40 protein-coding genes and 3 pseudogenes (1 of these 43 only partly in view) are annotated in these 43,927 nt (G+C 39.9%); 17 read left to right on the forward strand and 26 right to left on the reverse strand.

From position 1 onward, the window contains the following. From POD11_RS02890 to POD11_RS02905, 4 genes are all read right to left on the reverse strand, one after another. Positions 1-1,276 carry the 5' portion of a gamma-glutamyltransferase family protein gene (locus POD11_RS02890; RefSeq protein WP_262456245.1) on the reverse strand. It extends 707 nt beyond the left edge of the window, so 1,276 of the gene's 1,983 nt are visible here — the first part of the coding sequence; it begins with the start codon at positions 1,274-1,276; the stop codon falls past the left edge of the window. Between the two features lie 306 nt (positions 1,277-1,582). Further along, on the reverse strand, positions 1,583-3,109 hold the full coding sequence (locus POD11_RS02895) for a DHA2 family efflux MFS transporter permease subunit (protein WP_016141978.1): 1,527 nt from the start codon (positions 3,107-3,109) through the stop codon (positions 1,583-1,585). 6 nt (positions 3,110-3,115) lie between these two features. Next, entirely contained in the window at positions 3,116-4,267 is a 1,152-nt protein-coding gene (locus POD11_RS02900) for an EmrA/EmrK family multidrug efflux transporter periplasmic adaptor subunit (RefSeq protein WP_016141979.1), read from the reverse strand. A gap of 269 nt (positions 4,268-4,536) precedes the next feature. Continuing rightward, positions 4,537-5,034, reverse strand: coding sequence for a thioesterase family protein (locus POD11_RS02905; protein WP_262456288.1), 498 nt, complete (start codon positions 5,032-5,034; stop codon positions 4,537-4,539). Positions 5,035-5,176: 142 nt separating this feature from the next. On the opposite strand from POD11_RS02905, the gene hemB reads away from it, so the two are divergent. Continuing rightward, complete coding sequence (gene hemB, locus POD11_RS02910) at positions 5,177-6,190, forward strand: porphobilinogen synthase (RefSeq protein WP_000222569.1); 1,014 nt, start codon at positions 5,177-5,179, stop codon at positions 6,188-6,190. A gap of 25 nt (positions 6,191-6,215) precedes the next feature. After that, positions 6,216-7,331 (forward strand): NAD(P)/FAD-dependent oxidoreductase, encoded by a 1,116-nt coding sequence (locus POD11_RS02915; RefSeq protein WP_262456249.1) that lies wholly within the window; start codon positions 6,216-6,218, stop codon positions 7,329-7,331. Here POD11_RS02915 and POD11_RS02920 read toward each other — a convergent pair. Together POD11_RS02920 and POD11_RS02925 are read right to left on the reverse strand one after the other, a co-directional pair. After that, positions 7,323-8,228: a TIGR01777 family oxidoreductase gene (locus POD11_RS02920; RefSeq protein WP_262456250.1), complete on the reverse strand. Its 906-nt coding sequence runs from the start codon at positions 8,226-8,228 to the stop codon at positions 7,323-7,325. The genes POD11_RS02915 and POD11_RS02920 overlap by 9 nt on opposite strands. 83 nt (positions 8,229-8,311) lie before the next feature. Continuing rightward, positions 8,312-8,764 (reverse strand): ABZJ_00895 family protein, encoded by a 453-nt coding sequence (locus POD11_RS02925; RefSeq protein ID WP_224993013.1) that lies wholly within the window; start codon positions 8,762-8,764, stop codon positions 8,312-8,314. A 378-nt stretch (positions 8,765-9,142) separates the two neighbouring features. Between POD11_RS02925 and POD11_RS02930 the strand changes: the two genes are divergently transcribed. Further along, entirely contained in the window at positions 9,143-9,520 is a 378-nt protein-coding gene (locus POD11_RS02930; RefSeq protein ID WP_001059437.1) for a VOC family protein, read from the forward strand. A gap of 75 nt (positions 9,521-9,595) precedes the next feature. Here the strand turns inward: POD11_RS02930 and POD11_RS02935 are convergent, their stop codons facing one another. Then, positions 9,596-10,069 carry an OsmC family protein gene (locus tag POD11_RS02935; RefSeq protein ID WP_262456251.1) on the reverse strand — a complete coding sequence of 158 codons (474 nt, stop codon included), beginning with the start codon at positions 10,067-10,069 and terminating at the stop codon, positions 9,596-9,598. Positions 10,070-10,233: 164 nt separating this feature from the next. Between POD11_RS02935 and POD11_RS02940 the strand changes: the two genes are divergently transcribed. Both POD11_RS02940 and POD11_RS02945 read left to right on the forward strand, forming a co-directional pair. Continuing rightward, the gene (locus POD11_RS02940) at positions 10,234-11,502 is read left to right on the forward strand and encodes an exonuclease SbcCD subunit D (RefSeq protein ID WP_262456253.1); all 1,269 of its coding nucleotides are present in this window, start codon (positions 10,234-10,236) and stop codon (positions 11,500-11,502) included. 9 nt (positions 11,503-11,511) lie between these two features. After that, the gene (locus POD11_RS02945) at positions 11,512-15,108 is read left to right on the forward strand and encodes an AAA family ATPase (protein ID WP_262456254.1); all 3,597 of its coding nucleotides are present in this window, start codon (positions 11,512-11,514) and stop codon (positions 15,106-15,108) included. Between the two features lie 200 nt (positions 15,109-15,308). Here the strand turns inward: POD11_RS02945 and POD11_RS02950 are convergent, their stop codons facing one another. Further along, positions 15,309-16,001: a YggS family pyridoxal phosphate-dependent enzyme gene (locus POD11_RS02950; protein WP_262456255.1), complete on the reverse strand. Its 693-nt coding sequence runs from the start codon at positions 15,999-16,001 to the stop codon at positions 15,309-15,311. Positions 16,002-16,127: 126 nt separating this feature from the next. Here POD11_RS02950 and POD11_RS02955 point away from each other — a divergent pair, with 126 nt between their 5' ends. Both POD11_RS02955 and POD11_RS02960 read left to right on the forward strand, forming a co-directional pair. Continuing rightward, complete coding sequence (locus POD11_RS02955; RefSeq protein ID WP_025470368.1) at positions 16,128-17,165, forward strand: type IV pilus twitching motility protein PilT; 1,038 nt, start codon at positions 16,128-16,130, stop codon at positions 17,163-17,165. 19 nt (positions 17,166-17,184) lie between these two features. Then, positions 17,185-18,303, forward strand: coding sequence for a PilT/PilU family type 4a pilus ATPase (locus POD11_RS02960; protein ID WP_262456256.1), 1,119 nt, complete (start codon positions 17,185-17,187; stop codon positions 18,301-18,303). Between the two features lie 69 nt (positions 18,304-18,372). Here the strand turns inward: POD11_RS02960 and fur are convergent, their stop codons facing one another. After that, positions 18,373-18,810, reverse strand: a complete 438-nt coding sequence (gene fur / locus POD11_RS02965; RefSeq protein WP_016141990.1) for a ferric iron uptake transcriptional regulator — start codon at positions 18,808-18,810, stop codon at positions 18,373-18,375. 111 nt (positions 18,811-18,921) lie between these two features. On the opposite strand from fur, the gene POD11_RS02970 reads away from it, so the two are divergent. Further along, positions 18,922-19,320 carry an outer membrane protein assembly factor BamE gene (locus POD11_RS02970; RefSeq protein WP_002121740.1) on the forward strand — a complete coding sequence of 133 codons (399 nt, stop codon included), beginning with the start codon at positions 18,922-18,924 and terminating at the stop codon, positions 19,318-19,320. A gap of 64 nt (positions 19,321-19,384) precedes the next feature. Here the strand turns inward: POD11_RS02970 and POD11_RS02975 are convergent, their stop codons facing one another. From POD11_RS02975 to POD11_RS03020, 10 genes are all read right to left on the reverse strand, one after another. Continuing rightward, the gene (locus tag POD11_RS02975; protein ID WP_174726826.1) at positions 19,385-19,699 is read right to left on the reverse strand and encodes an RnfH family protein; all 315 of its coding nucleotides are present in this window, start codon (positions 19,697-19,699) and stop codon (positions 19,385-19,387) included. Then, positions 19,699-20,766 carry a hypothetical protein gene (locus POD11_RS02980; RefSeq protein ID WP_262456259.1) on the reverse strand — a complete coding sequence of 356 codons (1,068 nt, stop codon included), beginning with the start codon at positions 20,764-20,766 and terminating at the stop codon, positions 19,699-19,701. The genes POD11_RS02975 and POD11_RS02980 overlap by 1 nt, the downstream gene beginning before the upstream one ends. Positions 20,767-20,919: 153 nt before the next feature. Further along, complete coding sequence (locus POD11_RS02985; protein WP_002121698.1) at positions 20,920-21,375, reverse strand: bacteriohemerythrin; 456 nt, start codon at positions 21,373-21,375, stop codon at positions 20,920-20,922. 251 nt (positions 21,376-21,626) lie between these two features. Then, complete coding sequence (locus POD11_RS02990; RefSeq protein ID WP_262456260.1) at positions 21,627-22,475, reverse strand: class II glutamine amidotransferase; 849 nt, start codon at positions 22,473-22,475, stop codon at positions 21,627-21,629. Positions 22,476-22,582: 107 nt separating this feature from the next. Beyond that, positions 22,583-23,365, reverse strand: a complete 783-nt coding sequence (locus POD11_RS02995) for a GNAT family N-acetyltransferase (RefSeq protein WP_016144532.1) — start codon at positions 23,363-23,365, stop codon at positions 22,583-22,585. A 122-nt stretch (positions 23,366-23,487) separates the two neighbouring features. Beyond that, positions 23,488-24,393, reverse strand: coding sequence for an acetylglutamate kinase (gene argB / locus POD11_RS03000; RefSeq protein WP_262456262.1), 906 nt, complete (start codon positions 24,391-24,393; stop codon positions 23,488-23,490). Positions 24,394-24,408: 15 nt separating this feature from the next. Then, positions 24,409-25,827: a phosphomannomutase/phosphoglucomutase gene (locus POD11_RS03005; protein WP_224993000.1), complete on the reverse strand. Its 1,419-nt coding sequence runs from the start codon at positions 25,825-25,827 to the stop codon at positions 24,409-24,411. Positions 25,828-26,025: 198 nt separating this feature from the next. Beyond that, positions 26,026-26,478 (reverse strand): dUTP diphosphatase, encoded by a 453-nt coding sequence (gene dut, locus POD11_RS03010; RefSeq protein ID WP_262456264.1) that lies wholly within the window; start codon positions 26,476-26,478, stop codon positions 26,026-26,028. A gap of 23 nt (positions 26,479-26,501) precedes the next feature. Next, a complete protein-coding gene (locus tag POD11_RS03015) occupies positions 26,502-28,541 on the reverse strand; it encodes a UvrD-helicase domain-containing protein (protein ID WP_005070868.1) in 2,040 nt (679 codons plus the stop codon). Positions 28,542-28,734: 193 nt separating this feature from the next. Further along, positions 28,735-29,388, reverse strand: a complete 654-nt coding sequence (locus POD11_RS03020) for an OmpA family protein (protein WP_239967538.1) — start codon at positions 29,386-29,388, stop codon at positions 28,735-28,737. A 246-nt stretch (positions 29,389-29,634) separates the two neighbouring features. Here POD11_RS03020 and POD11_RS03025 point away from each other — a divergent pair, with 246 nt between their 5' ends. The 6 genes from POD11_RS03025 (at position 29,635) to POD11_RS03050 (ending at position 33,998) form a co-directional block, all read left to right on the forward strand. Then, positions 29,635-30,561: an acyltransferase gene (locus POD11_RS03025; RefSeq protein WP_262456265.1), complete on the forward strand. Its 927-nt coding sequence runs from the start codon at positions 29,635-29,637 to the stop codon at positions 30,559-30,561. Between the two features lie 16 nt (positions 30,562-30,577). Beyond that, positions 30,578-31,624 (forward strand): hypothetical protein, encoded by a 1,047-nt coding sequence (locus tag POD11_RS03030; protein WP_016141999.1) that lies wholly within the window; start codon positions 30,578-30,580, stop codon positions 31,622-31,624. A gap of 120 nt (positions 31,625-31,744) precedes the next feature. Then, positions 31,745-32,473 (forward strand): septum site-determining protein MinC, encoded by a 729-nt coding sequence (minC, locus tag POD11_RS03035; RefSeq protein WP_005075304.1) that lies wholly within the window; start codon positions 31,745-31,747, stop codon positions 32,471-32,473. 66 nt (positions 32,474-32,539) lie between these two features. Then, a complete protein-coding gene (gene minD, locus POD11_RS03040) occupies positions 32,540-33,352 on the forward strand; it encodes a septum site-determining protein MinD (RefSeq protein WP_002121719.1) in 813 nt (270 codons plus the stop codon). Between the two features lie 2 nt (positions 33,353-33,354). After that, positions 33,355-33,627, forward strand: a complete 273-nt coding sequence (gene minE, locus POD11_RS03045; protein ID WP_000896934.1) for a cell division topological specificity factor MinE — start codon at positions 33,355-33,357, stop codon at positions 33,625-33,627. Between the two features lie 83 nt (positions 33,628-33,710). Continuing rightward, on the forward strand, positions 33,711-33,998 hold the full coding sequence (locus tag POD11_RS03050; protein ID WP_002121755.1) for a PA4642 family protein: 288 nt from the start codon (positions 33,711-33,713) through the stop codon (positions 33,996-33,998). Between the two features lie 41 nt (positions 33,999-34,039). On the opposite strand, the gene rhtC is transcribed toward POD11_RS03050, so the two are convergent. Both rhtC and POD11_RS03060 read right to left on the reverse strand, forming a co-directional pair. After that, positions 34,040-34,660 (reverse strand): threonine export protein RhtC, encoded by a 621-nt coding sequence (gene rhtC, locus POD11_RS03055; protein WP_262456266.1) that lies wholly within the window; start codon positions 34,658-34,660, stop codon positions 34,040-34,042. 151 nt (positions 34,661-34,811) lie between these two features. Continuing rightward, positions 34,812-37,856, reverse strand: coding sequence for a DNA translocase FtsK (locus POD11_RS03060; protein ID WP_262456267.1), 3,045 nt, complete (start codon positions 37,854-37,856; stop codon positions 34,812-34,814). Between the two features lie 269 nt (positions 37,857-38,125). On the opposite strand from POD11_RS03060, the gene trxB reads away from it, so the two are divergent. Further along, positions 38,126-39,076, forward strand: coding sequence for a thioredoxin-disulfide reductase (gene trxB, locus POD11_RS03065; RefSeq protein WP_239967534.1), 951 nt, complete (start codon positions 38,126-38,128; stop codon positions 39,074-39,076). A gap of 56 nt (positions 39,077-39,132) precedes the next feature. Here trxB and POD11_RS03070 read toward each other — a convergent pair whose 3' ends face one another. Next, positions 39,133-39,432, reverse strand: coding sequence for a putative quinol monooxygenase (locus POD11_RS03070; protein WP_262456268.1), 300 nt, complete (start codon positions 39,430-39,432; stop codon positions 39,133-39,135). A gap of 109 nt (positions 39,433-39,541) precedes the next feature. Between POD11_RS03070 and aat the strand changes: the two genes are divergently transcribed. Next, positions 39,542-40,273, forward strand: a complete 732-nt coding sequence (gene aat, locus POD11_RS03075) for a leucyl/phenylalanyl-tRNA--protein transferase (protein ID WP_262456289.1) — start codon at positions 39,542-39,544, stop codon at positions 40,271-40,273. Between the two features lie 18 nt (positions 40,274-40,291). Further along, entirely contained in the window at positions 40,292-41,107 is an 816-nt protein-coding gene (locus POD11_RS03080) for an arginyltransferase (RefSeq protein WP_004703325.1), read from the forward strand. Here the strand turns inward: POD11_RS03080 and rimI are convergent. The 4 genes and pseudogenes from rimI to POD11_RS03100 all read right to left on the reverse strand — a co-directional run. Then, positions 41,093-41,554, reverse strand: a complete 462-nt coding sequence (gene rimI / locus POD11_RS03085; protein WP_262456269.1) for a ribosomal protein S18-alanine N-acetyltransferase — start codon at positions 41,552-41,554, stop codon at positions 41,093-41,095. The genes POD11_RS03080 and rimI overlap by 15 nt on opposite strands. 107 nt (positions 41,555-41,661) lie before the next feature. Continuing rightward, positions 41,662-42,536, reverse strand: a pseudogene (locus tag POD11_RS03090) (metal-dependent hydrolase). 233 nt (positions 42,537-42,769) lie between these two features. Beyond that, positions 42,770-43,649 (reverse strand): annotated as a pseudogene (locus POD11_RS03095) (metal-dependent hydrolase). Positions 43,650-43,854: 205 nt separating this feature from the next. Next, positions 43,855-43,927: pseudogene (locus tag POD11_RS03100) on the reverse strand (hypothetical protein); the annotation flags it as partial.

Raw genomic sequence — 43,927 nt, forward strand, 5'->3', positions numbered from 1 at the left:
TAAAACTTGGAATACCCTGTGCTGGTAAAGCAACAAAGTCAGTGTCTGCGACATATTTGTCACGGTCGGCGTAAGCTAAACGCTCTGCTTCAGACACTAAATGCACGCCCATTACATCCGGCACACCGCCTTCATTTTCAGGGTTTTTAGGTGGATAGAGCGACATATCAAAGTTTTCTAAAATACCCAGTGTTTGCGCAACCGCGATCCCTCCCGAAGATGGAGGTGGCATGGTACATACATAGAAACTATCACGGTAAGTGGTACAAATCGGAGTACGCTTTTTCACTTCATAGTTTGATAAATCCTGTAAGGTCATCAAACTTGGCGTAATTGGAGTTCTTGCTGGGTCATCCCCGACTGTTTGCCCTGCTTTTGCCACAATCGCTTGAGCAATCGGCCCAGTGTGTAATGCATTTGCTCCTTGTACAGCAAGTGCTTCAAGCGTTTTTGCATATTCTTTATTGGTCATGATTTCACCGACTTTACGTGGTGAACCATCTATATAGAAATAGGTTTTCATTGCATTTGCATCGAGCGCCAAGCTATTTGCATTACTTGCAATCGCATCTGCCAAACGTCCCGGAATGCGGAAACCGTTGTCAGCTAAACCAATGGCTTCATCAAACAACTGGTTCCACTTAAGTTTGCCATGCTCTTTTTGTGCTTGTTCAAGTAAACGCATCACACCCGGCACACCAATCGAGCGACCACTACGGCGCGCACTTGGTACAGGTGCTGGTGAATTTGGGTCATCCATATTCTGGCGAATTAAATAATATGGATTAGCTGCGGCTGGTGCGGTTTCACGACCATCATAAGCCGTGACCTGTTTGGTTTTGGCATCGTAATACATCATAAAACCACTACCAGCAATGGTACTCGACTGTGGCTCGACCAAACCAAGCACTGCTTGTACCGCAACCGCCGCATCGACTGCACTACCGCCCGCTCTTAAAACATCACAACCTGCTTTTACCGCAAGTGGCGTGTTTGCCACCACCATATATTTATCTGAATATTTAACCGTGTTACCGAGTCTATAACCCGATGCACCTTCAGGCGCGGCTGGGTCACCATTTTGGTTTGAGCCCACCACCACGCTTGAACCGTCTTGTGCCAGTTTGCTGCAACTGGTCGGGTCATTATCTACAATTAAATTGGGCGGAGTTGTATTTGAGTCATCCTTGGGTTGATCTGAAGAATCATCTCCACATCCTTGTAATAAACCGACTGCTAATAAACTGCTGAACAAAAATGAATATTTTATATTCACGTGATAACTCCAATATATACGCTTGCCTATCCATGCAATTGCTATGCAAGCTTCTCTAGTTTTCAGGTATTAAGTTTTTTTAATCTTTGATAAAAATAAGATTTTATAATAGTAAATGCTTGAGGGCGTTTTATCCTGTGCCCTGTATTATGCCTCCTTGCTTGATATCACACGCTTTTATAACTGATCTGCCCGATTCTGGCATGCTTTATTCAACTAAATACAGGCAAAATCTACCATTTACGAACCTAGCCTATTTTTTAATAGCGCTAAAAAAAGCACCTTCGAAAAGATGCTTTTTTGTGTTTAGTGGGATGGCATACCGCCTGTATTTCCTTTGGGTTTTGGACATAGCCAAATCACTAGTCCCGCAAAGACAAATACCATCGCAAACAGCAAAAACACATGGTTTGCCGACATGGTAATGGCTTCTTTATCGACGAGGTTTGAAATAATTCCGAGCGTCGAGTCAGCCGAAAAACCATTTTGCATCAGGTTATTTTGAACTTCGGTTGTGTTTAGATTTGACACCATTTCGCTACGTGCAACTTTGGCATGATCGTCCCACACGGTCACTGCAATTGAAGCACCAATCGCCCCTGCCATGGTTCTTAAAAAGTTCATGAGGCCCGCAGCAGATGCAATTTCTTGCTGGAGTACCGAACCAAGTGCAATGTTGGACAGTGGAATAAAGAAGAACGGCACAGCAAAACCTTGTAGGATTTGCGGCCAAGCCAGTGCCATAAAGTCAGCATCTGTGGTCCAAAATGCCCGCATTAAGGTCACACCACCGAGCAAGATCAAACCGAAACTCGCCAGCGCCCGTGGGTCATGTTTGGTCGAAAGCTTTGCCACAATCGGTGACATGGTCAAACTACCAAAGCCCATGGTTGCGGTTAAATATCCGGCCCATGTTGCGGTATAGGAAAGGTTCATTTGCAGCCACTGCGGAATCAGTACAATACTGCCAAAAAACGCGCCAAAGCCGAGTGACAAAGCCAGTACCGATATTGCAAAGCCCCTATGCCGGAATACTTTCACGTCTACCACGGGGTGTTTGTCGGTGAGTTCCCATATGAGGAACACCACAAAACCAATGGCGGCAGTTAAACCTAAAACGATAATGCTCGTGCTATTAAACCAGTCGCGTTCGTGCCCTAAGTCGAGCATGAGCTGTAGCGCACCAATCCAGAGAATTAACAGACCTAAACCGACTGTATCGATTCTTAAAGAAATTGTTTCTGTTTCAGCTACTCTTAATAAGCGCATTGCTGCTAAAACACAAATAATCCCAACAGGTAAGTTAATAAAGAAAATCCAGTGCCAAGACAGGTTGTCACTAATCAGACCACCCAAAATTGGCCCTAAAATTGGCCCGACGACGGTCGTCATTGCCCATAGGCCCATCGCCTGTGCATGCTTTTCTTGAGGGAAAATACGCATCAGCAAGGTTTGGCTGAGCGGCATAAGTGGGCCACCGCATAGACCTTGTCCAATACGGAAAAACACCAACATACCTAAGGAGTTTGCTAGACCGCACAAAAAAGAAAAAATGGTAAAACCAATCAGGCCAAAAATAAAAACCCGAACCGTTCCAAAGCGACCTGCCAGCCAACCCGTTAAAGGTACACAAATCGCTTCTGCAACAGCATACGACGTAACAACCCATGTCCCTTGTGTACTTGAAACAGCAAGGTTACCGGTAATATGCGGTACAGATACGTTGGCAATGGTCGTATCAAGCACGACCATAAAGTTCGACAAGGCAATAACAAACGCTGCCAGTAATAAACGGCCACCGCTTAGTTCGGCAAAAGGTGTTTGCGTTTTCATAAGCGTTTACTTCGCAGATAAGTCGACTTTTGCTTCCATCGACAAGCCAACACGTAGTGGGTGTTCAGCAAGTTCTTTCGGGTCAAGTGCAATACGAACCGGTAAGCGTTGAACCACTTTAATCCAGTTACCTGTTGCGTTTTGAGCCGGAATTAAGGCAAAGGCAGAGCCTGTACCACCAGAGAAGCCCATCACTTTGCCGTGATATTCAACGTCATCACCATATAAATCTGAAGTTAGTGTGACAGCCTGACCCGGACGGACTTTTTTCAACTGACTTTCTTTGAAGTTCGCATCTACATATAAATCGTTAAGCGGCACAATCATCATCATGCTCGTGCCCGGCGCAACACGTTGACCGACTTGAATATTACGGCGCGTAACCACACCATCGACTGGTGCACGAATCACGGTACGCTCTAAATCAAGCTGAGCTTGTTCAACATGCGCTTGTGCAACTTGTACATCTGGAGTCGAAGTTTCGCTTACACCCTGAATTAACGCTTCGTTTGCAGCTAAGGTACTTTCAGCAGCTTTACGACTTGAAGACGCTTGTGCTAAACCAGCTTTGGCAAGCTCTAAGCCTGCTTTGGCTGTTTCAACAGCACTTTGTGCTTTAGTAAGTTCTTCTTTAGATACTGCACCAGAGGCAGCAAGTTGCGCACGGCGGTTGAGTTCTAAAGCAGCTTTGTCGTAGTCGGCTTGTGCTTGAGCGACTTGTGCTTTGGCACTGTTAATTTCATCAGCACGAACCACAACTTGAGAGTTTAAAGAGCTACTGTTTGCCGCAGTTTGTTTGTATTGGCGTTTTGCTTTGGCAAGCTCTGCCTCAGCTTGAGCCAATGCAATTTTGGCATCACGGTCATCAATACGAACCAGCACGTCACCACGATGTACCGTTTGAGTATCTTTTACAGCAACCTGAGCGACCTGTCCGCTCACCATTGAGGTAATTTGCGCGGTTTCTGCACCGACATAAGCATTATCCGTACTCACCGAGTGATTTAAAAATAATGCCCAGATTGCATATAAAATAGCGGCAATCAATAAAATCAGCGCAAAAAAACCAAGAAATTTCTTGCGCTTGTTTTGGTTGTTGTCATCCGAGGCAGATGTTGTTGGCACTGTTTCTTGTACATTGCTTTGTGCATCAGTCATGGTATGTTCCTAAAGATGAGTTGGCTTTGCCATCAATCTCGCACTACACCTTGTTATAGAGTTTTTATTTTTCTATGAACAAGACATACCGCATTGTCAAAGGAGCTAATTTTAACGCTAAAACCTCATAATATGAGAATAAAAATTTATAACTAATGCGTTCGTTCTAATTAAATTAATGTTTATCTCAAGGTTTTTGTGAAATTTTTATCTTTTTTAATATGAAAAAAAGCGCCTTGAGCGCTTTTTAAATGCTTAAAATGCCTAGATTAATAGGCATATGAGGCAATACCCGCAGCAATCGGCTTATATTCATCATTGACCATGGTCATGCGCATGGTGCAGCCTTTACGGCCTAAACGTAATACTTCAGCACGGGCAATAAAATATTTACCGCGTCCTGGCGCTAAATAATCTACACGCATGTCGACAGTTGCCAAACGCGTTACTTGTTTAATCGTCTCAGGCAGGGTTTCGGGGGTTGAACGGCGATAGAGATGTTCCATAGCCACAATTCCACCAATGCTATCGAGCAAAGTTGCAGCCACACCACCATGTAAAACCTGAAAAGCCAAATTGCCAATGAGGTCAGGTTGCATTTCAACATAGCCTTCAATGTGCCCGTCCACCACACGCATAATCATTCCGCTATGCTTAAAAAATGGACAGCTATTAAACGCCTTACACAATTGGTTGAGAACCACATTTAGGTCGGTTTTTGCGCCTAATTGTATGTTCCCCGTCCAATTTTTCTTTTCATCACTCATACGTTGCCTAAATTTAAAAGCATGATAAACACCCATAATTTTGTACAAATCCAGCATTATGGGGCTACAATACAGCAGTCGGTTGACAGTAATGGAATATCCGCCAACCTATCCTAGTGTAATACCGAACATCGAGATTGTTATGACTTATACGTTCAATCGTCCTGCATTTCCAGCTACTCGCATGCGCCGTATCCGTAAAAATGACCAGTTGCGTGCGATGGTCAGCGAAACACAGCTCACTACCAATCACTTGATTTATCCAGTATTTGTATTACCGGGACAAAATCAGACCCAAGATATTCCAAGTATGCCAAACATTCAGCGTTTGTCGGCAGATTTATTACTGAAAAAAGCTGAAAGACTTCTGGAATTGGGCGTATCAAAACTGGCTCTTTTTCCAGTTACCCCGCAAGAAGACAAAAGCCTCACCGCAGAAGCTGCATGGCGTGAAGATGGTTTAGTTCAAACCACCTGCCGTTTGCTTAAAAAAGAATTACCAGAAATGGTGTTAATTACTGATGGTGCACTCGACCCATACACCACGCATGGTCAAGATGGCATTATTGATGAAACTGGCTATGTGCTGAATGACGAGACTGTAGAATGCTTGATTAAACAAGCCTTAAGTCACGCTGAAGCAGGTGCCGAAGTAATTGCACCAAGTGACATGATGGATGGCCGCATTGGCGCAATTCGTCAAGCTTTAGAAGCCAATGGTCATATCTATACCAACATCATGGCCTACTCTGCAAAATATGCATCTAGCTTCTATGGTCCGTTCCGTGATGCTGTTGGCTCTGCATCCAACCTAAAAGGTGGTAATAAATATAACTACCAGATGGACTTTGCCAACCGTGCCGAGGCGTTACATGAAATCGCACTTGATATTCAAGAAGGCGCCGACATGGTGATTGTAAAACCGGGCATGCCATATCTGGATGTGGTACGTGAAGTGAAAGATACCTTTGGTATTCCAACATTCATTTATCAAGTGAGTGGCGAATACGCAATGTTAGCTGGCGCAATTCAAAATGGCTGGTTATCAGACTCAGTGATTTTAGAATCACTCATGTGCTGCCGCCGCGCAGGTGCAGACGGGATCTGGACTTACTTTGCAGAAACTGCTGCCGAAAAACTCAAGGAAATGAACTAAGTTCGCAGAGAAAGGATAACACTGCATGCATATTGCAATCATTGGCGCGGGCATAAGTGGATTAATGTCTGCGCTGGAGTTGGTTGAACAAGGCTGTACCATCAGCATTTTTGATCAACAACAAGCGGGACAAGCAGCCTCTTGGGCTGGCGGAGGTATTCTCTCTCCGATGTACCCGTGGCGCTATGTGCATGCAGTGAACCAACTTGCTCAATTTGGTAAAGCCTCTTATCAAGCATGGAACCAAAAACTCTACCCTGTTACAGGGATTGATTTTGAAATTCATGACACAGGCATGCTGATTTTTGATGAAGAAGATTTTGACGTTGGTTTGTCCTATGCCGAGCAACATCAAGAACCGATGCAGCGCTGTGAATATTTACAGCGAGATGCGCTAGAGCAAGTCAACCCGCATATTTCCGATCAGTTTCAAGAAGCCATTTATTTCCCTGAACTGTCTAATATTCGCAATCCACGCGTATTACAATCCCTCATTAGCTATTTAAAACAACATCCAAATGTTGAATTTTTTGAACACGCTGCTGTTAAAAAACTGATTCAACAAGGCGATGTGATACAGGCACTACAAACCGAGGATGGTCGCAAACATACAGCAGATCATTTTGTAATAACTTCGGGTGCTTGGAGCCATTACTGGAACTCACAATTACAACTCGAAATTCCAGTCGAACCTGTGCAAGGTCAAATGTTGTTGTTTAAAACCCCAGCTCACTGGCTACCGACCATGTGTATGAATCGAGTCATGTATTTGATTCCACGTATGGACGGTCATATCGTGTGTGGTTCTAGCATGGCACATCGTGGTTTTGACACCTCTACCGACGAAACCACTCAGCACAATATTTTAGAAGCATGTTTAGAAATGGTGCCTGAACTGGCCAATTTCCCGATTGTACATCGCTGGGCAGGCCTTCGACCAAGTTCACCAAATGGTGTTCCCTACATTGGCAAAATGCCTGAAATGGATAACCTCTGGGCAAACTTTGGTCATTTTAGAAATGGGTTATGTATGGGTGCAGGCTCTGCACAATTGCTGCGTCAGCTTATGCTGGGTCAACCGACATTAGTGGATGCCAAAGCATATTCCCCAGAGCGTTTGCAAAATAAAATCTTAGCCTGACGCGAGTATATTTTCTAAAGCCATTTTTAATTGCGGATAAGCAAACTCAAATCCTTCTGCTTGTAAGGCAGCGGGTTTAACGTATTGACCATTTAAGATCAATTGCGACTGCTCCCCCAACAAACAGCGAAAAACCGTGCTAGGCGCTGACAACAGTGGTTTCTTATTGAGTACCGCAGCAGCTTGCTCAACAAATACCTTTTGAGTCACATTTTCTGGCGCCACGACATTATGAATTTTGGCAGATTGAGGATGCTTAAATATAAACTCGATTGCACTTAATACATCTTCAATATGTACCCAAACTACAGGTTGACGCCCATGACCAATCTGACCGACTAAATTGAGTCGAATTGGAAGCAACATTTTAGGCAAGATGCCGCCGCCTTGCCCAAACACTACGCCTAAGCGAATAATTTTAGTATTTTGCTGAGGATCTGCTAAAGCTGCATGTTCCCACTCTTGGCAAAGCTCGGACATAAAAATAGGCTGTGGCGAGCTTTGCTCAGTGCACACCTCTGTCCACTTTTCTTGATCATCAATCCCGTAATAACCAATGGCCGAGCCAGAGACAATCACTTCTGGAAAAATTTCAGATTGCTTGAGCCATACATACAATTTTCGGGTCGTGTTTACTCGACTTTCAATGAGTTGTTTTTTACGTGACTCGGTCCAACGTTTTTCGCCAATATTTGCACCGGCCAAATTCACCACATAGTCAATTTGACGTGTCGAAATATCTTCAAACTGTTGCACCCATTGCAAGGCAGGATGGTCAGATTCCTTTCCAGCCTGCCGTGTCACAGCAATCACGTTATAATTTTTTTGTAATAGGAACCTAATTAAATGCGTGCCAATAAAACCGCTGGCGCCCGTAATTAATACATTCTTATTCATATTTCCTCCCAGGCTGAGGATTCAAGTTTTATTTAATTGTATAAGACTCATTTATATTTAAACGTATGAGTTTTCATAGTGATCTATTGCACGTTAAACATTTTGTCAGCCATGCGCTGTGCCTGTTTGCCGTAAAACCAGTAGGTAATTAAATAAAGCGGAATAGCTAACATTAAAAGCATGATCACCATAATGCTTAAAAACTGAGGCTGTTTGAGGTAAAGCATAAAGTTTTGCAAAATCTCAGGGTCTTTTCTGGCAAATAAAAATAGGCCAAATAAAACACCACACAAGTTATAGCCCCAAAAAATCAGACTAAAACCTAAAGTAAATTTCTTTTTTTCTTGTACAGTCGGAGCACGGCGTTCTTTCTTTAAAAATTTAAATAAGACAAAAATCATTGCGCCTAAATATGGAACGGCTGTTAAAATACCACCTACACTCGCTGGTAATAGTGCTGCAACCACACCTACAATTAAGGTAAGCACGATGCATAAAGCAAAAAACCAGAGAAAGTAAGAACGTAATTTGGTCATATTTTTGCCTAATTTATGGGTTCAAAAAATAATTATAAATTTTTTTCGATTTTTTTTCATTTTTCTGTCAACCAATCCTGATCTCTTGACGTTATATAGGGTAATAAGGTCGCAGCAACCGAATACTTCCTTTGCACGGCATCCGCAAAATTGTTTCGGTGACCTTTCATTACGACTCTTTCTTTCCTTCGGATTAGGTTTTGTTAGCAGCCGAAACCCTTGATGAAGCTTTTGACCGACGATTCTCTCATCACTCGAATCGTCGGTTTTTATTTTTTAGCACTTTTATTTATTTTACGCTCACCATACACAATAGTTCTTTCGTGGCTATAAAGGCTATGCGTATACTTTTTGCACCATAAAAATGATTTAAATAATATGAACAATATTGCCTATTTTGAAATCCAGTCTTCAAACCCTGCCCGCGATGCGCAGTTTTATCAAGCTGTGTTCGGTTGGCAATTTAAACTCGATGAAAGCCTACCAATTGAATATTATCGTATCGAAACGCCTTCAATCATGGGGGGACTATTAAAACGCCCCGCTCAAACGCCGCCAATGGAATATGGCACCAATGCATTTACCTGTTCGGTTCAAGTCGAAAACTTCGATGAAGTGGCTGCCAAAATTTTAGCGCAAGGTGGTATTGTGGCGATGGATAAATTCGCCATTCCCGGTCGTGCTTGGCATGGTTATTTTGTCGATTTAGACCATAACGTTTTTGGTATTTTCCAAGTCGATGAAAATGCAGCTTAAAGATCTTATTTAACGGCTCTATTTATTTTTTAATGTATAGCCACTGCATTTTTATCGGTGGCTATTTCATATTGATTATTCGGCAAAGCTAAAAGTGGCTTCACATGTAATTGGGAAATTCACCGAATTGGCAATCATGCATTCGTGATGTGCTTCTTCATGCAGTTTTGCTGCAAGCTCTTGGTCAGCACCTTTTTCTAAAACAACTTCTGGTCTTAAAATAATTTGAGTAAAGTGACCACGTTTGACTGGATCTGTATCTTCCATAAAGCCCAGTGCGTGATCGACATAACTCACAACGTAAATATGATTGACTGCACACAGGTGTAAATACCAAAGCTTATGACAAGCTGAAGCAGATGCGACCAATAAATCTTCTGGGTTCCATCTGGTCACATCACCTAAATAGGCAGGGTCTGATGAACCTTGAATTGTGGCTTTTTGAGGATGCTGAATACTAAAATCTCGTTTATATGAACGATAAGATGAAGTGCCTGTACCTGTATTGCCTTCCCACTGTATTTTTACTTCGTATTTATGAATAGTCATTTTGTTCTCAGAGTTTATGATTTGACCTGATAGTAACAAAGCAGTGTTTAAAGTGAAAAAAATAATTTAAGTTCTACTGCAGGCTTAAATAACAAGCACTTTAAAATGTCTTGATAAAATCTCTCGCCAATTTATGCTAACGTATCTGTGTTTATTTTGGCTTGATGTCTGTTTCTATGTCCGTACATTTTCTACATACTTCTGACTGGCATTTGGGGCAGTTTTTTTATAATCACTCACGACACTATGAACACCAACAATTTTTAAGCTGGTTGCTGACTCAAATCCAAGAAAAACAACCACATGCCCTGCTCATTGCCGGCGATATTTTTGATGTTATTAATCCGGGTTCTCAGGCACAAAAACAACTCTACCAATTTTTAGCAGATGCACATCGCATCGCACCGCACATGCAAACGCTCATGATTGCGGGTAACCATGACTCAGGCTACCGTATTGAACAGGTTGAACCGCTTCTAGAAAAATACAATGCAAAAACAGTGGGCGTAGTTCGCTGGAATGAAGATAAAACTCTAGATCTCGATCGACTACTTTTACCTATTTATAATCAAAATCAGGATATTGTGGCGTGGTGCCTTGCCCTACCTTTTTTACGCTCAGCCGAAATTACGGGCTTTAATGAACATACCACCAATAGCAAAAATGCGATTGCCTATTTGCACCAGCAACTCATTGCCGAAGCCAAACGTCGTAAAACGCCAGACCAAGCATTGATTTTGATGTCACATGCGCATATGCAAGGTGGAGAAACATCTGACTCTGAACGCCCAATCATTATTGGTAACGAAGAGGCACTTTCAACGACTTTATTTGAAGATGCTGTCGACTATGTCGCTTTAGGGCACTTACATAAACCACAAAAAGTAGGCCAACCGCATATCCGTTATAGTGGCTCGCCCATTCCGCTTTCTTTTAGTGAAATTAACTATAAGCACCAAGTAGTTGAGGTCAAAATTGACCCAACTCAAAACACAGACAGTCGTTTGCAGTTTGAAGCTATAGAAATTCCGCGTTGCATACAATTGCACCGCATTCGTGGTGAGTTAAATGAAGTGCTACAACAACTTAAAGCCTTGCCTCATGGCGTGATTGAAAATATTGACCACCGTGAATATGTCGATATTGAATATTATAGCTTAACGCCGCCACAGCCGAATTTACGTCAGCAGTTTGAAGCGGCTCTACCTCCTGACCGCTATCGTTTAGTACGTATTTCACGTCAATATGTGAATAAAGACTCGACCGACTCAACTACTCCTCAGCAAATCGCACTTGAACCACCCACACCAGAAAAACTCTTTCAAAATATCTGGGAAAAACAAGGTTACAACGCCGATGACGCGGTCTTAAAAGATTTTCTAAGTCTAGTACAAGAAGCACAAAAACATCTTGAAAATGATGCAACCCCTTAAGGATATGTCATGAAAATTTTATCCATCCGAATAAAAAATCTGGCATCTCTTTCTGATGAACACTTTATTGATTTTGAAAGCGCGCCTCTGGCTCATGCTGGTCTCATTGCAATTGTAGGGAAAACAGGCGCAGGTAAGTCGACCATTTTAGATGCCATGTGTCTGGCTTTATTTAATCGGGTTCCTCGCCTTAAAGACAGCGATGGTAAATTAAAAGATGTCGATGGTTCAGAGTTACTGACCAATTCACCACTCACTGTCTTACGCCGTGGTACAGGGCATGGTTTTGCTGAGCTTTGTTTTATTGCACAAGACCAGAAACGCTATCTGGCACGTTGGGAAATTAAACGGGCACGTGAAAACCCAAATGGCAAATTACAAAGTGTGCAGCGCCATTTAAAATGCCTGACTGACGGTGTCATACTTGCCGACAAAGCCAAAGCAGTTGATGAAAAAGTTAAACAAATTACCCAGCTTTCTTTTGAACAATTTACTCGTGCCGTGTTACTTGCCCAGTCAGAAGTAACTGCATTTTTAAAAGCACGAGACAGCGAACGCGGTGAGTTACTTGAGTACCTGACCAACTCCAGCATTTTCGCCAAAATCGGTGAATTGGCCTTTCGTAAAACAGCCGATATTGCAAAGCAGCGTAAACAGCTTGAAGAGTTCTTAGGCCATATTGAAATTTTGTCTGATGAAGAAATTGCTGCATTTACCGAACAATATCAGCAGGTCGAACAAAACCATCAAAAGTTAGAACAACATAAAAATGTTTTAGACAAACAGCAACAATGGTTTGAGCGTAAAGTAAAACTTGAGCAAGAAGTTCAAGCTAAACAGCAACAGTTTCAAACTCAGCAAAATCACCATCAACAATTGGCTGGTGAACGTGAGCAATTAAAACGACTCGAAGTTTTCTCTGAAATACGCCAGCAGGTTTTTCAGCAATCTCAAAATTTACAAACGCTACAACAACTTGAGCCACAAATTCAGCAAGCTCAAACCAAGTTTAATGAGTTGGTGCAAGTTTTTGAAACAGGACAAAAACAATATCAACTTGCCGAACAAGAGCTCAAACAGACGCTCGATTTTGAGCAACAGCATCAACATGCTTTAAATCAAGTTCGACAGTCCATTCAAGAACGTGCCTTTATTGCCGATGAATATAAAAAGTGCAAAGAAAAGAAAAATGTATTTGAGCAAAAACTCGGTCCATTGCAACAACAGCAAAACATTGTGCAGCAGCATATTGCACAGCTTCAACAAGACCAAGTTCATCTACAACAGCAGCTTACCCATACTCAACAATACGCTGTATTAGACAAAGGCCTCTCAGCACATCTACATCAGCTCGGGCAGTTTATTCAAAACTATGAAGCGATTGAACAACAGCTTGGCAATCCTACCCTTGCCCGCCAAAAGGTAGCGGAAGCTAAAAGTGAACTTGAACAACTGACAGCTTCACTCGGCACAGTTGAACAAATTGAGTTAAAGCTTGAACAGCAACGTAAAGACAAAGAACAAAAGCTTGCTCAAATCACTCAGCTAGATCTGACTCAACAGAAAGTTAAAATTTATCATGAGTTATATGCTGAGCTTCAGCAATTGACTGAAAAACAAACTCAAGTCTCAGCGCAAGAGCAGGAGCTTAAAACTCTTTGCCAGTCGACTGAGCAAGATTACCAAACAGCAAAAACTGAGCGTGAAAAGTTACAGCACATCCTGCAACAGCAGCGTTTATTACATACTGAAAATATTGAGCAGTTACGAGCCAATCTTAAAGAAGGCTATGCGTGTTTAGTATGCGGAAGTACACATCATCCCTATCGTGTTGATAACAGTGCAGTCTCTAAAGCTTTATTCGATTTGCAGCAACAACAAGAGCAGCAAGCTGTTGCACTAGAGCAAACTAAATTTAATACATGGCAAACCCAGCAACATGCACTTACCCAGTGCCGTGCTGAGCTTGAGCAAGTTCAGAAATATCTAACTCAACTTCAAACAAAACAATCAAGCTTGCAGCAAGAGCTTGAGCAAACGTTTAAGCACAATCAATTACATATTGAGCTTAATCAAGCTCCTGAGCAGATCTTGCAAACGCTGAACGAACTCAGGCAAGCCGCGCAAACTGCTATAAGTTCATTTGACTCAGAAAACTTGCGTTTAGTCCAAGCGATTAAACAACACAGTCAACTCGTTCAGTCTATTCAGCGTAATGAAAGCTTGCTTAATACTGCACAGCAATGGCAACAACAGGTTCAACATATTGTTGAGTGCTTATCTGAAACAGAACAGCAAGCGTGGCAGCAGTCGAGTAGCCAAACGGCTAAGCAGACTTGGACTATTCTTGATGCACGCGCCAAGCAACTTGAGCAACAAGAACAGCTTGCACAGCGTTTTGAACAGCAGCAACAAGAACTTAAAATGTTGACTGCTAACCTTGAGCAAATGGCGAAGCAAATTGATGAGATTGACCAAAATCTCCAAGAAATTACGCTTAAAGGCCAACAAAATAATGAAAAAGCAGTGTCGCTCATTCAGCAAATGACTGGCCGTGCCGATATTAAACCGCACGAATGGCTAATTGAGCATGAAGCTAAACGTCAGCAACAACAGATGGCGTATCACGAGGCTAAACAACGCTTTGAACAAACCAGACAGCACTTTGAACAGCAAAAACAATCGCTCGATCAGCTCAAGCATCAACATCAACACACTGCGGCGCACCAGCAGCAGATTGATGAACAAATTCAAAACTGGTTAAAAGCCCATACTGATTTTGAGTCACATGATCTTATGGCGCTCATACAGATCAATTCAGCCCAAGAGCAAGACATTCGTAACCGTCTTAATCATGCCGAGCGTTTATTAAGTGAAGCCTCTTCTGCACTTAAAACCATGCAAGAGCAATTGAGTGAGCACTTACAAACTCAGCCAGATATTGAACATGAAAAGCTCGTTAGCCTTATTCAAAACAATATTGCAGAGCTTAAAGCACAACTTGAAGTACGTGATCGGCTTAAACTTAAGCTCGAAGTACATCAACAAAACCTTGCGAAGCAGCAACAATATGCAGAGCAAATTCAGAATATTCAGCAAGAAGAACATCGCTGGAGCAAAATTTCAGGTCTGATTGGTGATGCCAAAGGAAAAGAGTTCCGCGACTACGCCCAGCAATATCACCTAGATATTTTAGTAGAACATGCAAACCAGCAACTGGCGATGCTGTCTCAGCGCTATACACTAAAACGTCTTGATCAGTCTTTAAGCCTTGCCATTATTGACCACGATATGGATGGAGAAACTCGCTCTGTTGCCTCTTTATCTGGCGGTGAGTCATTCTTAACTGCCCTTGCCTTATCTTTAGCCATTGCCAATATGGCTTCGGGTTCAATGAAAATTGAATCGCTATTTATTGATGAAGGCTTTGGTACTTTAGATGCCTCATCTTTGCATATGGTCATGAATGCTTTAGATCAACTGCAAAATCAGGGACGTCAGGTCATTCTCATCTCACACATTCAAGAAATGCATGAGCGTATTCCTGTACAAATTCAGGTAAAACCACTCGGTGCGGGTGCAAGTACGATTGAAGTTGTGGGTTAAAACTAAAAAGCCCCGACATCCTGTCGAGGCTTTTTTAGATTCTGCGTTGGTATAACTCCTGTCGTACCTGTATGCATCCATTCATCACTGTTTATTGTTATTCTTAGAAACATCCTGTTTCCTGATGAGTTCATAGTACGAAAAAAGCGTTGTCTGCCATAGCCGCAAAAGGCCGCAATTTCTGTAAGATAAAGCTTACATCACCCTTTTTGCGAATAGTCTCTAGCACCAAACAATGCCGTTCCTACACGAACCATCGTTGATCCTGCAGCAATTGCAGCTTCTAAATCACTCGACATCCCCATACTTAAAGTATCCCAATCTTCTGGGTAGGCATGCTTTTCTTTCACCGCATCAAACAAGGCCTTAGCATCTGCAAAAGCGGCAGTATTGTCAGGGGCTGGAATGACCATTAAACCGCGTAATTTGATTTTTGGTAATTGACTGATTTGGGCAACCAGCTCGGCAACTTCATCTGGTGCACAACCATCTTTACTGTCTTGCCCATCAATATTCACTTGCAAACAAATATTCAGAGCAGATTGATCATCGCCACGTTGGTTAGATAGCCGCTCAGCAATAATTAAACGATCTACACCATGTACCCAATCAAATTTCTCGGCCAAATGTTTAGTCTTGTTGCGTTGAACATGACCAATAAAATGCCATTCAATTTCCAAATCCTGTAGAGCTTCGATTTTATCTAAAGCTTCTTGCAAATAGTTTTCGCCAAATGCTCTTTGCCCTGCTGCATACATTTCACGCAAACTTTCACTTGGATGTGTTTTCGATACGGCTAAAAGTTGCACGGTTTCAGGCGCACGTTGAGCATTCTCACAAGCAGTTTGGATTTGCTGTAATACGTGCTGCCGCGCATCTTGCAGGTAATTCATTGACAAGGTTCTCATTTTCAAAAAACTTTTTTGCTTTTCACCTAAAGCGAGGTGTTGGTAAGCCTCGGTGAAAGCCGTATATTATTCTACAAAATAATGACATATTTTGATTTACTTGGGGAAATTATGGATATTACAGAGCTACTCGCCTTCTCTGTGAAAAATGGCGCGTCCGATTTACACTTGTCTGCTGGCATGCCACCAATGATTCGCGTTGATGGTGAGGTTCGGCGCATTAACTTACCAGCTCTAGATCATAAAGATGTTCACCGTCTGGTCTATGACATCATGAATGATAAACAGCGTCGTGACTACGAAGAAAAACTTGAAACCGACTTTTCTTTTGAAGTGCCTAATGTTGCGCGTTTCCGTGTTAACGCATTTAATCAAAACCGTGGTGCTGGTGCAGTGTTTCGTACCATTCCTTCCAAAGTACTTACCATGGAAGATTTAGGCTTAGGTCAAATCTTTAAAGATATTTGTGACTATCCACGCGGCATTGTACTGGTTACAGGCCCAACAGGTTCAGGTAAATCCACCACACTTGCAGCGATGATGGACTACATTAACGAAAACCGTTATGACCACATTTTAACGGTTGAAGACCCTATCGAGTTTGTACACCAATCTAAGAAATGTCTCATCAACCAACGTGAAGTGCATCGTGATACACACGGCTTTAATGAAGCGCTACGTTCAGCACTGCGTGAAGACCCAGATATTATTTTGGTCGGTGAGATGCGTGACCTTGAGACTATTCGTTTAGCACTTACTGCTGCCGAAACAGGTCACTTGGTGTTTGGTACGCTTCATACCACTTCTGCTGCGAAAACCATTGACCGTGTGATTGACGTATTCCCAGCCGAAGAAAAAGACATGGTTCGTGCCATGTTATCAGAGTCTTTACAGGCTGTTATTTCACAAACCCTGCTTAAAAAGAATGGCGGCGGTCGTGTCGCAGCCCATGAAATCATGATTGGTATTCCTGCCATTCGTAACTTAATTCGTGAAAATAAAGTCGCGCAAATGTACTCAGCCATTCAGACGGGTGCGAATCATGGCATGACCACCCTCGACCAAAGCTTAAAAGGTTTAGTGGCTCGCGGTGTAATCAGCCCGCAAACGGCTCGTACTGCTGCTAAACAGCCTGAATCATTCCTATAAAAATAACTAGAGAATAAATATGGATTTTAATGACCTGCTCAACTTGATGGTTGAAAAAAAATCATCCGACCTCTTTATTACAGATGGCGTTGCACCATCGATGAAGATTAACGGGCAAATTGTTCCCATTTCAAAAAACAGTCTTTCAGGCGAAATAATTGGTCAACTGTTACATTCCATCATGAGTGAAAAACAGCGCAGAGAATTTGCAGACACTCGTGAATGTAACTTTGCCATTATGAACCGTGATAAAACTGCCCGCTTTCGTGTGAGTGCTTTTCAGCAACGTGACATGCCGGGTATGGTACTCCGTCGAATTGAAACTAAAATTCCTTCAATTGATGACTTACAATTACCGCCTGTACTTAAAGATTTATCGATGACCAAACGCGGTATCATTATTTTTGTAGGTGCAACAGGTACAGGTAAATCGACCTCGCTGGCTTCAATGATTAGCTATCGTAACCATAACTCTAAAGGTCACATCATTACCATTGAAGACCCCATCGAGTTTATTCATGAACATGCTGGCTGCATCATTACCCAACGTGAAGTTGGAATCGATACTGATTCATTTGAAGTAGCTTTAAAGAATACTTTGCGACAAGCACCTGATGTAATCTTGATTGGTGAGATTCGTACGCGTGAAGTGATGGACTATGCAATTGGCTTCGCCGAAACGGGCCACTTGGTCTTAGCCACAATGCACGCCAACAACGCCAACCAAGCACTTGATCGTATTATTCACTTCTTTGAAAGTGACCGCCACAGCCAGCTCTACATGGACTTATCTCTTAACTTAAAGGCCATGATTGCACAGCAACTTATTCCAACGCCAGATGGTAATTCACGCCGTGCCGCAATTGAGATTCTAATTAATTCACCATTAATTTCAGACTATATTCGTAAAGGCGAAATTCATGAAATTAAAGATTTAATGAAACGCTCACGTGAACTTGGTATGCAAACCTTTGACCAAGCGCTCTTTGATCTTTATAAATCAGGCCAAATTACCTACAAAGATGCATTAAAACATGCTGACTCACCAAACGATTTACGTTTAACAATTAAGCTTGCCGAAGAAGGTCCTGATCAAATTGCAGGCACAAGTCAGCATTTAACCTTCGACAAACAGTAATTTCTTCATAAAAAAAGGAAGGTTAAACGTAACCTTCCTTTTTTATTTGTTTTCTTTGTGTGAAAACGATTATTTCTTACGCAGTACTTCCTGACATTCAGGTTCGTTACAGTAACCGTAGAGGTTTAATGAGTGACCCGTTAAAGTAAACCCATGTTGCTCTGCTACAGCATGCTGTTCCTTCTCGATAATATCATTAGTAAATTCAATAACTTTGTTGCAATTATGGCAAACCAAATGATCGTGATGATCTTCTTGCATAATTTCGAAAACAGAATGATTATTTTCGAAATGATGGCGCTGAATGATACCTGCAGCTTCAAATTGTGTTAACACACGGTAAACTGTCGCAAGACCGACATCTTCCCCTTGTTCTAACAAAGTCTTGTAAATATCTTCAGCGCTAAGATGATGTTGTTTTGAATTTTCTAATAATTCCAAAATCTTAATTCGTGGAAGGGTAACTTTAAGTCCAGCTTTGCGCAAATCTTGATTGGAAATAGGCATGAAAAAAGGTCTCTCAACAAATCTCAAGTTGGAATAGGCAATAGAATTTAGATGAAGTATGATCTATCCTTTGATCAAATGCATCATAATTTATTGGGATAGTGTAGCAAAATGCAAAAACTCGTGCTGACGTTATTAGTCACTTCACTCCTTGCCGGTTGTTCAATCTTTGGTGTATATAAGGTTGATATTCCTCAAGGGACTCCATTGACCAAAGCTCAGGCCTCTCAAGTACAAGTCGGCATGAATTTCCAGCAAGTGCGTTTTTTGCTTGGTAGTCCAACTGTGACTGATCCCCTCAATCCTCTACGTTGGGACTACATTTACAACTATATCCCGGGAACTTATGCGAAAAAAGCAAAAATCCCAGCAGCACATGGTCAGCATTTAAAAATTTACTTTGATGGAACTGGCACAGTAACTAAAATTGAAGGTTTAGAAACTATTCCAGAATCGCAACCAGGTTTACCTGCTTCTAAAGAAGCGATTTTAACTGCACCACCACTATAATCGTTTTTTCTAATAAAAATAAACCCCTCAAGTGAAATACTTTGAGGGGTTTTGTTTATGGGGCTTATTGCTTAAAGCGATTACTTTTAATATATCGCCCCACAGGGTTTTTCTCGGCGCGTTTACGGCGTATATCTTTAGGATTAATGGTTAAAGGTCGATAAACCTCAACTCGATCACCCGCTTGCAAAATCGCATGTGCCTCAACTTTTGCACCAAAGATGCCAAGTTGTAGTGGCTCAGACAAACTTACTTGCGTTTGCAACCCACTCGCCTCAACTGCTTGTAATGCAGTCATACCAGCCTCAAATGGAATAGCAACTAAAAACTGTTGCTCTGGGGCTGCAAAAGCAACCCACACTTGCTGAGCTTTTTCCATCAGATCATTTGTCCAATTACCGCAACCATGGCAATGATAATTGAAAGCGGTAATACAATACGTACCGCAATACGCCATAAGTTATAAAACAACTCATTGCTAAAATTCATCGATTTACGCAAATGGCTAATTTTCATAATCCAGCCAGCAAAAATGGTATAGATCAGGCAAATGAGTAATCCCCAAAGCATCAAAATCAGTGTAAAGATACTATGAAGCTCAGGTACAGCCCAAACCGCAATCGCTACAACAATAATCACCCACTGTAAAACTGGCATAAGCTGACGCTGAGCAAGCTGTTCTCTGGCCAATTGCACAAATAACGCTGTGGTCATGACTGCGGTAAAGATCCAAGTAAAAACAGGGAGCTGCGCTTGTAAAGAAAAGAAACCAAAGGCAATCACAGCAATGAGCTGAGCTAACCAGATTGGAAGAACAGTTTTGGTTGCGCCTTCTTGCGTTTGCACAGCACCTACACTATTTTGCCAGTAAAGCCCTAAACCTAGCCCACTCGCAACAAGCGCAAGTACAGTCGCATTACCCCACTCTTTAAACTCAACATTTGTCCAGTGCCAAGGCTGTAAAGTCGTTCCCATTGTGTTAGCTAAAACAAGAGAAGCAATTACCCCAATCGTCATGAGCAAAACTAAAATCTGACGTGGAATAAAAGATAAAATTAAGCCCACAACAGCAAGACCTGCGAAAACAAGCTGCCCAGAAACACTATTATTAAGTTGTGTAGCTAGTAAATTACCAGCGGTACTTAATACATTACCCGCTAAAAATGGAATAAAAATAACTGCAAGCCAGCCAACCAAACGCCATTTTGGGGAACTATCTGCTTCACGAGTTAAACTTGATAACGCATTTAAGGCTGTAGTCTTCGACCGTTTTGCTAAAGCAATTTCCAAATAACAAACTGGGAGTGCCAATAGCAACATTGTGCCTAACCACAATAACCAGAAATCGAGTTGACGATCAATCTGGATGCCCATCGTGGGTGCCAATGTCGCCATAATGATGAAAGATAAGCAAAACGCCATCAGGGGCGATAACCATCGTGACATAGGTATGTCCTGCATTATGCATTCCTTGAAAAAGACTATAGATATTTTGCCCGTGTCATGCTTGAAAATCAAAGTTTGCTCAATAAAAAAAGCAAACTACCGAATCGATAGTTTGCCGCGCTAACTGAAATTATGAATTATTTTTATTTCAGGTTATGAGAAAAACCGAGCAAACCAGTTTTTCCCTTTCTTTTTTTCTTTTTCTCTAATAATTCCCATCATATTTTCTTTTACTGCCCCTACATAATCGGCATCATCATGTTGAATATGGTTAATTAACCATTTAGCCAAAATTTCTTGTAATTCCGCTTCAATCGTATGTCCCATTTCAAAACGTTCACGATATAACTCTATTTTTTTAATAAATAAGTCATGTACTCGTTTATGAGGTACACGATATTTATAATCAGCTTCCTCTTGCAAACTTTCTTCGAAAGTAAAATGTGATTGCGTATAATCGATAATATTGTCTAAAACATCTTTAATACGACGTCTATCCTCTTCATCTTTCACATCATCAATCTCATTAATATAATCAAGTATTCGTTTATGTTGCTCATCAATAACATCAATACCCGTATTATATTCTGAAGCCCATTTCATTTTCATACATCTCCCCAATGATGCTTAATGATCGTTGCATAAACTGCATGATATATTTAAAGAATATAAATAAAAACAAACCTATTTTGTCGGCTTTAGCATATAAAAATTATATTTAACACAAGTTATTGTTTTTATATATTTTAATTAAAATTAACCAACTAAAATAATAAAGTATTTTTTAAACAAACTATTTTATTATTAACTGATTAAAATATATAAACTTCCTTATTCATATATTTTAAATGTATTTTATATTAATACTGATCTGCACGCGTAATACGTTTAAGTTCAGGATTTTCCTGTTCACGCTTTAATCTTTCTACAAAAGTAATTGCCTTTTTAATTGGTTTACCATGTTGAAATAAAATCATTTCACCAGGTTGATACGCTGTCCAATTTTCATTATGTGTTAAAGGTTCAGTCGTTATAACAGCCACACGATCTTCAGGTGTTGTTACCTGACTAAAGTCAACTTCAACATCTAAATCAATTAAGTGAGCATGATTAAATGGATATTCACGCACTAACCAATGTAATTTAGTAATGGCATAACTAAATAATGCTTTGCCATTAGATAGACAATAATTAAATGTGCCGTATTCCGCAATTTGCGGAGAAATCTTTTCTAATACTTTAAAGATTTGTTCAAGACTTGGCTCTTCATAACCAAATACTTCAACGAGTTGATCGAGTAAGTAGCAAAATGCACGTTCACTATCCGTATTGCCTACTGGTGTGAAACGTCCACTTAATGGCGGATTAAAGTCATGTAAATCACCATTATGAGCAAAAATCCAGTGTCGCCCCCACAACTCACGAATAAAGGGATGTGAATTTTCTAAAGTGATTTTGCCTTGAGTAGCTTTGCGAATGTGTGCAATCACATTGCGTGATTTAATAGGATAATTACGAATAAGATCGGCAATTGGAGATTCAACTGCCGACTGGTTATCAACGAATAAACGGCACGCCTTATCTTCGAAAAATGCAATACCAAATCCATCGCTATGATCTGAGGTAATTCCTGCACGTTGTGAAAAACCACGGAAAGAAAAAGTAATATCCGTTGGTGTTGCACAATTCATTCCTAATAGCTGGCACATATCGCTTTTAAACTACTTTTAATTACCCCATCTGCTCTATTGTGCATGAGAGTAAAATGGCTTGCAAATCTCAATATGTGCTGGCTATTACAAAATAGGAAATATGATTAACGCTGCACCATTTTATTCATTACAAATGAGGTCGCGACTTTATTCACTTCAAGAAATACAAAATAATCTAAACAGTTAAATTCTTCATCAAAAAATGCCTGTTTCGATAGTTTTGACTGCATGCTCAAATACATTTGAAATAGTTTTGGCATACGTTCATCTTGTGGAAAACTAAACTCCGGATATTCAGGTTCATAGATTTTTTTAGACCGAATATCAATTGTTTTGCTTTCAGATAACTGTTGAATCTGGCGATGTGTGTAATACGCTCTAGCTAAATTATCTTGCAAATGAATACTGACACAGCCCATTAAATATTTAGCGCGCATTGACCAGAGCACTTTCGGTGCAAGGTTTAACCATAACATTGACAATGCTTTACCATTACGAAAGCGAGGATGTACACAAGTACGGCCTATTTCTAACACATTTGGAAGATGGGATAACTGAGGAACAATATCAAACTCATGGGCACTGTAGCTTTGTGCTATTTCGTGGCCTTGAAATAGCTTTAAACGAGTATACGCTACAATTTCTCCAGTCCATTTTTCACGCAAGACCGCATGTTCACAACCAAAATCGTAAATATCTTGGTCTAAATTATCTTCAAACTTGATTCCGAATTGTTGGCTAAATTGCTGTGCACGAAACCGTTGTACATCTTGTAATTCTTTTAAATTATCAACCCATTCAAAACGAAATTGCGTCTGATTTATTGCTTTATGACGATTTAAAGGTAAAGTCCAGGTTTGGCGATATTGATTAAATTTTTCCAGCATAATGAACGCTCCTAGTGACATCCCCTACACTAGTCAAAGCTCATGACAAAAAAATGACCAAATTAAAATGGTATAAAAAAAGACCACCTAGAGTGATCTTTTTATTAAGAATAACGGATTTCTTAAGATGTTTTAGTGCGGTTAGAAATCAGTGTTCCCACGCCATGATCAGTGAAGATTTCAAGTAAAGATGCATGTGGCACACGACCATCAACAATATGCGCACTCACAACACCGCCTTTAACAGCATCAAGCGCACAGCCTACTTTAGGAATCATACCGCCATAGATCACACCTGTTTCAATGAGGCGATCAACTTCTTGCGTCGTAAGGCCAGTTAACAGATTTTTATTTTCATCAAGCACACCACTAATATTAGTAAGCAAAATTAATTTTTCAGCGCCTAGTGCTTCTGCAACCTTACCTGCGACTAAATCAGCATTAATATTATAAGTATTGCCTTTTTCATCTACACCTAGTGGAGCAATAACTGGGATAAAGTCACTTTGAGTGAACATTTCCAATACATCTGTTTTCACACCAGTGACTTCACCTACCATACCCAAATCGATATGTTTGATAGAACCATCTTCTTCTTGCTTTTCCATAAGCAATTTACGGGCACGAAGTAAATTGCCATCCTTACCCGTTAAACCAATTGCACGTCCACCGTGTTTATTAATCAGGTTAACAATTGATTTATTTACACTACCACCCAATACCATTTCAACCACTTCCATGGTTGCAGCATCAGTTACACGCATACCGTCAATACGGTCAGATTCACGGCCTAACTGCTTTAAAAATGAATCTACTTGTGGCCCACCACCGTGAACAACTATCGGATTTAACCCTACAGTTTTAAGTAAAACGATGTCTCGGGCAAATGAACTTTCGAGCTCCGGATCAGTCATCGCGTTGCCACCATATTTCACCACCAGCGTTTTACCAGTAAAACGTTGAATATACGGCAAAGCTTCAATCAAGATTTTTGCTTTGTCGACACCGATATGCTGATGTTGTGGCATTACGCCTCTCCTTAGTTAGGCCTCTGAAAGTTCTTGTGCAATTTGCGGATAATGTTCTTGCAACATATCTACAAATTTTTGCTGTATTTCCTTTAATCGTAAAGGATTATCCGCATCAAATCTTACTGTAAAGTATTCACCAGTATTTGATGCTCGAATAATGCCAAAACCATCATCAAAATCAAGACGTACGCCATCGATTTTACTAATACGTGCCCCTAAACGATGACTTAAAATCTCAATATCTTGTAATACATACTTTGGATCGGACTGATACGTACCAATATAAGTATCTTCTGTACAACATCTTTCTGGATATGAGGCAAATAATTCAGAAATTGTTGTAGCACTTGATTGGGTAAAATATTCCATTACACGTAATGCAGCATACAAACCATCGTCGTAGCCAAAACCACGGCCATCATTAAACACATAATGGCCTGCATATTCTCCACCAAAAATGGCACGTCCACCCGACTGAGACAAATAAGCCCGCAGGAAACTACTTCCCGTACGGATCATTTTTGCTTTTCCACCGAGTTTTTCGACAGTCTCTTGAACCATACGTGAACATTTCACATCAAAAACAATTTCTTGCTCTGGGTGCTGCTCAAGGCACATTTGCGCGAAAAGCGACAATAAACGGTCTGCTGTCAATATTTGGGCTTTTTCATCGACTAAAACAACACGATCTCCATCACCATCCAAAGCAATACCAATATCAGCCTGTTGCTCAACTACAGCTTTTCGCAAGCTAGTTAAATGAGCTGCATGTGACGGATCTGGTGCATGATCTGGAAATTCTCCATTTGGATCGGTACGTAAAGCAATGACTTCACAACCCATTTTTTCCAAGATTAGCTTTGAACAATGCCCAGCTGAACCATGTAAACCATCTAAAACAACTTTTAAAGGGCGTTTTAAATGAATATCTTTAAAAATAGCTTGTTGGTATTTTTGGCAAAATTCAGCTTTAAATTGAGGTAAGGTTAGCTCAAGTACAGAAATTGAATGGTTGGGTACATAAGTTTGGGCTTCTTCACCCACCTGCTGAATCATTTCTGGAGACGGTGGTTCACCTTTTAAAATCCACTTAATACCATTATCCGATTTTGGATTATGACTTGCCGTCACCATAATACCGTTACCACCAAAATCTCTAGCAATGTAGTACATCATAGGTGATGAGCAGCAGCCGATATTGGTAACGTTTAAGCCTTGTTCTATTAAAATTTCTTCAATTAAGTGCGCATAGGCTGGGCTAGTGAGACGGGCATCATAGCCAATTACTAATTGAGTTTGTTTTGCTTGTTTGTATTGCTGTGCCAATCCATAGGCAATTGAACGGACAACGTCCGTGGTTAAATAAGAAAGTTTGCCTCTAATATCGTAAGCACGAAAAATACTTTTAGGAAATGAGTGTCTTACATTCATAGCGTATCTTCTATTTAAAGATCAATTCGATCTATCGCAAAAACATAGATTATTCAAAATTTTTGAAAGGTTTGTTTGCTAAAAAAGTTAAAAGAATATTAGTAAAGCGTGTTGTAATATAATCTATTGTAACATTCAAGATGCAAAAAGAAACGCCTGACCAGCAGGCGTTTGATTTTCGTTAAAATTCTCAAAAACTTATTGTTTACCTGTGTGACCAAAGCCACCAGCACCACGTGAAGTTTCTTCAAATTCTTCTACTTGTTCAAATTCAGCTTGTACGACTGGCACTAAAACATACTGTGCCAAGCGCTCACCAGGTTCTAAACGGAATGTTGTTTGACCTCGGTTCCAAACTGAAACCATCAATTCACCTTGATAGTCCGAATCAATCAAACCAACCAAGTTACCAAGCACGATACCGTGTTTATGACCTAGACCTGAACGCGGTAAAATTAAACCAGCAAAATTGACATCATGAATATAAATTGCCATACCTGTTTTAACTAAAACAGTTTGTCCTGGTTCAATATCAATTGCTTCATCTAAACAGGCACGTAAATCTAAACCCGCTGAACCTGCTGTAGCATATGAAGGTAAAGGCCATTCTTTACCTAAACGCGGATCGAGCAATTTCACTTGAACTTTCATGGGATTTCCTAAAAATTAAAAAATTAACGCTTTAATAAAGCTTTTAAATTTGCCAGATATTGTTGAGCCTGTTCTTTAGGATCAACATTAGCCGCAATTTTCTTTTTACGCCCTAACCACTCGAGCTCATCTTGCGGAAGTTCATCAAGGAAACGACTAGGCGTCATCTGTTTCATCTGCCCGCCATTTTTACGCTGCTCAGCTAAGGTTAATGTTAAACCTTGGCGTGCACGGGTAATTCCCACGTACATGAGACGGCGCTCTTCCTCAATGGTTTCTGCTGCAATCGAGTTTTTATGCGGCAAAAGCTCTTCTTCAAGACCCATAATATAAACATATGGGAATTCCAGACCTTTTGCTGCATGCAAAGTTAGTAGGTTAACTTTGTCTGTATCTTCTTCTTCCTGCTGTTGTTCTAACAGATCAAGTAAAACCAGTTTGCGAATAACGCTTTCAATGTTCTTTTCATCAACATCTTCTGCACGGTTAATCAGATTTTGAATACTGGTAAATAAGTTCTCGATGTTATCGAGTTTACTTTTCTCTTGTGCAGGTGTAGCGGACTGTTCACGAACGTAATCCATATAACCCGCTTCGTTCATCATTTGACGAACTTTAGGCACAGGTTCGTCATCTTCCAAGAGTTCACGGGTAAATGTCGCAATAAAATCGGCAAACTCATGAAGCTGAGTTTCTGCCTTTTTAGGCAGCACCATGCTTAAACGCTGGTCAGCAGAAGCACCGAGTAAAGACAAATTATTTTCTTGTGAGAATAAACCTAACTTCTCAAGAGTAACTGGGCCAATTGCGCGTTTAGGCGTATTAATAATACGTAAGAAAGCACTATCATCTTCTGGATTAATAATAAGACGTAAATAACTCATCACATCTTTAATTTCTGCACGCGCGAAGAACGATGTACCGCCAGAAAGTTTATATGGAATTTGCATTTGGCGAAGTTGGGTTTCTAGTACACGAGCCTGAAAGTTCCCGCGATACAACACAGCATAATCTTTCCAGTTCTTACCGTTCATCAGTTTATGAGTCAGTAGGTCTTTAACCACGCGCTCTGCTTCATCGTCATCATTACGACATGTAATGATTCGGATGACTTCACCATGTCCTTTATCACTCCACAATTTCTTATCAAAAATATGTGGGTTATTTTGAATCACACAGTTCGCTGCTTTTAAAATACGACTGGTTGATCGATAATTTTGTTCTAATTTAATGATATGTAGATTAGGGAAATCCTGTTTAAGCAAAGCCATATTTTCAGGCTTAGCACCACGCCATGCGTAGATCGATTGGTCATCGTCACCCACCGCGGTGAACTGCCCCATTACCCCAACTAACAGTTTGACCAGAATATACTGAGCCGTGTTGGTATCTTGATATTCATCGACCAATAAATAGCGTACACGGTTTTGCCATTTATCACGTACTTCTGCATTTTCTTGCAATAAGCGTGTTGGCATAACAATCAAGTCATCAAAATCAACGGCATTGTATGCGCGTAAATTACGTTCATAAAGTTGATAGAGATGTGCAAACTGTACGTCTTCTGGTGTTTCACAAGTTGAATGTGCTTGTTCTGGCAAAATCAGATCATTTTTCCAATCTGAAATTTTCTTCATTGCTTTGGCAATTAATTCTTTACTCTCTGCACCCGACAAATTATCGCGATGCATCAAATCCATCAAAATACGTTTACAGTCATCTGCATCTAAAATCGAAAAATTAGCTTTTAAAGGTAAATTTTTAAGTTCTAAACGTAAAAGGTTTAAACCAAAAGTATGGAAAGTAGAGACGGATAAACCTTTTGCTTCTTCACGCGACAAAAGCTTGGTCACACGCTCTTTCATTTCACGTGCAGCTTTGTTTGTGAAGGTCATCGCGGTTATACGATGCGCTGGAATACGGCAGTGTTGCACCAAATAGGCAATTTTACGGGTAATTACCGATGTTTTACCTGAACCAGCGCCAGCAAGCACCAATAAAGGGCCCTGAGTATATTTCATGGCTTCTTCTTGCTTGTTGTTCAATTGACTGGCAGATGACATCGCGTATTACCTCTTAATTTTTCGAGCATGATTATAGTCATCTCTGTTTTAGAATCCCAATAGTAAATCTATGGATATGTATAAATGATGTCTAATAATGCAATTTATGCGCCGCAGAATGTCGTGATTATTTCTTGTACTGCACCCATAAAAAAACCACCCGAAGGTGGTTTTTGAAACAATAAACTAAATCTTATTGTTTAGCATAAATGCTGATTTCTACACGGCGGTTTTGTTCACGGCCAGATGCAGTTGAGTTGTCTGCGATCGGGTTAGAAGAACCATAACCTTGTGCATCGATACGGCTAGATGGAACGCCGCGGCCAGCTAAATAGTTTTTAACTGATTGTGCACGTGATTGAGATAATGGAATGTTGATAGAGTCATTACCAGTATTATCTGTATAACCCGTTACCAAAATCGCGCTCTTGTTATCTTCAGCCAATGTTTGAGCTACTTTGTCTAAAGTTGCATAGAAGTTTGGCTTGATGTTTGATTTGTTTGTATCAAAAGTAATGCTACCAGGCATGATCAATTGAACAGAACCATCTGGGTTACGGCCAACGTCTACACCAGTACCCGCCATTTGTTGACGAAGTTTTTTCTCTTTCTGGTCAAGGTATAAACCACCAGCGGCACCAAGAACTGCACCAATTGCTGCAGCACGGTTGTTTTGACGACTAGAGTTTGCATTTGATTTAGAAACACCGTAACCAGCTGCTGCGCCAATTAAAGTACCTAATGCGGCTTTATCGTATTCAACGCCACCAAGATTATTACCAGTTGTTTGACAACCAGAAAGAACTACTGCTGCCCCTACCACTGTTGAAATAACTAATGCACGCATTGCATGCCTCCTCACTTTGTGTGTTTTGTTGTCTGAATGAATGATGAAACAAAAAGGAAGTATAAAACATTGATATTTTGTTAATAATAAACAGTTTAGTTATTTTTTTGTAATATTTTGATGCACTTTCAGATGCCAGCTCATCACAATTTCTTCATTGTTGTCTAAGATGTCGTTGTATTTCATATTACGATAGTTATAGTTAAACAACTTTTCTATGGATTTTAGACATTCGGGGTCATTTATATGTCAACTGCACCCAATAAGCAATCTGCGCTAAAAAAAATTACACGTGGACTCACTGTAGGTACAGTCATTACAGGAAGTACTTTTTTTCATGGCCCACCTGTTCTTGCACTAGGTCTAACCAAGCTATTAAAAAAGTCATCAAAAGTAGACGAAACTAATATTCAAATTACAAATAGCTGGTTAGGGGTAAATAACTGGCTCATTGATCATGTTTTACCAAATCTAAAATGGGACATTACCATTGATGAAGGGCTTGACCTGAATATGCAAGGTCGTTATCTAATGACCTGCAATCATCAAAGTTGGGTAGACACGACTGTAAACCAATATTTTGGTTTAACCCGTATGCCCCTCACCCGTTTCTTTACCAAATGGGAACTCATCTTTATTCCTTTTGTTGGGCAAGCATTTAAAATTTTAGGCTTCCCGATGATGAAGCGTCACACCAAAGAACAAATTGCCAAAAATCCTGAACTTAAAGATCGTGACATGATGGAAGCACGTAAAGCTTGCGAACAGCTTTTAAGTCAGCCATTTACATTATTAAATTATTTGGAAGGTACGCGCTTTACCCAAGAAAAACACGACCAACAAAAATCGCCATATAAGCATTTGCTTAAACCAAAAGCAGGTGGCTTAGCACTTGCCTTAAATATTTTAGGCGACAAAATCGATGCCTTGGTTGATATGACTATTGTCTATCCTGATGACGTACCGGGATATAGCGATTTCTGGCTCGGGGACGTTTCAAAAATTGCGGTCAACTTACGTAAAATTGAAATTCCGGAATGGGTGCTTGGGGGCAACTACGAAGATGACGCAGCTTATCGTGAACGTTTCCAGCAATGGGTTCATGAAATTTGGACCGAAAAAGATCAACTTATTGAGCAAATGAAATCTCAATATACCACTGCAAATATTTAAGAAAGCACTCGTTATTATGCAAAACAGTTCTGGTAAAAAAACCAAATACCATCATGTAGACCCAAGCAGCCTGTCCTTTAAGCTGTTTTTGGTCTATGACATCTTTATGGTGTTTATTATCATTTTTAACCTGTTCTGTCTTGCTAGTAATTTCTTTTTAATGAGCAGCATTGGGGCATGGTTCTTTGAACATATTCACTTGCCCCAAGTACTCAGCTTTTATCGTACTTCACTCCATCCATGGGTGATCACGTCAGAAGCTTGGTTTATTGGTTTTTTAATTGTTGAGTTGCTTGTCCGCTGGGCCATTGCGATCATCAATAAACACCATAAGCGTTGGTTCTTTTTCCCGTTTATTCACTGGTATGAAATTTTAGCCATTATTCCTCAGCTCCGTTTTTTACGTTTATTCCGTGCTGGGATTATTGCCTATCGCTTACATGAGTTAGGTTATCCGGTTGTTCCGGAAAGCTGGCGAAAAACTGGTTTATTTTACTATCGCGTTGTAATGGAAGAGTTGTCCGACCGTGTTGTAATTACCGTGATTGATGGTATTAGATATGAACTTGAAACCAGTTCTAGCCATAAACAGATTATTCACGACTTAGTTAATCATCATCGTGAGCAATTTACTGCTACCCTAACAGCATTATTACAAGAATCTTTAGCAACTGCTTTAAAAGAACAAAAGCCTGCCATTACAAAAGGCGTTGGGAAAATTGTAGATCAGGCCATAGTAGATACGCCCGAGCTAACTCAATTATTACGCTTAATTCCTTTAGTCGGCGGTCGCATTGAACAGCAAATCCAAAGCATTGGTCAAAGATTGGGTGAGAATATTAGCGCAGGTCTAATTGAGCCTCTAATTGAGGGATCACCAAATAATCCGAACCCTACTTATCAATTAATTTCTCAAAGAGTAAGTGAGATAAATATTAATAATCGTCAGCTTGAGCAATTGGTTGAATCTGTCGTTTTCGAGACACTGGAGTCTGTACGAAAACAAGTCAAGGTCAAACAGTGGCAACAAACGCTTGCGGAGTATGATCGAATCAAAGAATAAGCATTTATTTAATTTTTTATGAATCACGCTAGAGAATTGGCACAAATTGTTCTAGCATTTGCCCTATTTACAATAAACTTAACGATATTACAGCTCGTTTAACGCCTTGAAGGAAGACTTATGGCTGATATACGGATTACCGGCAGAATGGTTAACTTTAGCAGGATAACCTTCGATACCAATGATCATGATGTGATCCGCCAGCAATTATCAAATATTTTAAATGAAGGTTCCTATCAGGGAACTTTAGTGATTATTGACAGTACAGTTGAGCAAGAATTAATTGCATTAATTCAACTTCTGGTGAGCTTAGGTTTACAACCAATGGCGGTAATCGACGGTATTTTAGGAGATGAAGCTCGCGCTATTCAATTCCCTGTTTTACCGGCAGATCAACCCTTACAACGCATTAAAGCGACAGCTGAACAAGTTGCTATTGTGGAAAAACCTGCTACCGCCCCTGCCTCGTCTTCAGCAGAAACAAAAAAACCACTAAACAAGATAGCGGTCGCTCATATTACCTCTTATCATGATGAAATTTTGCGTACAGGCCAATCCCTTGTACAAGATAACGGCGATATTATTTTAAAGGCTGGCATGAATAGTGGTTCCGAGGTGATTGCATCAGGAAATATACATATTTATGGCACAGTTCGTGGTAGAGTCATTGCTGGTGCGGGCGGGCACGCAGCTGCACGCATTTTTTGCCAATCTTTAGAGGCTGAGCTCGTTTCCATTGCCGGAACGTATTGCGTCGCAGATGATATCCCTAAACATGTGGTAAAAAAGCCAGTACATATTTATTTAAATGAAAAGCAAGAGCTTGAATTTGAAGCTCTAGAACTTTAATTTATTAAGCAAATCACCAAAAAACAGCCCTTTTAAGGGTGTATGACCATAATAGGAGTGGATTCGGTGGCCAAAATTGTTGTCGTAACATCAGGCAAAGGTGGTGTAGGTAAAACTACAACGAGCGCATCTTTTGCAACAGGTTTAGCCCTTCGTGGTCATAAAACTGTTGTGATTGATTTTGATGTAGGCTTACGTAACCTTGATTTGATTATGGGTTGTGAGCGTCGTGTTGTATATGATTTCGTTAATGTTATTAATAATGAAGCACGTCTGCAACAAGCCCTTATTCGCGATAAAGATATCGAAAACCTTTATATTTTACCGGCTTCACAAACACGTGATAAAGATGCGTTGAGCGACGAAGGTGTTGCTCGTGTTATTGATGAGCTATCTCAAGAATTTGATTACATTATTTGTGATTCACCTGCGGGGATCGAACGTGGTGCGATTTTAGCCATGTATCATGCAGATGAAGCAATCATCGTAACAAACCCTGAAATCTCTTCAGTACGTGACTCTGACCGCATTATTGGTATGTTAGATAGCAAAACCAAGAAAGTTGAACACAACGAAGGGCGTATACGTAAACATTTATGTATTACACGTTTTAACCCGGAACGTGCTGACCGTCAGGAAATGCTGACAATTGATGATATTTCTAAAGATATTTTACGCGTACCGACATTAGGTGTTATTCCAGAATGTCCAAGTGTATTACAAGCATCAAACGAGGGTAAGCCAGTTATTCTGTATTCAGAAACTAAAGCTGGTCAGGGGTATGATGATTTGGTTGCACGCTTCCTTGGCGAAGACCGTCCTTATCGACACATCACAGCTCAACCTAAAGGCTGGTTAGCACGACTATTTGGAGCGTAGATATGGCAGGATTCTGGAGTAAATTATTTAGCAGTGAAGAAAAACCATCAAGTGCTCAAACTGCCAAAGATCGTTTGAAAGTTATTGTTGCTTCTGAACAAGGTTTAGGCCGTCGTTTAAGCCAAGACAAGATTGATCAGATGAAAAAAGAAATCATGCAAGTGGTTAGTCGTTATGTTAGCGGTGTAGGTGAACAGCATATCCAAATGCAGGTTCGCTCTGAAGCTAATATTGAAATGTTAGAAATGAATATCAATTTACCTGAAGAACGATAATTCTATTTCTGACTATTCAATAAATCAGAATCAAGGCAAAATAACGCAAGTTATTTTGCCTTTTTTAAAATGAGGAGATTGTCATGGCATTATCACAGCCAGCAACTTTCAATGAAGAATGGTCCGATGAGCGTGTTTTTGCCTACCTCAACCAACTTCCTCCAAGTGGTGTGAATGCAGATTTTCATGTGCTCTACCATGCTTTCAAACATATGCGTCCAACAGACTATGAGCGTCTATTAACGCAATTTATTGCAGACGGACGTGATATTAATGCCAAAGATCCTGAAGGCCAACGTATCCACGATGTAATTGCTAAGTTTCCGCGTCAATCGGCACCATTTTTAGAAGTTCTGGCGAAGTTTGCTTAAAAATAAAAAGCCTCTAAAAGAGGCTTTTTTCTTATCTAAACTTATCGATTGCCAATCAGGAAAATACCAAATACGGTGAAAATACCACCTGAAATACCATCAATCCATTTTGAAAAATTACGATAAGCTGCTCTAAAACTCGGTAACGAGAAAATAAAGGTCACAAAGCAAAACCATAAAATTGTTTCGACTGTGACAATAATAAAGAGTAGCCAGTGGACCTGATCAAGTTGAGGATTGGCTAAAAATAAAGAGAAAACACTACCAAAATAAATAACAGCTTTCGGATTTGAGAGATTGGTTATCAAACCTTTAATAAAAAATAAGTAAGGTGCTTTGGGAAGTTCAACAGCAACATTACCCTCTTGCTGATTTTTTGAAAAAGCTGACCGTAGCATCTGATAACCCAACCAACACAGATATAAACCACCAGCAAGCAGCAAACCTTGCTTTAACCAAGCCATTTTCTCAAATATAAGATTTAATCCCATTAGTGCTAAACAAGCCCAAAACATCACACCTGCTGTTATACCACCAACAACCAGTATAGCGTCTTTACGAGACCGGCTAATAGCAGTTTGAGATACAAGGAAAAAATCAGGCCCGGGAGTAATAAGTGCGCAAAAGTGAATAAAGGCTAAAGTAATCAGAGCTAATAACATGTCTTTCTCCTGATTTAATTCATTGTTCTTTATTTAAGGAAAATACATTAGCATTTTTTACTAGACGATAAAATCTTTAAGTCATTTATAAAATAGGTTCACTTTTATTTTGATTATAAAAAAGCCTCCGAAGAGGCTTAAATTATACGTATTAAACTAGAATATCCCGCTTACCATTAGGGCCCATTGAGCTCACAATGCCGTTCTCTTCCATTTGATCAATGATACGAGCAGCACGGTTATAACCAAGGCTAAATTTACGCTGTAGCGAAGATGTAGAAGCTTTCCGAGTTTCTAATACGAATGACACACATTGGTCATAGAGTGCATCTCGGTCAGAACCACCCTCACCCTCTTCAAAACCACGTGATGCTGGCTCTTCATCAAATGGAGTCAAAATTTCATCAATATAATCAGGCTCGCCTCGCTCACGCCAAGCATCACAAATACGGTTTACTTCATCATCACTAATAAAAGCACCATGTACACGTTCTGGCTCAATTTTACCTGGTCCTAAGAACAACATATCACCGTGACCTAACAAGTCTTCTGCACCACCAGCATCCAAAATAGTACGCGAGTCAATTTTACTGTTTACACGTAATGCGACACGCGTTGGAATATTGGCTTTAATCAAACCGGTAATAACATCAACAGAGGGACGTTGAGTTGCAAGCAATAGGTGAATACCAGCAGCACGAGATTTTTGCGCCAAACGGGTAATCATTTCTTCTGCTTTTTTACCTACCTGCATAATCATGTCGGCGAACTCATCCGCAACAATCACAATAGATGGTAATGGCGTTAAACGAGGTGCGCGTTCTTGTGTCGCCGAGTCACTCGGTTTCCAAGTCGGATCAATTAGGTCTTCACCATTCGCAATCGCTTCTTCAACTTTACGGTTGTAGTCACTTAATTTACGAATTTTTAAGAACGACATAAGTTTATAACGACGTTCCATTTCATTCACACACCAGTTCAAAGCACTTACCGCATCTTTCATGTCAGTAACGACTGGAGTTAATAAATGTGGAATATCATTATAGTTTGCAAGTTCTAACTGTTTCGGATCGATTAAAATTAAACGTAATTGGTCAGGCGTATATTTAAGTAACATCGATAAAATCATCGAGTTTACTGCAACCGATTTACCTGAACCTGTCGTACCAGCAACCAACATATGCGGTGCTTTCGCCAAGTCTGTTAGTACCGGATTACCTGAAATATCTTTACCCATCGCCATACTAATTAATGCACTTGGGTCGCGATATGTTGGTGTTTCTAATAACTCAATCAAACGTACCATTTCACGGGCACTGTTTGGCACTTCAATACCAATATATGGTTTACCAGGAATGACTTCCACCACACGAACAGAAGCCATCGACATTGAACGCGCTAAGTCACGTGAGATATTCGTTACCTTAGAGGCTTTTACGCCCGGTGCTAAATCTAACTCAAAGCGAGTAACAACTGGTCCTGGTTGAGCCTCTACCACCTGAGCTTTAACATTAAATTCTTGTAATTTAATTTCAAGTAACTCAGACAAACGTGAAAGTTGCTCTTCAGTAAAATTGACTTTCTTATTTGGGTCAACCTTATCGAGTAGATCAAGTCCAGGCAACGTTGGCAAATCCAAACGTTTTTTGGCAACTTGCATTGCACGAGACATTGGTCGGCCTGATGCATCTGTTAATGGTGCATCAAAATCGAAATCGTCTTCATCAAAATCAGAATTTTCCTGCGGTTTTCCAGCAGTCTCTTGCCAAGCCTCAATAAACTCTTCTTTTGAAAGTTTGTCGGCCTGAATAGTCGTTTGAATAGGAGCTTTTACAAATGCTGAAGACTGGGCATAACTACTTGCTCTTACAGGCTCTGCTGGAGCAATGTCTTCATCTATTAATAAATCATCGAAATCTTCAAAAACTTGTTCATTTGCTAAATTTTTAGGTGACTGATTTACATTCGATAAAGGTGAAGACGTTTCACTCGCATTATTAAACGATTGCGAAGTTGATTCTACTTCTACATGTTGATCTTGAACAAAAGGTGTATGCACATCTGTTGCAGTTTTACTGTTTGGAACAGCAGCAAGCAATTCATCAAAAATCTCATCATCATTCCAATCAAGACCATGTAAGTCTTGTTTAGGTGTAGGCTGACTCTGATTCACTTGAGAAATGGTTTGCTGGAATTGCTCACGAGCAGGCACTTGCTCTGTTGAGTCGTCAGCTGCTCTTAAAAGCGCATCAATTTCTTGCTTATGACTTGCATCGTCACGTTGTAAAGCACGCCATACTTCGCCAGTCGCAACTAAACGTTGACTATCTTTTTCAAGTTTATGGGCTTGCTCAAGCATATGCTCAAAGTTTTGAGTATTAACAACTGGTGCCTCTGCTACAGGTTCAGGGCGGCTCTGCTCTTTCGCTAACACATCTGCAAATAAACGCTCAGCAACAGCATCATGTCGTGTTGTTGCTTGAGGTTGAGCTGTTTCAGATGGGGCTGATATCTCTTTCTCATCTGAAGCATTCGCATTTGTCTCTGCATCTTGTGTAACTTTAACAGCTGCTGCTTTGTTGGCAGGTTGAGTTGTTAAGTCATAATCCGACTCACTCGGAGATACATTCTTATAAAATAAATCTTGTAAATAACTTGGTGTCGCTTTGAGCGTAACCCATGTTTTACTCCATTGCACCCCAAATGCAAGCGTAAACAAGACTACCCCGAAAACCAGTAAAAAGAAGGTCGCACCGTAAATTGTTAACAATTGAGATAGGCTTTGACCTAGCTCGTAACCAATAATTCCTCCAGCTGCATTATCTAAAGTATCTGCCGGCACATTCCAGTGTAAATAAAGCAGGCTAGACACAACTAGAATTAAGAAGAATTGTGCAGCATAACGAAATGGGCGGTTTAAGAAACTACGTGGCCACCAAACTTGAATTGCTTCAATGAAAAGGAAAATTGGAATAAGCAAACTTGCCCATCCTAAAAAACCAAACAGCAAATCTGCAATCCATGCGCCAGCAATACCGCTTGCATTGGATACTTGCTGAGTATCACTGGAAATATGCATCCAGCCCGGATCAAATGGTGTATAGGTTACTGTTGCCAGAAACATATAAATACCAAAAGAAACCAAGAATAATGTCATCAATAAGCGCTGTGCATAAACACTTGACACCGCAGTCATATACTGTCCTGTAACCCATTTAATTATTGGTTTAGAGATGTGAAGAACTACATTTTAGATCTTCAACGAATGAACTTTATATTATGCACTTGTTCTTACAAAAAAGGTGCATGATTCTTTACAGTTGTTGTTAACATAAGGCACTTCTATATTGTTATATAACTTAATTCGATTGTCCTGATCAATATTATCCACATCGATTTCACGCTATTGGTCAGTAAATTCACGTATAATTTTCAAAATTCTCGAAATAAATAAGGATACCCTCAATGAGTGCTCGTCATTCTCGGTTAATTATTCTCGGTTCTGGCCCTGCGGGCTATAGTGCAGCTGTATATGCAGCACGTGCAAACCTTAAACCTACTTTAATTGCAGGTTTACAACTAGGTGGGCAACTTACAACAACAACCGAAGTTGACAACTGGCCGGGCGATCCTGAAGGTTTAACAGGTCCTGCATTAATGGATCGTATGCAAGCACATGCTGAACGCTTTGGTACAGAACTCGTCTATGACCATATTAACGAAGTGGACTTAAATGTACGTCCTTTCGTTTTAAAAGGTGACATGGAAGAGTACACATGTGACGCTTTAATTATTGCAACTGGTGCTACAGCTCAATATCTTGGTCTAGAGTCTGAACAAAAATTTATGGGCCAAGGCGTCAGCGCATGTGCAACATGTGATGGTTTCTTCTACAAAAACCAAAAAGTAATGGTTGTTGGTGGTGGTAACACTGCTGTTGAAGAAGCACTTTATCTATCAAATATTGCTTCACATGTAACACTAGTACATCGCCGTGATACTTTACGTTCTGAAAAGATTTTGCAAGATCACTTATTTGCCAAAGAAAAAGAAGGCAAAATCAGCATTATCTGGAATCATGAAGTTGAAGAAGTATTGGGTGACAATACTGGCGTAACAAGTGTTCGCCTCAAATCAACTCAAGATGACTCTAAGCAAGATGTAGAGGTTCATGGTTTATTCGTTGCAATTGGCCACAAACCAAATACTGGAATGTTTGATGGTCAATTAAACCTACGTGATGGCTATATCCAAGTACAAAGCGGTACTTCTGGTAATGCAACAGCAACTTCTGTAGCTGGTGTTTTTGCTGCAGGTGACGTCGCTGATAGTATTTATCGCCAAGCGATTACTTCTGCTGGGTCAGGCTGTATGGCTGCTCTAGATGCAGAAAAATATCTAGATAATCTCGCTTAATTTAATCGATGCAAAAGACATCCAATAAACAATTGGATGTCTTTTTTTTATAATGTTTATCGCTTCATATTTTCAAAATGGTCTAAATGTGTAAAACGTCCTGATCTCGTCTGATATTGGTCAATCAGGGGAACTAACCGTTGAAAGTGCTCAGACTGAACATGTCGATCTAACGCAGCTCGATCCACCCATTCCTCAATAAAAACAAAATGTCCTAAATTTTTTATATCATGATATAAATCGTACGCAACACATCCTTCTTCACGTCTCGTTTTATCAACAAGCTCTTGATAAAGTGGTAAAACAAAATCAATTTTTCTAATATCAATAAAATCTTCTGCAATAAGTTTTAGCATCACGCGAACCTTTTCTATTCATTCATGCAATGCTAAAGTTGAACAATAAAAATTGTCAATGAAGCTTAGTTACGTTAATTTTGAATTATTCCATTTCATTTTATCTTCTATGCAGAAACTTCCGCTCTCTCAATTCATTTTTCCTGACCCTATTGAAGCCGATCCAGATGGGCATGGTTTAATTTGTATCGGTGCCGACCTCTCCCCTTCTACATTATATGAAGCTTATACGCATGGTCTTTTTCCATGGTTTAATGAAGATGAACCCATTTGTTGGTGGAGTCCAGAACCTCGTTGCGTGATCTACCCTCAAAACTATAAACCAAGTAAATCGCTCATTCGGAATATGAAAAAGTACGATTACACCATTACGGTAAATCATGCCTTTGAACAAGTTATTCGCTCTTGCTCTCTACCAAGAAGTTATGCAGATGAAACATGGATTAGCGAAGATATTATTCAAGGTTACTGCGAGATGTTTAACGCGGGTTACGGTTACAGTATTGAAGTTTGGCATGAAGAGGACCTTGTAGGAGGTTTATACGGTATTACAATTGGTAAAGGATGTTTCGGTGAATCAATGTTTAGCAATGAAACCGATGTTTCAAAAATGGCTTTTTATACTTTAATGCTCATTGGACAAGAAAATCAGCTACCATGGATAGACTGCCAACTCGTCAATAGTCACCTAATTAGTTTGGGAGCCAGTACACTTTCTCGTCAAGACTACTTAAAATCGTTACAAGATGTAATTATTCACCCCTCTATCAATTGGAAAAAGTATCAAGAACGTGTATTTTCAAGTAAAACAATAGCATTAGATGCAAAATTAATGGAATGATAACAGGAGGGACCAATCATGAAATCATATCACCCGAAGTCCCTTTTAAATGATCTGCAGTATTATATTACTCCGCCTCATGATTGCAGCTACTTAGAAAATAAATCTGCACGCATGGTGTTTTTAGACCCTATCCATCGAATTGATGTTGTCACCCTTTCAGAACTTTCTCGTTTAGGCTTTCGTCGTAGTGGTGACTTTGTTTATCGCCCTGAATGTCACTTATGTCGACAATGTTTGTCTTGTCGTGTTCCAGTGGCCGATTTCCAAATGAATAGCATGCAAAAAAAAGCATGGAAACGGAATCAAGATCTCACCATGACTGTGCTGCCTACGCGACAGGCAGCACAAATTCATTATGATTTATACGAACGCTACATTAATGAACGTCATGCAGATGGCGATATGTTTCCACCTAGCTTAGATCAGTTTGAAAAGTTTTTAGTACATAGTTGTACAGATAGTTTTTTTCTTGAGCTTTGGAAAGACAATCGTCTCATTAGCGTTTCTACTTGCGATTTAATGGATGATGGACTATCGGCTGTCTATACGTTTTTTGATCCAGACGAGCATCGTAGATCACTTGGTGTGTATTCTATTCTTAACCAAATTGAATATGTTAAATCGCTCGGTTTAGAGTACCTTTATTTAGGCTATTGGGTACCACACTCAGCCAAAATGAACTATAAGTCGCAATATACACCTTTAGAACTTCTACTTGATGGACAATGGCGTCGTTTAAACCGATCATTGTCACCAGAAGAAATTCAACAGCTAGGTACTTCTCTTATGACAACGTTACCTTCTGAATGGAACAATTTAATCATTAAATAAAGATGCGAAATCATCTGTACAGGTTTTTACCATAATGACTGCATGTTCCCGTCCGCCTTCTTGAGTAGGATAATAATTGCGGCGCAGGTCAATTTGGTGAAAGCCTGTTTTTTCATATAATCCGATAGCAGCTTTGTTACTTTCCCGAACTTCTAGAAATATTTGTACGGGCTGATTTTTTAATTTTTCAATCGATTCATTTAATAATTTATATCCTAAACCCTGCCCTTGCATTTTAGGATCAATTGCCATGAGTAATAAATTCGCTTCATCTAAAACAGGCTGTAAAATACAAAAACCCACCACTCTGTTTTGTGACTCAATTACTGTGCATTGATAAGAATTCAAAGATTCAATAAATTGCTGTTTTGACCACGGATGTGTCTGAACTGATTTTTCAATTTGAACAACAATATCAACATCAGTATTTTGCATAATACGAATCATGAGTCTCAACGCAATGAAGATTCTAAAGTAGTGCGTATTATAAAAACTTCCCAAGAAAAAACGAGCAAAAAAAAGGACAATTGATTTGCCCTTTTTTTAAAGTAATTTTAAAGACCTAATTTTTCACGCCACGTTGCCAACAATGCTGTGGTATCAGAATCATTTGGATGAAATTTTGGTCTTAAAAAATCAAGTAGTTCTGGAATTTGACGAGTCATAAAACCTTTACGACCATACATGAACTTAAGCATGTACTTCGTATCTTTCCAAGTTAATTTATCATCAGTCTTGAGTAACTTCGCAGTAAAATAAGATTGAGTTGCGAAGATTAATGCCATTGCAATAATCAAGGCTGTTGAACGCATAAAATAAGCTTTCGGACCTTGTCCATACATGCTTGTATAAACATCAAATGCCACAGCTTTATGTTCATTTTCTTCAACTGCATGCCACATCCACAAATGATACATAGTGTCATCTTGGAACATAGCCTGAATTTCAGGGTTTTGTAAAAGTTCAGCGGCAATCGTCGATGTAAAATGCTCTAGCGCACATGTTCCTGTCAAATCAATCATTTCTTTGGTATAGCCAAAAGGTTTCATTAATTTGGTTACAACAGCTGTACCCATCTTAATGACTTTTCCTGTTTGCTTTTCCATATGACGCACATCATAACCATAAGCCTGTGCAGAAGCATTAAATGCTAAATGCTCTTTCGAATGCATCGCTTCTTGACCAATAAAAGCACTAATTTCTTTTTGAAGATCTGGATCAGCAAGCTTTGGATCATTTCGAACAGCACGCGTACTATTTACAAAGAACTGCTCACCCTCCGGAAAAAGGGCTGATAATGCTGTCATAAAATGTGTTAATGCTGCATCATAATTCGCCCAATAGCGTGGGACCTGAGCAAATTCAAAGTCCATCGACGTACAGGAAAACTAGCACCAGCACGATTGGAAATATTTACCTTAGCATTCATCTCAGACTCCTTTTAAGTGAATAGCTAATTCACATATAACTTTATTTATTTTCTTAATATTTATAATCATACGTCTTTCGATGTACCAATTAAGTGCAGATGAGGACAGAGAAATATCAGATGAGGTCATTCATAGACGCATAAAGGTGCAAAACCTAAGATATCTCTCGTTGAACTCGACATAGAAAATAAAAAAGGACCAATATTGGTCCTTTATAAATCATGAATTGAAACTATAAACCTAATTTTGCCTTCCAGTTTTTCAATAGGCTCACGGTATCTAGATCATTTGGATGAAAACCAGGTTTAAAGTAAGCTAACATTTCCTTAGCCATACCACTAATAATGCCTTTAGATGGGCTATCCGTATTTATAAATTACTGATAGTTCAGCTAAATTTAACTTTTTGTCTTGCTTTAATAAACGAAGCACAAAAGATGACTGGATCAAAAAGATTAAAGTCATAGCAAACACTAAAGAACTGGTTCGTAAAGCATAAGCTTTTACACCTTTACCAAATACACCTTCGTATACATCAAAAGCTACGGCTTTATGTTCATTTTCTTCAATAGCATGCCAATACCACATGGTAGACATCGTCTCATCTGTCATAAGCTCTTGAATGTGCTTATTGACTAATAATTGAGAAGCAATAGTAGCGGTAAAATGTTCAAGAGCTGTCGTAGCAGTCAGGTCAACCATTTCTTTCGTCATACCGAAAGGTTTAACAATTTTTACGAAAGCTTTAATTGCTGTTTGAATCGCCGTATCGGTAAACTTCTCTAATATTTCTATATCGTGACCAAACTTTTGAGCAGAAGCATTAAAGTTCACATGCTCTTGAGTATGCATTGCTTCTTGTCCGATAAAAGCACTAATTTCTTTTTGTAGTGCTTCATCATCTTTAATCGCTGGGTGATAACGTACTGCTCGTACACTATCTATAAAGAATTTCTCACCAGCTGGAAACAATGCTGACAATGCAGTCATAAAATGTGTGAGTCCAGCAGAACCATTCATCCAATATTCTGGTACATCATTAAAGTCAAAATTCATACGACGTACTGGAAAGCTTGCACCGGCACGATTCGTAATATTTACTTTAGCATTCATACCCAAAGCTCCTTGATAAGTAACCTTAGTTACTCAAACTTTATTGTTTATTTTCTTGATTCTTATCATACAAAGTTAATAAAAAGGATTAAGGGTAAATAGGGACATTGAAATATCAGTTAAGGCCAGCTTTTAGAGTAATTGTTAGACAATCAAGTATAAAAAAAAGCGCTCTAAAAAGAGCGCTTTTTTTCACTGAAAGTGATTATGCAGTTACTTTCGCAACAACACCAGCACCTACAGTACGACCACCTTCACGGATCGCAAAACGTAGACCT

It is taken from the genome of Acinetobacter sp. P1(2023) (genome assembly GCF_028367635.1).
In the GTDB taxonomy this organism is placed as follows: domain Bacteria; phylum Pseudomonadota; class Gammaproteobacteria; order Pseudomonadales; family Moraxellaceae; genus Acinetobacter; species Acinetobacter pittii_E.

Coding starts and splice junctions, on each gene's coding strand:
- POD11_RS02895 (WP_016141978.1), bottom strand. CDS start 3,109: ATGAAAACGCAAACACCTTTTGCCGAACTAAGCGGTGGCCGTTTATTA.
- POD11_RS02900 (WP_016141979.1), bottom strand. CDS start 4,267: ATGACTGATGCACAAAGCAATGTACAAGAAACAGTGCCAACAACATCT.
- POD11_RS02905 (WP_262456288.1), bottom strand. CDS start 5,034: ATGAGTGATGAAAAGAAAAATTGGACGGGGAACATACAATTAGGCGCA.
- hemB (WP_000222569.1), top strand. CDS start 5,177: ATGACTTATACGTTCAATCGTCCTGCATTTCCAGCTACTCGCATGCGC.
- POD11_RS02915 (WP_262456249.1), top strand. CDS start 6,216: ATGCATATTGCAATCATTGGCGCGGGCATAAGTGGATTAATGTCTGCG.
- POD11_RS02920 (WP_262456250.1), bottom strand. CDS start 8,228: ATGAATAAGAATGTATTAATTACGGGCGCCAGCGGTTTTATTGGCACG.
- POD11_RS02925 (WP_224993013.1), bottom strand. CDS start 8,764: ATGACCAAATTACGTTCTTACTTTCTCTGGTTTTTTGCTTTATGCATC.
- POD11_RS02930 (WP_001059437.1), top strand. CDS start 9,143: ATGAACAATATTGCCTATTTTGAAATCCAGTCTTCAAACCCTGCCCGC.
- POD11_RS02935 (WP_262456251.1), bottom strand. CDS start 10,069: ATGACTATTCATAAATACGAAGTAAAAATACAGTGGGAAGGCAATACA.
- POD11_RS02940 (WP_262456253.1), top strand. CDS start 10,234: ATGTCTGTTTCTATGTCCGTACATTTTCTACATACTTCTGACTGGCAT.
- POD11_RS02945 (WP_262456254.1), top strand. CDS start 11,512: ATGAAAATTTTATCCATCCGAATAAAAAATCTGGCATCTCTTTCTGAT.
- POD11_RS02950 (WP_262456255.1), bottom strand. CDS start 16,001: ATGAATTACCTGCAAGATGCGCGGCAGCACGTATTACAGCAAATCCAA.
- POD11_RS02955 (WP_025470368.1), top strand. CDS start 16,128: ATGGATATTACAGAGCTACTCGCCTTCTCTGTGAAAAATGGCGCGTCC.
- POD11_RS02960 (WP_262456256.1), top strand. CDS start 17,185: ATGGATTTTAATGACCTGCTCAACTTGATGGTTGAAAAAAAATCATCC.
- fur (WP_016141990.1), bottom strand. CDS start 18,810: ATGCCTATTTCCAATCAAGATTTGCGCAAAGCTGGACTTAAAGTTACC.
- POD11_RS02970 (WP_002121740.1), top strand. CDS start 18,922: ATGCAAAAACTCGTGCTGACGTTATTAGTCACTTCACTCCTTGCCGGT.
- POD11_RS02975 (WP_174726826.1), bottom strand. CDS start 19,699: ATGGAAAAAGCTCAGCAAGTGTGGGTTGCTTTTGCAGCCCCAGAGCAA.
- POD11_RS02980 (WP_262456259.1), bottom strand. CDS start 20,766: ATGTCACGATGGTTATCGCCCCTGATGGCGTTTTGCTTATCTTTCATC.
- POD11_RS02985 (WP_002121698.1), bottom strand. CDS start 21,375: ATGAAAATGAAATGGGCTTCAGAATATAATACGGGTATTGATGTTATT.
- POD11_RS02990 (WP_262456260.1), bottom strand. CDS start 22,475: ATGTGCCAGCTATTAGGAATGAATTGTGCAACACCAACGGATATTACT.
- POD11_RS02995 (WP_016144532.1), bottom strand. CDS start 23,365: ATGCTGGAAAAATTTAATCAATATCGCCAAACCTGGACTTTACCTTTA.
- argB (WP_262456262.1), bottom strand. CDS start 24,393: ATGCCACAACATCAGCATATCGGTGTCGACAAAGCAAAAATCTTGATT.
- POD11_RS03005 (WP_224993000.1), bottom strand. CDS start 25,827: ATGAATGTAAGACACTCATTTCCTAAAAGTATTTTTCGTGCTTACGAT.
- dut (WP_262456264.1), bottom strand. CDS start 26,478: ATGAAAGTTCAAGTGAAATTGCTCGATCCGCGTTTAGGTAAAGAATGG.
- POD11_RS03015 (WP_005070868.1), bottom strand. CDS start 28,541: ATGTCATCTGCCAGTCAATTGAACAACAAGCAAGAAGAAGCCATGAAA.
- POD11_RS03020 (WP_239967538.1), bottom strand. CDS start 29,388: ATGCGTGCATTAGTTATTTCAACAGTGGTAGGGGCAGCAGTAGTTCTT.
- POD11_RS03025 (WP_262456265.1), top strand. CDS start 29,635: ATGTCAACTGCACCCAATAAGCAATCTGCGCTAAAAAAAATTACACGT.
- POD11_RS03030 (WP_016141999.1), top strand. CDS start 30,578: ATGCAAAACAGTTCTGGTAAAAAAACCAAATACCATCATGTAGACCCA.
- minC (WP_005075304.1), top strand. CDS start 31,745: ATGGCTGATATACGGATTACCGGCAGAATGGTTAACTTTAGCAGGATA.
- minE (WP_000896934.1), top strand. CDS start 33,355: ATGGCAGGATTCTGGAGTAAATTATTTAGCAGTGAAGAAAAACCATCA.
- POD11_RS03050 (WP_002121755.1), top strand. CDS start 33,711: ATGGCATTATCACAGCCAGCAACTTTCAATGAAGAATGGTCCGATGAG.
- rhtC (WP_262456266.1), bottom strand. CDS start 34,660: ATGTTATTAGCTCTGATTACTTTAGCCTTTATTCACTTTTGCGCACTT.
- POD11_RS03060 (WP_262456267.1), bottom strand. CDS start 37,856: ATGACTGCGGTGTCAAGTGTTTATGCACAGCGCTTATTGATGACATTA.
- trxB (WP_239967534.1), top strand. CDS start 38,126: ATGAGTGCTCGTCATTCTCGGTTAATTATTCTCGGTTCTGGCCCTGCG.
- POD11_RS03070 (WP_262456268.1), bottom strand. CDS start 39,432: ATGCTAAAACTTATTGCAGAAGATTTTATTGATATTAGAAAAATTGAT.
- aat (WP_262456289.1), top strand. CDS start 39,542: ATGCAGAAACTTCCGCTCTCTCAATTCATTTTTCCTGACCCTATTGAA.
- POD11_RS03080 (WP_004703325.1), top strand. CDS start 40,292: ATGAAATCATATCACCCGAAGTCCCTTTTAAATGATCTGCAGTATTAT.
- rimI (WP_262456269.1), bottom strand. CDS start 41,554: ATGATTCGTATTATGCAAAATACTGATGTTGATATTGTTGTTCAAATT.